The organism is Streptomyces albipurpureus (assembly GCF_023701525.1).
Taxonomy (GTDB): Bacteria; Actinomycetota; Actinomycetes; order Streptomycetales; family Streptomycetaceae; genus Streptomyces; species Streptomyces albipurpureus.
The window spans coordinates 1-56,690 of sequence record NZ_JAMQAW010000025.1 but is presented as its reverse complement, the minus strand read 5'-3'; the positions used below and the strand labels follow the sequence as shown (position 1 = coordinate 56,690).

Below are 56,690 nucleotides of genomic sequence, written 5' to 3'. Positions count from 1 at the left end.
GCTCTTGGGATCGATATCCGCGGACTCCTGCCGAGTATCACCGCACCAACCGCGGTCATTGGCTTTTCGCAGGACGAAATGATTCCCGTCGAGGGCTCCCAGCAGTTGCACGCCGGTATTCCCGGCAGCACTCTCACCGAGATCGAAGGACAGGGCCACATGGACTGGATCGGCGATCCGGACCAGATGATCGCACTGATCCGGGGCATTCTCAGCTGATCGGGAGCCGTGCGGGTACGTCGGCCGCCAGGAGCCAATCATGGCTGGGCCAGCCAAGCGGAGGCTGGCACCCGTTCCGGCGGACACGGTCATGGGACCCGGAGGCTCCCCTGTTGCGCCACCAGAAGGCGGGGGCCACCCTCAAAAGCACGGTCGGTGTCATCTCCGAGCCGCTGCGGGACCGGAAGAACCGGGTCGGTCCCCACACCGCCGATGTCTTCAGCAACCTCACTCCGCCGTTACCCGCCGCGGTGAGTGCGAGCCACGCCGTCGTGCGCGACGACAACGGCTGACCCGTCCTCGCCACACACGCCAGGTGGCGGCTCCTTCACCCCCCACCCCGAGGAGGGGAGGAGCCGGCAGGCAGTCGGGCCACTCGGGGATCCTCGGACACCAAGGAGCGACAACCCATGGCGCTGCGACAACCCCCCTACTTCGGTCTGGACCTCAACACCCCCCTCCCTCATTCGGCGGAGCTGATCGAGCGGCTGAGGATGGCCGACGAGTCGGGGTACGACCTCTTCTCCGTCATGGACCACCCCTATGCGGGCGACCGGCACGAGGCGTACGCGACACTCGGCTACGCGTTGGGGCACACGCGGCGGATCAGCGGGTATGTGGGGGTCACCAATCTGCCCCTGCGGCCCGCCCCCGTCCTGGCCCGGACCGTGGCGGCCCTCTCCTCGCTCTCCGGTGGGCGGCTCGTCCTCGGCCTCGGCTCCGGCGGGATCTGGGACCGCATCACACAGTTCGGCGTGACACGGATGAGCCCCGGGGACGCGGTGGGCGCGTTCGAGGAAGCCATCACCCTCATCGGGAAGCTCACCGGGGGCGGTGATGAGCCAGTCACCTTCGACGGCCGCTTCTACCAGGTCACCCAGGCCGCGCCCGCGCCCGTGCCCGTACCGAAGATCTGGACCGGGGCGAACGGCCCCCGAGCACTGGCGATCACCGGACGCCTCACCGACGGATGGATCCCGAGTTTCGGTGCCGACTGGCTCTCCGAGCGGTACCGCACCTCCCGCCCGCTAGTCGACCGCGCCGCGCAGGAGGCCGGCCGTGACCCATCCGAGGTGATCTCCTACTTCAACTTCGGCGGCATGCTCACCGATGACGACCTGCCCGCCACCCGGGACGCCGAGGGGCGCTGGCTGGGCGGCTCCACCCGCCAGTGGACCGAAGAACTGGTCGGCGCCGTCCTGGAACACGGAGCGGGCGGCTTCAACACCCATCTGACCAACTCCGCCGGGCAGGCCGACCTCGCCACCGCACAACGATTCGCCGAGCAGATCATCCCCGCGGTCCGAGCCGCCGTCGCGGCACACTGACCCGACAAACCGCCCGTGTGCTGCCCGACCCCGGAAGGCGTATCCGCCTGGGCCGCAGCCCCCCGCGGCCTGGATGCCGTGGCCGGCCGAAACCCGGTCGGCCACGCCGTGGCGGTGCCTGCCCGCCGCGGCCGGCCCGGCGCAAGCGAACGACAGGCCACACCCCGGTTGCCGAAAGCGGCCACCCACTGAGCGCGGTCGGGGCGGGCCTGCTGCCCGCCGGCAGAAGGGGCGTCCGCCATACTTCTCCCGCGGGTCCGTGTCAGGGTCAGACCGTGCTGATCGGGGGAAGGCGACCATGGGTAGCGGTACACTGATGGCCGGGGAATTCGCGCAGTACCTACGCGAGTTGCGGATCTGCGCCGGGCTCAGCCAGGAAGAGCTCGCCCATGCCTCAGGGGTGAGCGTGCGCGCACTGGCGGACCTGGAGCGCGGGCGGACCCGCGGTCCCCAGCGACGAACCGTGCAGGCACTGACCGAGGCCCTGGGGCTGGACCCCGTCGCCGCCCAGAAGCTGGAGCAGACCGCGCGCCTCGGGCGCCCCCGGCCCCGGCAGACAACTGCCCGAAGCCCCCACAACACGCTGGCCCTGCCGCGTGATCTCGGGGATTTCACCGCGCGCGGCCCGGCCCTGGCCCAGCTGCTGGCCCTGGCGGAGCGCCCTGACGGAGCCCATCCGCCCGTCACCGTCGTCTCCGGACAGCCGGGCCTGGGAAAGACGTCCTTCGCCGTCCACGCAGCGCACCGACTGGCGCCGCACTTTCCCGATGGCCAGTTCGCTCTGGACCTCCACGGCATGGACCCGCAGCCGGTCACCGTGCGCGACGCACTGGCCCGACTACTGCGGGGGCTGGGGGTCGCCGAGAGCGCCATCCCGGCCGCGACCGACGACCGATCAGGGCTGCTGCGATCGGTGGTCGCCGACCGCCGCCTGCTGCTCCTGCTCGACAACGCGGCAGACGAAGCGCAGGTCCGTCCGCTGCTCCCCGCCACCGGCGACTCATTGACCATCATCACCAGCCGCCGCACCCTGGCCGGCTTCGAATCCGTCCACCGCACCGATCTGTCCCTGCTGCGACGTGAGGAGGCGGTTGAACTCCTCACCCGCATCGTCGGTGTTCCACGTGTCCAACAGGAAGCCCAAGCCGCTCGCGACCTCGTCGATCTGTGTGGGCATCTGCCACTGGCCGTCCGGATCGCCGGACAGCGCCTGGCCAGCAGGCCGAACGAAAGCCTGGGCAGACTGGTCGCCCAACTCGGCGACGAGGGTAGACGGTTGGATACCCTACAAGCCGGAGACCTCCAGGTTCGGGCTGCCTTCGCGCTGTCGTACCAGCATCTGGACCCGGCAGCTCGGACCCTCTTCCGCCGAGCGTCCCTCGCCGTCGGCCCCGACTTCAGCTCCGACACCGCCGCCCTCCTGTCCGACCTACCACCGCACCGAGCGGTCCGGTACGCGGAGGAACTGACCGACGCCGGTCTCCTGTACCCCGACCCCACCGCTGAGCGCTACCGCTTTCATGACCTGATCAAGTCCTTCGCCATCGAACGGGCAGCCGAAGAGGACGGTCCCGCTGTGTGCGAGGCGGCCCAAGACCGGGCCGCTCAGTGGATACTGCGCAGGGCGACCGCGGCTGCCCTGCGGTTCGACGCCGAGTACTACCAGAATGCGTCCGATGCCGATCCGGACCCCACCGGCGGGCCCGCCGACCTCCCGGCGGCGAGGACCTGGCTGGAGGCCGAGCGGGCCCAGTGGCTCGCCGCCCTGCGCCACGCTCAGACCACCGGACGTCATCAGCAGGTGATCGACGCGGCAGAGGCCATGCACTGGTTCTCTGACCTTACCCAGCACTGGGAGGTGTGGGCGGAGGTGTTTCAGACTGCCGTCGACGCGGCCCGTGCCCTGGGAAGCAGGAAGGACGAGGCGGTCCATCTCAACTACCTGGCGTGGGCCTACAACCTGTGTCTGCACGATCCCCATGCCGGGTTGGCGTCCGCGGACGCCGCTCTGGCGGTGGCACGCGAGATCGGCGACTCCCTTCAGGAGGGCTGGTCCCTCGGTTACGGAGCCGGTGCGCTCCATCGGCTCGGCAGGGTCGACGAGTCCTTCGACCGATTCTGGGAGGCAGCGGCGTGCTTGGGGGCACAGACCTCCGCCCAGGCCCGTCTCGGAGAACTGTCCGTTCTCAATACGCTCGGGAACAATCTCCGCGGGGCCGGCCGCCCCGAGGAGGCGCTGCTCATCCACCGGCGCAGCGAGGCGATCTGTCGCGCCGGGATGCCGGGCCAGTCCGCCGAACTGATCGCGTTGTACCACGCCAACGCCCAACAGCAGATGGGCAACGACCTCGCGGCGTTGAGCCGTTGGGCGGAGGCGGAGGGGCTGCTCCGGCGGGCGCTGGCCCATTTCGAGGTCGCGCAGGCCCCGTCATGGGGCGCGTCCGCCCAGCTCGACCTCGGGCTGGTGCTCCTGGCGCAGGGGCGTCAGGAGGCCCGGCAGATCCTGCTCGCCGCGCGGGACGCTCTCGGTGCGCTGAACGACCTCCGGCTTGCGGAGGCCACCGCCGCGCTACGCGAACTCGATCAGCTCACCACCCCTTGCTGACACACCGCTCCTGGGACCGCGAGCAGCGTGAGGCGCATCGCACGATGGGGCGTGGCCGCAAGTGGGTGTGGGGCCGGTAGCCGGTACGCGCGCTGCTGCCCACACCCAGCAGGGCCGGGTTGCCCGTTCCCCCCAGGCGCCCTGACTCCCACCCGGATGTTCGCGATGACCTGCCGGTACACGGTGGCGTGGCGAAGGGTGGACTGATCGGCCACCGCGTGGACGGGGCGGCCCGGAGCCGTCACGCTGAAGGGCAGCGCCAAGATGGGTTCGAGGACTCCGCGCAGGGCGGGGCTGTAGCCGCGCCATGGCATCCCGCGGTCGAGCTCACCATGAGACCACGTACTCCAGGGTTGCGGCGGGGGTCCCAGTGGCCTCCGTGGCATCGTCGGTCCAGTAGGCGATCGTGTAGGTCTTTCCGGACTCCATGCCGTCGTCGCCCGCCGGGATCGCCGCCGCGCCGAAGGACTTGCAGCGGTTCTCCTGGTTCGGGCACACCCAGTCCCAGTCGACGCGGCCGGACTTCGTCAGATTTCCCCGCTGGTAGATCCCGATCCAGTCCTTCCGCGTGGAGGGATTTCGACCCGCGGGGGCGAGGTAGGTCACGATCAGGCCCGTGTCCTTGCCCTGGGCAATGCCCTTCTCGGCGATGTGCGCCGTGGTCCACACCGCCGCCAGCAGGAAGTACTCGGAGCCCGGTACTGCGGCGGCTGCTCCGCCGCGCGGTCCTATGGCCTCCGCTTCCTTGTACCGCTGTTCCCCTCCCTGTCCCTGTTCCTGTCCCTGTCCCTGTTGCTTCTGCGGGATCAGCACCTGAATGCCCAGAACGAGAGCGGCGAGGAAGATGGCCGTAAGGACGGCAGGCAGGGTCTTGCTCCACTTTCCGGTCTGGCGTCGCAACAGCTGCACGATGGCTTCTTCCTTTGGGCGGGAAGGGACCCCGCCGCATGTTCGACGTTCTCTGTACGACACCGGCGGACGGTGAGGAGACATCAGATCGGCCCGTCGGAGACGGCTGTTCCGGGTGGGCGTGTACGGCGAGTCCTTGCTGCGCCGACCAGCAAACGAGAGGAACGGCCGCCGAGATCTGGGGAGCGGTTGTGCGTGGATGAGGCGACAGGCGCCCCGTGCGAAGGGATCGGCCACGGCCTCTGCCTCCGATCTGCGGGGTGGGCTCTGACCCGGGCGGTCCCCGCGCACGTCATCCTTCCGAGGTGGGTGGAAGGATGACGTGCGCTCCATGCGGTACCTGGATGTGCTGCACCCCCATGCGGCGAACCACTGCTGAGTCCGTCCCTGAAACACGCCGGGAGAGAAGCGGACCTCAATGGCGTCCAAGTACTGCCCGGCCCGTTCCCGCACCGAACAGCTCTGATTCAATCGCGAGTGCTCCTGGCCGACCAGGCGATCTCACCGGCAGAACTAGCCATCGCCGTACTTCTGCCGGTCACATGGAGCTCATGTCCCGCTGGCTTCCCCCGGTTCGAGCCAGGCGCCGTTGACCCTCTGCGGGATACGTGGATACGCGAGCCGGTGAGGGGCAACCGGGTACCAGCGGTCCCCTTTCCGGGGCGCCGAACCATGCCCATCTGCTCCGAAGGTGCGGAGCAGGGTCTCCGCACCAGGCCGGCCTCCCATCAGTCCGGGCCGAGCTCTTGATCCTTCGGCAGGTGCGAAGTGAGCAGGGTTGAGTCAACCCGCCCTCTGGCCGCAACAGCGCTCCTGAGAGCGAGTCGTCGTCAACGCACATCGCCCGGTCGGTTCCCGCGGCGGGCTACGGTCATCGGACCGTGAGTCACCGTCGCCGGGGGAGTTCCCCGCCTGGGATGGCCCAGCCGGCGTCAAGGCCGATGTTGTGCTGGAACGCTGCGACTATCCCCTGTGGTCGGCGGGATGGGATTGATCCAAGCGACGAGCCTGCCCGTTCGGTCGTCGCCTTCCGCCAAGTACCATGAAAGTGGAGTCACGTTGGGTCTCTCCGGCGCGGGTCCCATCGGCCCTCGTCTCATCTTGTGCCGGGAACCTCCCGGCTTCGACGTAGCCGCCCGAGGGGCAATGAATCGTTTCCGGCACCACGGAACCCGCTTCTACATCGGCTATCTGCTGGTCGCGATGGCGACCTGCCCGATCCCCTTGCCGACGGTGCCCGCCCTCGTCTACAGCTATGTGAACTCCCTCGCGAGCATCGTGGGCGTGGTGCTGATCCATCTGCACCGTCGGGGGAATCTGTGTGAGACCTGCATCGCCGAACTGCCACTCAACCCGCAGGAGCGGGCGGAGTCTCCACGGGTGCGATCGTCGCTGCGCGTCGGACACCTCCTGTTCGACTCACCGATCGTCACAGCGGTCGGCCTCACGAGCTTGGCGGTGATGATGATCGGGGCGATGCTCACAACGGGTCTGCTGCGGGTCGTGCTCCAGGAAGGCGTGTTGGTGCTGCTCCTCCTGTCCACTGTCCAGGAGTACAGCCATAGCAAGTACGGCCCCTGGTGTCCCTGGTGCGATGATGACGAGGGCGACGACGAACACAGGGACCAGCCCGCCCCGGCCAGCCCCCAGCTTGCGTAACCTCCGTGCGGGTGGGACGCGGCCCTGATGGCGGCGCGTCATGGGCCGCCGGAGGCCGGGGTGGTGCGCCCACGCGGCCAGGTTCCCGGCAGGTGGCCGACGGCACTTCGCCGCCGACCACCTGGGGTCTACTACGCTGCGAAACCGCCGTCCACAGCGATGGTGGCTCCGGTGATGTACCGGCCGCTCTCACCCGCGAGGTGGGCCACGGTCGCGGCGACGTCCGACGGCTGCCCGTAGTGACCGAGCGCGGTGAGGCCCTTCTGCATATCGGCGGCCGGCCCCTCGGCGGGGTTCATCTCTGTCTCCGTCGGCCCAGGATGGACCAGATTGGCTGTGATACCCCTCGGGCCCAGCTCACGGGCGAGCGCTCTGGTCAGCCCGGTCAGTGCGGTCTTGCTCGTCGAGTAGAGGGAACCTCCGGGAAACGCGACCCGTTCGGCCATGCAACTCCCGATGTTGATGATCCTGCCACCCGCCACCATGTGCTGGACCGCCGCCTGGGCCACGACCAGCGGTGCCCGCACATTGATGTTGAGTACGCGGTCGATGTCCTCCAGCGACAGGTCCTCGACGGGACCGAACACACCGATCCCCGCGTTGTTGACCACTATGTCGAGGCGCCCGAACTCCGCAGCGGCCTGGCCCACGGCTGCGCGTACCGCCACCGGGTCCGCACTGTCAGCCTGTACGGCCCAGGCCCGGCGGCCCAGTGCCTTGATCCGATCGACCACATCCGCCGCGCGCACGGGGCTGTTGCGGTAGGTCAGCGCGACGTCGGCCCCGTCCTCGGCCAACCTGAGAGCCACCGCCTCGCCAATGCCGCGGCTTCCACCCGTCACGAATGCCACCTTGCCGTCTAGCCCTGCAGTCATCTTCGCCGCTCTCCTTGTCGCGTTCGTGGACAGATCGATGCTGTCGCGTCGCCAGCGAGGAATCTGGCAACAATCCGACGTCGCGTTGGGGTCGCGAAGGGGACGGACACCGCGACCTGACGCACCCATGCCTCGGCAGAGCGGACACCTCCACCTGCTGCTGACTCCACACTCCTGCCACGACCCCAAGGATCCAGCCCCACACCGGCGGTGATGGGTCTCCGGTTCGCGGCGAACGAATCCAACCGCTCTGTCGCGCTGAGGGTCCTCCGCGTTGACCATGACGGTGAGCAAAGCCGACCACAAGAGCACGAACCAGCCGTCGCGCCGGCCAAGCCCGGCCATGAATCAAGCAGGGACGCCGGTTCGACGAGAGATCGCCCGGTCCTCCACACCGCACCACGGGTGGCTGACTTGCCCGCGAGCACGATGCGGGCGAAAGACCGCACGACGCAGGGGCACATCTCGCTGCGGCGCTCCAACGACCGAGTCGGCAGGGGCTTGGAGGACCTGAGGTGGCTGACGGGCGCACGACCACTCAACGGCTGGGCCCCGCGGTCAGACACGGTGGGCAGGTGCCCGGGACGAGTTGAGAGGGGAAGGGAAGGAAGCCGACTGCCCTCGGGTTCTTCCCTCAGTGGGCAAATGCGGGGACTACGACGGGTGGACCTTCCGGTCCGCCAGGCCAGAGCCAGAGAGTGCCGGGCGGTGAGGTGCCGTTCAGACAGGAGAGAAGCGGCTCCTTGCGTCGGCGGGACGGATGCGCGGCCAAGCGGGCCATCGCATCGGCGATCGGGACCCAGGCGGCTTCCAGCACCAGCTCATCGGGGTCCAGCGGGCCCAGCGTCCCGGTCGGCCCCTCCGCGCGGAAGGTGAAAACGCTCCAGGTGCCGTCCCAGCCGGGATCGCCGGTGACTACGTGCTGGGAGACACAGGCCAGACTTGTCGGTCCAGCCAGGAACAGCCCGGTCTCCTCATGGACCTCCCTGACGAGGGCCTGGTGCACGAGTTCCCCCGGCTCGGCCACACCGCCGGGGAGAACCCACTGTTCCGGCTCTCCCGGGAGACGCTCGCGAACCATCAGCAAGCAGCCGTCCTGCTCAACTATGGCTGAGACAATGGTTCCTGACCTTCTCGGCACCACGACGCTTCTCTCCCAACGACACCAGCCTCGGCATGGGGCTCCTCATCCTGGACGACGATACCGACAGCGCGCCCGTGCCACCGTCCGCTCGCCGGTCTCCGTCCGCCCGCTGTTCGGGTACTGCCCCACGCTGCCCACCTGGCCGGATCGACAGCGACAACCGGCCCCAGGCGCACCCGGCGTCCGGGAGATCTCCGCTACCGTGCGTCGCGCATCCTCAGGATGTAGGCCGCCGTCAGCGCAACGGTACGGTCCTCGTCATGTGAAAGCTCAGCGAGGGCACGTGACGTGGTGACTCCCGGGATATCCGCGAGGGCCTGGGTCAGCCGTCGACGGGCGGACGCTTCGACGCCGCTGTGCGCGAGGCAGTCCACGAGCCTGGCCGCGATCTGATCCGCCAACGCGGGACGACTGGCCAGCGCGCTCAGTGCGTCGGCCGCATCGACGTCGCTCGTCTCCTCGACGACCATATCGATGAGTGTCGGGATCGCGTCGGCCACTCCACGTGCCCCGAGTGCCAGTGCCGCGTACCTGCGGACCACGATGTCGGGGTTGGCGAGGGCGTTCTGCAGCAGCGCGGTTGCCTCACCGTCCGCAATCTCCGCGATGGACTGGACGGCACGTTTGCGTACCTCGGCCACTGGTGAGCGGAGGCCTTCCGCCAGGAGCGTCAATCCGCCATCGCCCAACTGCGCCAGAGCCCATCGAAGGGCTCCAGCGACGTTCGGGTCACTCTCGCTCAACGCTGCCTCGACCAGAGCCTCCACCGGCACCGGAGCCTCCTCGACTGAGGACAGGGCCGCGCGCTGACGCGTTCCGGCGCTCTTTGACCCCAATGCCTGGAGGAGTGCGATGATCTGCAGGACGTCCTTCCAGCCAGCCGGTTCGGCGGCGCCGATCCGACGCAGTCGCGTGAGCAACTCCGTCTCAGCCGTGATGCGTTCTCGCGTCTGGCGGATGAGGTCGTCGACGAGATCGGACGGCGTGAAGCCGGGGTCATCGAGTGCGCGGCTGACTTCACGCAGCGACAGCCCCAACGACCGCAGGCTCTCGACATGGAAGATTCGCCGGATGTCGTCGCGGGAGTACTTTCGATAGCCACCGTCGGTACGCCCCGTCGGCCGCACCAGGCCGAGCGACTCGTAATGCCTGAGCATCCGGGCGCTGACCCCGGACAGTCGTGCCACATCACCGATCAACACTGCCTATCACTCCTCCTGGACCGCTCCGAGCGCCACGATGCCCTTCGCCTCCTCGATTGTGCCCGCCGACGCTCCAGGGGCCGGCCATACCTCCACCTCCCCCGCGGTGTGGGGATGGTTCCTCCACTCCCAGATCATGGGCACGTGCCCCTGTCGCCGGATCCGACGGCGTTCTAAATTCGTGGCGGTGCAGATGGCTTCGGCGGTAGCGTCCGGCCCGGACACACGAGCTTTCATCAGGCTCGGTCGAGCGATTCGGCTGATCACGAGAGGAGCCTCACGTGGAGGGGTTTGATCCCAGGACGAGCTTCGGATACGAGGTGTCCCAGCAGTACGACGACGTTCCACGCGGTGATGAGGCCGAGACGGTCGAGTTCCTGGCCAAGCTTGCCGGGCGACGGAACGCCCTCGAGTTCGCGGTGGGCACTGGTCGGGTCGCCCTGTCCCTGGTGCGGGCGGGGGTGCGGGTGGACGGTATCGAACTGTCGCAGGACATGGTCGATCGGATGCGCGAGAAACCAGGTGGCGACCAAGTCGCCGTGACCATGGGTGATATGTCCCGCGTCACCACCGGCCGCACCTACGGACTGGTCTACCTGGTCTTCAACACGATCGGCAACCTGCTCACCCAGGACGGTCAGGTCCGCTGCTTCCAGAACGCGGCCGGTCATCTCGCGGACGACGGTGTGTTCGTCCTCGAATGCCGCATCCCCACCGCGTCCGCACGCCCCGGCCATCAGTACCTCGACACCGAGCAGGTCGGCGTCGACCACGTCGACCTCGATGCCGGCAGGTACGACCCGCTCACCCAGGTCCTTGATCTGAATCACATCCGCATCAGCAGCAGCGGTATCAGGCTCGCGCCCATCAGGCTGCGCATGGCGCACCCACCCGAGTTCGACCTGATGGCCCGCATCGCCGGACTCCGACTTCGCGAACGGCTCGGTGGTTGGAACGGCGAGCCGTACACCGCTGCGAGCTGGCGCCACATCAGCGTTTACGAACGGGCGGACGGCCCGACCTGACAGGCGTTCCCCGAGGTACAGCGCCAGCTACCCGAGAACGGCTCCCGAGAACAGCTCATCTCCATGTTGACGGGGGCGACGAACCATGGACTACGGGGCTGAGTGTGTGTGCCGACGGTTGACAGGCGAAGTGAACATGCCTTCCGCCCCGCGAACGGGAGTTCACCTTCCGCCGGGCGGTGGCATCCCCAGGAGGGCTGAGGCGATGGGCCGGGGAGGTGAAGGCGCGCTTCAGCCCAGTGGATGACGAAGGCCTCGTTCGACAACCCAACGCGGGCCATGACGTCGAACGAGGCGATGCGGAACTCCTGACCATCAACGGAGAATCCCACTCCGGGGCGGATTGCCGGGTAGCTCAAAGCAGTTACCCGAGTGGGCGGTTGGGGGAGCTCACTCCGTCTGGCGCGCCGACTCGACCGTCTCAGGGGAAGTACAACGACGCCTTCTCCAGGACATGCCGTGTGAACATGCCGCCGTAGAGGACTCGTCCCTCGTACAAGGTGACCCGGGTGGACCCCGGGGCGATCGCCTCCACCGTGATGGGCCGGCCGATCAGATCCGTCCCGAGCAGCCGGGCGTCCGCGGCAGCCCAGCTCGACGCGGTCGGCTGGACCCTGCCGCTGATCAGGGCCGGCAGTACCATCGCCGCGTTGCGGGCGCCGGACAGGCCGGTACGCAGGTGTTTGGCGTAGGCCATGGCCCATCTGGTGAACTCGTCGAGGGAGCCGGCGTCGACCTCGGGGATGGTTGCCGCGAAGACGAAGAGCTCTGACTTGGTGCCTAACCAACGCGCCTTCCGGTCCGACCTGCTACCGAGCACGACCTGATGGTCGTTCCAGGCGGTTGTGCTCACCTCACACCCGTCGGCCGCCAGCCGCTCCCGGAGCGCTTCCCGGTAGCCGGTGGCCGCATCGGCCGGTGGGACCTCGTTCATCGGTTGCTGATTCATAGGTGGATCCTCCACCACCCGTCCAGGGGTGGGAAAGACCGCTTGTCCGTGAGGAGGTGCTTCTGATGTGGGACCTGGCTCTCGGGCCAGGGCCCGAACGGGTAGGGACGCCCGACAGGGGCCCTACGGGGCGAAGCTCGCCTTCCGTTCGGTCATGGCCCGGCCACCGCGGGGACGATGGGACTGGTTGCTCCTCCGGGTTTGGATACGGCTCAGGTCCCATCGTCCACGGTGCCGTGGTTGTGCTGTCGTTCCCACTGACCTCTCAGGAGAACGGGCCGGGCCGAGGGCCGTCGCTGCCCGTGTCCGTCAGGCGCGTCCGGCCGGTGGGACCGTCTCGGCGGCGGGTACGGGGCCGGGGGCGGTGGCCTCGCCGAAGGGCCGGCCACCGAGCTGCTCGCGGTGGTGAGGCGTCAGCCAGGAGGACAGATCCGGGCCGATGGGCACGATCGCCGTGGGGTTGATGTTGGTGTGGACCTGGTGGTAGTGCCGGGTGATGTGGTCGAAGTCGACGGTGTCGCCGAAGCCCGGCGTCTGGAACAGGTCGCGGGCGTAGGCCCACAGCACCGGGTCCTCGCTGAGCTTGTTGCGGTTGCACTTGAAGTGACCGTGGTACACCGTGTCGAAGCGGACCAGTGTGGTGAAGAAGCGGATGTCGGCCTCGGTGATGGTGTCGCCGACCAGATAGCGGCGGTTCGACAGCCGCTCCGACACCTGGTCCAGGCGCGCGAACAGCCGCTCCACGGTGGTGTCGTAGGTTTCCTGATGGACGGCGAAACCGGCTTTGTACACACCGTTGTTGACGTCTCGGTAGATGGATTCCGCGACGTCGTCGATCTCCTCGCGGTGCGCCTCGGGGTAGAGGTCGGGTGCGCCGTCGCGGTGCAGCGCGGTCCACTCGGTCGCGAAGTCCAGGGTGATGCGTTGGAAGTCATTGGTGACCAGCTTGCCGCTGGGGACATCCACGATGGCCGGCACACTGACCCCGCCGGGGTAGCCCTGCTCGCGGGCGTCGTACGCCTCGCTGAGGAAGGCTATGTCGAGGACGGGATCGACGCCGCCGGGGTCGAGGGTGAACCGCCAGCTTCGCTCATCCTGGATGGGGTCGGTGACGGCCAGCGAGATCGCCTCTTCGAGGCCGAGCAGCCGGCGGGAGATCAGCGCGCGATTCGCCCAGGGGCAGGCGCGGCTGACGACCAGCCGGTAGCGGTCGGCCGCCACGGGCCAGCCGTCCCGGCCATCCGCTGTGATTCGATCCGCGAAGTGGCTCGCGGACCGCTTGAACTCGTCCTTGCCGCCCTTGCCCTCGTTGTCGTTGTTGTCCTGGCCGGTGGTGCCCATCACGCCCTCTTTCCCGATGAACGCGGCTCCGCACCCGGGCGGAGCTCCTCACACTGAGCTGGTATCCCTACCCCTGCCCGAATAGCCGGACGGTAGAGGGATGCCACTGCCAGAGAACCATATAGTTCATCATTCAACAAAACATCCCTGGGTGGTATCGCCACGCAGGGGCTCGGCCCGCCGACGGTGGAGGGTCGCCGCAAGCCCGCCCGGAGGCGGCAAGCCCTGCGAGGGGTGGACCTCCGCAGTTGAACCGTACGTGCATGGCACTGCCCTCCGTGCCCGAATCCAGGCTCCCAGGGTGGTGGCGGAAGTGCCACACCGTTTGGTTCGGAGCCTGGAGCGGAAGTGGCAACTTCGATTCCGCTGGGTGCTCATCGCGCTCGGGTGATCTGGTTGTTTCTGTCTGTAGTGCGTCGGTGCGTCGGTGCGTCGGTGGAGTCGGTGGAGTCGGTGGAGTCGGTGGGATGCCATGTGGGCACGGGAGTGTGCTCGGCCCGGGGGAGTGGCATCGGTCAGCTCCTTCTGGGGCCGCCATCCTGACGCCTCAGTGCGGACTGGGGTGTGCGGTCGTCGGCGGTAGCTCGATTCTGGCGGTCGGAATAGGCCATTCCTCGCCCATGTTGTTCGTTGCGCAACGAATGAAACGACTCGCGGAGAGATCCCTCATGGCTTTTGAACTCGGCATCTACCATTTCGGTGAGCTGACGCCCGACCCGATCACCCAGCAGCCTCCCGCCCCGGGTGTGCGGCTGCGGGAGCTGGTGGAGCAGGCGAAGGCGGCCGACGAAGCAGGGCTGGACGTCTTCGCGGTCGGTGAGCATCACCGCACGGACTTCGCGGTGTCCACCCCCGCGGTGCTCCTGGCCGCGATGGCTGAGAACACCCGCTCGATCGCCTTGTCCAGTGCGGTGACCGTGCTCAGTTCCGACGACCCGGTACGAGTGTTCCAGCAGTTCGCCACCCTTGACCTGCTCTCCGGCGGCCGGGCGGAGATCATTGCCGGTCGCGGCTCGTACATTGAGTCCTTCCCGGTCTTCGGCTACGACCTGAACGACTACGCGGAACTGTTCGCGCAGAAGCTGGATCTCCTCCTCAAACTGCGAGAGGAGAACCCGATCTCCTGGCAGGGCTCGCTGCGGCCGGCCCTGGTGAACGGCGACATCACCCCGAGGCCCGACCGTGAGCTTCCGGTGTGGGTCGCGGTCGGCGGTACGCCGGCCTCCGTGGTCCGTGCCGGGCGGCTGGGGCTTCCGCTGTCACTGGCGATCATCGGCGGCAGTTACCGTCAGTTCGCGCCCTTCGTCGAGCTGTATCGACAGGCGGCTGCCGAGGCCGGGCACGACCCGGCGTCGCTCAAGGTGTCGATCAACTCGCCGGGCTTCGTCGCGCCGACCCGTCAAGAGGCCATTGAGGTTTCGCACCCCTACTTCCAGGCCGGCTGGATGGCCAACCACCACCAGCGCGGCCAGGGGGTTCCCATGCCGAGGATCGCTTACGAGGCCCAGGCCACGGCGGCGGGCGCCTTCTTCCTCGGCAGCCCCCAGGAGGTCATCGACAAGATCATGGCGCAGTACGAGCTCTTCCGCCACGACCGGATGATGATCCAGCTCGGCTTCGGCAACGTGCCCCAGCGCGAAGCGCTCAAGGCCATCGAACTACTCGGCGCCGAGGTGGCGCCGGTGGTCCGCAAGGAGATCGACTCACTGCGCCTCTCCGGGGCGGAGGTGTCCGCGTGACCTCCGCACTCTCCGCCGAGCCGCTACGTGTCGTGGCCGTGGTGGGCAGCGTCCGCGCCCCGTCCAAGACGACGGCGCTGGTGGAGCTCGTGCTCCAAACGCTGGCCGCGCGTACTGCGACCGAGACCCGGCTCATCGAGCTGCACACGCTGGGCCCGGCGTTCACCGGCGCGGCCGAGCGCGAGCAGGCCGGCGCCGATGTCGAGGACGCGCTGCGCGCTGTCGAGGGCGCCGATCTGGTGATCGCGGCGACCCCGGTATTCCGGGGTTCGTACACCGGGCTGTTCAAGCACTTCTTCGACCTGGTCGATCAGTATGGACTGGCCGCGAAGCCCGTTCTGCTGGCCGCGACGGGCGGCAGTGATCGACATGCCCTGGTGATCGAGCACGCCATGCGCCCGCTGTTCGGGTTCCTCCAGGCGTGGACAGCCCCGGCGGGGATCTATCTCAGCTCCGGCGACTTCGACGGCACCACCATTCTCAATCCGGAGGTGTACGAGCGGGTCGAGATGGCCGTCGCGGACGTGGTGCCGGTGGCCCGGGCTCTGGCCAACATCAGGTCGCACAACGCTGTCCCGGTCTGACCCCACCGCGGTTGACCAGCCCCCGCAACCCCCATATAGTTCGTTGTGCAACGAAATATATGGGGGTTTTCAGTGGCCCGAGCCGTGCGAGGGCAGCCCACTCTTGAGGCGACCGGAAGGGCGCTTGGCGCACTCGGTCGTCACCAGTGAGGAAAAGGACCATGCCCGATACATTGCCCAGCTCTGTTCGTGCCGAGGAGGCTCACGCCGCCGCTGTGGCACCCCGTCCCAACGACGATCCCGCGCGCCGGGTGGCAGCCGCCGTGCGGTCGCTGGTGCTGCCGGTGGTCGTCGCGGTGGCGGTCGGCGCCATTTTCATCAGCGTCTACCTCTCCGCCTTCCACGCCCCGGTTGCCCGCGACCTACCCGTGGCCGTCGTGGGCAGCGCCGCCCAGGCCGCGGGGGTCCAGGACCGCCTTCCCGAGCGGCCGTCCGACACCTTCAGCGTCCGGGCCGTGGAGGACGCGCAGGCGGCGCGCTCGGCCGTGCAGCACGGCGAGGTGTTCGCGGCGTACATCCCTGAGGGCGGCGCTGTGACGCTGCTCTACGCGGGGGCGCACGGGCCGTCCGTCACCGCATTGCTGTTGGACGAGTTGGGCGAGGTGGCACATGAGGGCGGCCAGAGCGTGGAGGCGGTCGACATCCTTCCGGCGTCACCGCAGGACACGCGCGGGCTCGCGGTCTTCTACACGACCTTCGGGCTGGTGCTGGCCGGGTATCTGTTCGGAATCATGACGTATCAGCTCGCCCCGGGGGTGTCGATGGCGCGGCGACTGGTCGGGCTGGCTGCGTTCGGCGTCGCGGGTGGCTTGGCGGTGGCGTCGGTGGTCTCCGCGTTCGGTGCTCTTCCGGCACCCTTCTTCGGGGTCGCGGGTCTGGTGGCGCTTGTTGCGCTGGCGGTGAGCGCGTCGACCATGTTCCTGGTGAGAGCGTTGGGGGTGATGGGGTCGAGCGCGGCCGCCGTGGTCTTTATGACCGTCGGCAACGCGACCAGCGGCGGTAGTCTCCCCGCCGAGTTCCTACCGTCCTGGCTGGAACCCTTCTCCTCCGTACTGCCTGTCGGTGTCGGGGTTCGGGCGGTCAACGGTCTTGCCTACTTCCACGGTGAGGGTGTTCTCAGCGGTGTCACCGTCCTGACCGCCTGGATCGCCGCGGGTGTGGGCGGATTGCTTCTCCTGGAACGCGCCCGCGGCCGGGCCCGTCGCTCAACGCTCGTCCAGGGGGCAGGCGGCAAGCGGCCGTGAGGTGATGAGGACGAAGAGGACCCCCGGCCACTGGCGGCCGGGGGTCCTCTCGTGTGATGCACCTTGTGGGTGGGGCGGCCGTCGCGGGGTCCAGGGGCTCGACGCGTTCTCCTTCCCTGTGCTCGAAGCGGGAAGTGAGGATGCGGCCGGGGACCTTGGCGAGGTCCGGCACCGGCTCAGCTGGCTGTTGCCCTGGATGGGCTGGCCGGGGCGGAACCAAGGCGGAAACAGGTCTTCGGCGGAGGGCTCCTGGCCGTGTTCCAGCGGGTCTTGGACGCATGCCTTGACGGCGGGCACCTGGTTCACTTGGGCTTCCAGGGCCTCCACCGGCAGATTCGCGACCTGTGGAAACAGAGTGACCCGCTCGGCCCGTGCCGCCCAGATGCGACGGCCGGGTGCCGGTGTCGAGAAACGCAGGTCGAGAAACGCAGGTCGAGAGGGATGGTCCGGGATGCCCATGAGGCCCATCCCCAAGCGGTCGGCAAGGATGGTCGAGCGAACAAGATCGCTGTGCCCCTCGGCCGCAGGCGTCGGAGACACACCGAAACACACCGCACCGCACATGGTGTCCGAAGCCACTGAAGCCCTCCATGAGCAGATGGCCGCCGTGGTGGGCCGCGAAGAAGACGCTCGTCGGTGTGGTGTGGTGTGGTCGGTCAGCAGGTGTCAGCGGTCTCGCTGAATCCGACCGTTTGCCAGATCTCGCTCAGCGCGGTCAGTTGCTCTTCGCTGAGCTTGTCGAGGAACTCGCGCCGGAGGCCGGTGAGATGGACCTTGCGGGCGCGGCGGTATGCCTTCTTGCCGGTTTCCGTGAGCACGGCGTCAAAGCCGCGGGCGTCGGAGGAGCACTTCCGCCGCTCGACGAAACCCTGTCGTTCGAGGTCGTCCACGATGCGGGTGAGTCCGCTGCGGCTGATCAGGAGGGATGCGGCGATGTCCTTCATCCGCAGATGGCCCCCAGGCGATTCCGCGAGTGTGAGGAGCACCTCGAAAGATGACATGGGGAGGCGTTCGGCGGCGACCAGCTCGGTGTCGAGGGTGCGTAGCAGCTTGAGATGGGTGGAGAGGAGCCCGAGCCAGGCTGCCCGCTCGGTGCGGTTCAGCGGGCGCGAAGGGAAATTCTCCCTGGGCAGTTCCTGGCGCGTTCCGTCACTGTGCGGGACCCCGGTCTCATGCACCTCGTTCACTGTGTTCAGGCTCATGACATCTCCAGAAAGTTTGTTTCACAACGAATTATATCTGATCCGTTCGGGTGTGGGGCGGGCCCGGCAGAGGGGTCTCTGTCGGGCCTGTTCCCGTTGTGTTGCGGGTGGAGGTTACTCGCCGGACGGGATGATGAGCTTTTCGAAGCCGGAGACCATGCCGTATTCGAGGCGGAGGGCTTCGAGGACGGAGTAGGCGTGGTACTTGGTCATGACGTCGGCTCCGGCGAGGCGCTGGGCCCAGGTCTGGCCGTTGTCGGTGACCTTTTCCAGGGTCTTCTTGGTGACGTAGTTGGTCATCTCGTTGAAGTAGTTCTCCCACAGCACCCAGGCGTTGGAGAAGCCGATCTTCTCGATGTACTCGAACTCCTGTCCGTGGTCGAGGGCTTCCTTGGAGAACTCGACGATGTCGTTGGTGTAGTCGCGGGAGGCCTTGGCGTCCTCGGGGGTGCCGTAGCGGTTGACGTGGCCGGAGACGACGCCCTTGAAGTCGTATTGGAGGATCCAGTCGTGGGCCTCGGCCCAGCCGCGGATGTTCTCGGAGGCGTCGCAGTGCTTGAACGCGGACCATCCGGGACTGATGATGTCGATCGCCGCGAGGGCCTTCTGCTGGGGCGCGTAGATGAAGATGTTGCCCGGGGTGTGGTTCACACCGTGGTAGTCCAGGTTGAAGCGGACACCGTTGACATCCAGGGTGTCGCTCTCGGTGATGGTGTCGGTGGGGAGGGGCAGTCCACGCTCACCACCGAGGTCGGGCCAGCGCTGGATCATCTCGCGGGTGTAGTCGTGCGCGATGACCTTGAGGTCCTTGTTGCCGGCGAAGATCCCTGCGGCGCCGATGTGGTCGGAGTGCCAGTGGCTGTAGATGAGATGGGTGACGGGTTCGTCGGTGACTTCCGCGATGGCGCGGTTGAGGTTCTCACCGAGCAGGGGAGGCGCGTCGACCACGACGACACCGTTGCCCGTGGTGACGAACATGGTGTCGTAGGCGCCTGAGGTGACGTAGTAGGCGCCGTCGTTGATCTCCTCGACGTGGTAGCCCTTCGCCAGCCGGTCAGGCAGGAAGAGCGCACCGTAGCCGTCCGCCGGGATGGGACGGTAGTCGGCAAGTGTGTTCAGCGGCATACCGGCCGCGCCGAGTTGATGCCGGTCGGTGGGGGTACCGGGCTTGGGCTGGTCATTCATCATGCGATCTCCTTGACGCCAGTGACGCTCGTGATTGTGCTGCTGGTGTGTTGTGTGCTGTGTGCTGTGTTGTTTTCGCGGGGTGGGAGTGGATCGCCGCGCAGGTGGTGCGAGTGCTTCCGGGCCTTTCTCCCGGCCCACCGCGGCCGTGACGGCGAGGGCCGACGCACCGGGGCTGTGTGGCCTCCGCGGGGGAGCCGAACCCTCGACCACCGCGGTGATCAACTCTCCAAACCGGACGCACTCCAGGTGACGGGCGAAGGCCCACCAGGCGTGGGCTGTGGCCCAGCCACGTGCGCACAGTCCCTATATAGTTCGTTCTGCAACGAAATATAAGCATCTTCTGGAGTGAGGGTCAACCGGTACGTCCGGGAGGTGCGACCCCCCGGGGCGGGCTGGGTCGCGCGACACTCAAGGGCCTGTATGATTCGTTGCAGAACGAACTATATGCAGGTTTCACCAGCTCCTCGACGAGCGATCCGGCCCGGCATCACGGGCTGGCTCTCATCGTTGGCTGCCTGATCACCGTCTCGGGGCCACACACCCGGAAGTAGCCCGGGAATCCCCCCTCGCAGAAGCCATCGGCAAAGGAATCCCTCACGATGAACACACCACCGACGCCCGACCTGTACGAGGATCACCTCGTCCTTGCGGCCGAAGCGCGACGTCTGCTGTTCACCGGCGCGCGTACCGCGAACTCATTCACCGACGAGCCCGTCCCCGACGAAACCCTCCGGGCCATCTGGGAACTGGCCAAGTGGCCGCCGACCTCGGCCAACACCAACCCGATGCGGGTGCTCTTCCTGCGCACCGGGCACGCGCAGGAGCGGCTGATCCCGCATCTCGCGGAGGGTAACCGTGCCAAGAGCACCTCAGCGCCCGTCATAGCGGTGCTCGCCTACGACACTCAGTACAGCGAGCACATCCCGCGCCTGTTGCCCTTCATGCCCGAGTTGAAGGAGGCCCTCGAAGCGGACCCGGTGGGACACCAGGAGCACGCACGGTTCAACTCCGCCCTGCAAGCCGGTTACTTCCTGCTCTCGGTTCGGGCCGCTGGTCTGGCGGCCGGTCCGCTCGGCGGATTCGACTCGGAAGGCGTGGACAAGGAGTTCTTCCCCGACGGCCGTCTGAGGTCGTTCCTGGTGGTCAACATCGGTAAGCCCGGTGACAACCCCTGGTTCGAGCGGCTGCCCCGCCTCGACTACGAGGAAGCCGTCAGCTGCCTGTGAGCCCGCACGGGCCGCCGCCGCGATGCACACTTTCCGGGGCCCGCGCGGCGGCGGCCCCTCTCGCACCCCTCCGTACTTCCTGGCGTGCGTGTCCGGAGCTGGCCATGGTCACCCCAGCGCTCCAACGGAGGCCGCCGCCGAGATTCACGACTCGTAACAGACCGGGTCCGCTTCTCCGCCCTGCTCGTCTGTCGTCCGGCTGGCTCGGCAGAACCGCGCCCGCGAAGTGAGTACCGCGGATCTACCGGGGCCTGGCTGCCACCGGGCCGCGGCCGGTTCACCGGCGGCCGGACCGTCGCCTGCGACCCTCACTGGTCCACACAGCGCGACACCACGGAGCGCGGCGACCAGCAGATCAAGACCTGGCGCTATGGATCTTGTGGCCAGGGGGACGCTCTGCCCCACGCGGATGGGAAGGTGTAGAGGTTCGTACCCCTCAACGGAAATGAGCCTTCAGCATGGCTGTCATCCACCACACCGACCTCAAGCCGACCAAGCTGGAACTGCTCGCCAACTGGCTGCCTTCCCGTCCGTGGTACCGCGGTGAGACGGGCGTACCGGAGTTGGCCAAGGCGGGCGGCTTCCGGTTGGACGACCCGCAAGGCGAGGTGGGGATCGAGTTCATCGTGGTAACCGACACCTCCGGCCCTGACCAGACCGCCTATCTGGTGCCGCTCACCTATCGAGGTGCCCCACTGGAAGGAGCGGAGAACGCCCTCGTCGGCACCATGGAGCACGGGGTGCTGGGGCCGCGTTGGGCCTATGACGGTTGCCACGACCCGGTGTTGCCGACTCAGTTGCTCGCTCTGATCGAGGGCCGGGCCCTGGCCCAGGACCAGAACATCAGTGACAGGCCCGATCGCGAGATCATCTGCCACCACACCGGCGAAGGCCCCAACTCCATGGACTTCACCACCCCTGTCGTTGACAACCGAGAGAGCACCGAACTGTCCGCACCACTTGGCCGTACCCTCCGCGTGCAACGGGTCCTGAGGCCCGTCCAAGGCGGCCCGCCGCTTCTCGCACCGGAAGCGACCGGCGGCGTCACAGGATCTTGGATCATGCCTGACGGCAGTCGCGCCCGTGGGCTGTTCGCCGTGTTGCACACCAGCTCCCCGACATAGGGTTGTCCCGCGATTCGCTACATCCGCCCGCGACCCGATAGCCGCGGTCCCCGGCCCCTCGGCCGCCACACACCGCTGACACGTCTGTAGTTGCTTCTGTAGTTGCTGACCGCGCGGAAGAGTCGTGCGACACCGTCGCTCCGTCGGTGCTGCACGTGTCAGGTCGCCGCACTCCTCGATGTGGGTGGACGTGTCACCACCCCACGCGTGCCCCCGTGCTCGGCAGTAGAGGCCCGACGAGCGAGGGCGACCTTGATGATGTGCGCGTGGACACCGGGTGGCCGCGGCACCTGTTGGCCGGCTTACGTGTGGATATGGACTGCCGAGGGTCTGGTCAGGCGAGGCGGACTGCTGCATTCCTTCTTGACGCCTCTGACGTCGGAGCGGTAGGCCATAGGCCAGCACGTTTGGTATAGACCAAAGATGGTCACGTAGGCCGTACGGGCCGTCCCGTTTGCGAGGAGACAGCACATGCGAAGACGAACAGCGTCGTCGGTCCTCACCCTTGCGACTGTCCTCGGGGCCCTCGCCCTGTTGTTCGCGCCGCCGGCGACCGCGCGGTCGCCGATACCGGCCGTTGCCGAGTTCCGGCAGGCGACCTCGTGGGAGGGCGGCTACCAGGGCGCCTTCACGATCACCAATGTGGGTAGCCACACACTCACCAGTTGGACCGTCTCACTGACCCTGCCCGCGGACACCGTCATCACCACCCAGTGGGACTCCGTAGGCACCCGGAACGGCAACTGGTACTCCTTCAGCAACCAGAGCTACAACGGCACCATCGCGCCCGGTGCGTCAGTGACCTTCGGTTGGGTGGCACAGGGCGCCTCCCTGCCCCGCAACTGCACCCTCAACCAGGGCATCTGCAACCTGCCTGGCGATACCACCGCACCGACCGTTCCGCAGGGCGTGCGCATTGTCGAGTTCACGGGCACCTCGCTCCTGCTGGCCTGGTCCGCTTCGGCGGACGACCGGGACACCACTCTGACGTACGAGATCACTCGGGACGGCCTGCCCGCCGGCAGCACCTTCGGGGTTACCTCGCAGCTGGTGACGGGGCTCCAGCCGGCGACCGCCCACGTCTTCCGGGTCCGGGCCAAGGACGCGGCAGGGAACACCTCCGCGTACAGCGCCCCACTGGTGCTTCCCCTCCCGGGATAGCGGGGTCGCTCCGAACGGCCCCGGCTCTCAGCGCTGTCGGGTGGTCGGAGCGGGCCGCGCAGCACCGGGCCGCTGGAGTTGTGGGTCGCCTCACCCCACCTGCGGGGTGAGGGCAGATCAGCCGTGACGGCGGTGACCGAAGGGAGGGGTGAGGTTCCCATCGGTCACCGCCGTACCCACCGAACCCAGCACGATCTCCGGGTAGATGTCCCACACAGTGGACCAGAGCAGCCGACCGCTCCCGAGCGGCCGGGAATCATCGACTCCCACAAACATCCCTTGACACCCGTCTGGTACTTAGGCTTACCTAAATTCATCCCTGCCGAGTCTTCGGACGATGCTCCTGTCCACGGCTTGAGCGGGGTGTCCGCCACCCTGTTGACGCCACTGTACGGTCGCGCGCACGCCACCGATCTACTGCCCGGCACTGCCTTTCGCGACCCGATCGCCGCTCGTCTCCTGGCTCAAACTGGCTATCGGCCCCCGGAAGTCCTCACTGACCGGGGCAACGCTGTTGGGTCGGTCCACCGGGCGATCGCCCTTGACGCCATCACCACAGCGTTCGCCGCCCGTTGTCCCCAAGGGGTCGTCCTGTCCGCGGGCATCGGCCTCGACACCCGTGCCCAGCGCCTTCGCGAGCACACTCCGGCATCCCTCACCTGGCTCGGCGCGGATCTGCCCGAAGTGATCCAGCTGCGGCGCGCACTGCTGCCCGAGGACCCCGTCACGCTGTTTGCCGCGTCCGTCACCGAACCCGGCTGGTATGACGCTCTCACCACGGAGACCTCCGATCGGCCCGTACTCGTCATCGCCGAAGGGCTGCTGATGTACTTCGAACCGGACGGGCTGCGCTTCTTCCTCGACTCCTGTCGGACGGCCTTTGGGCCCGGCGCCGAGCTCGCAGGCGACTACTTCCACCCCCGCCTCGCCCTCAGTGACCGTCACCCCATCGTCAGGGCGACCGGTGCGCGCTTCCGCTCCGGCGCCGCCAACGGCCACCGCCTCGCCGCGACCGCACCCGGCTGGCACCTGGTCGCCGAACACCCGGTGATGGAACGCATCAGTCCCCTCCACCGGGCCGCGGCAGGCATCTTCCGCCTGATCACCCTGGGCTCCCGCCCCTATGCCGTCGCCCACCTCAAGGCAGGCGCCCTCGTCTGAACCCCATCCGCCCGTGCCACTTCGATCCAGCGGTACGAGGTGACATGGTGAGGCGCGGGGGAGTAGCGGCACTAGCGGCCAAGCGAGTACCGAGCCCATCGGCGCGGACGCCACGCAAACGCATCAGCCCGCTGCTCGAACGTCGTCGAGTGGGTCGTCAGCCGGCTGCGCCGCAAGCCCGACACCACCGGCAGTCAGCCGACGGGCTCGTGGCCAGCGCCAACACAGGCGCGGGAGCCCAGTTGACCTGCCCACACCGGGGATTGTCTGAGTCATCGTCAGCTGAGGGGCCTGGCGAGTTCACCTCCTCATCGGCCCAGCAGGCCTGTGGGCGCGCACGGATCGAAGTGCTGTATTGGCGAGTGTGCTGGGTGGGTCCAGCCGTCTCCCCACACAACGTCCAGTACCTGCCGGCAGGCGTGGAGCTATCGCCGTGACTGCTGACCGGGGCGGTCGAGTTGAGGATCGAAAAGGTGGCCGGCGGCACCCGCTGCCACCACACCGGATGCGATCAGCAGCCCATCAGCGATGCCCATCCCCACACCGAACAGCACGACGGCGACGCTGAGCAGCAGCCAAGCTGACCTACGCCGGTACTCCCGGGGCCGGCGGGGCTGTCCGCGTTCCATCGCCCGGGCGAACCGCGGATCATCGTTCCTCATCCGATGGGCGAGGTCATGGAGAGGGTCGTTCCCACTCCTGGCCATGGCGCCTCCTCCCTGTGCTCGGGCGGCCTGGGCCTGGGAACCGCGCCACGAAGCAGGCCGCCCATCGATGCCTTGTCCAGCTGTGCTCCGAGCGGCTCTGGTCGTGCTCCCAGCCTGTCTGGACACATGGCATCCGGTGCGACATCTCCGCGGAACAGCTTCGTGGGGTGACGCCGGTGCCGACTGGGCCGCTGGTCCCTACCATCTGCCAGGTCGACGACGGACACCATCCGTGGTGGCACCCATTTCCGTCAGGGCGAGCATGTAGGCCGCAGGGCGTGCGGGGTCGGGCCTGGGCGATGCGCCCCAGTGGGCGAGATAGCGTGGGCCGACACGCCGGCCAGGCCGCCCACTGGAGGGTAGGGCAGGGGGCGGCGGAGCCGTTGCCCCTGGTAGGAGCGATAGTGGAGACATCGACAGGGAAAGGAGGGCGCATCACTGTGACCTTGTTCTGGCGGATCTTCCTACTGAATGCCGCGGTGCTCACCGTGGCCGCCGCCCTCTTGCTTCTGGGACCCGTAACCGTGTCCACACCGGTCGTACTCGCCGAAGCGCTGATTCTGAGCGCTGGTCTGGCCGTCATGCTGATTGCCAACGCCGCACTGCTGCGACTTGGGCTCTCCCCGCTCCAGCGTCTCGCCCGGACCATGGCCACGCTCGACCTACTGCGGCCGGGTCCCCGGCCGGCTGCTGTCGGGCATGGGGAGATCGCCGACCTGATCACGACCTTCAACAGCATGCTCGACCGTCTGGAGGCCGAACGGGCCACCAGCAACGCCCGAGCCCTGTCCGCGCAGGAAGCGGAACGCCGACGCATCGCTCAGGAACTGCATGATGAAGTGGGGCAGACCCTCACCGCTGTTCTCCTCGAACTGAAGAGAGTCGCGGACCAGGCCCCGGCAGCCGTACGGACCGAACTGCGCCAGGTCCAGGAGACGACCCGGAGCAGTCTCGATGAGATTCGTCGGATTGCGCGCAGGCTCCGGCCCGGTGTCCTCGATGAGTTGGGTCTGGTCAGCGCACTCAGATCCCTCATCAATGAGCTGCCGACCCATGGAGGGCTCACTGCCCGCCGCCAACTCCAGACGGACTTGCCTGACTTGGGGAAGGACGTCGAGCTGGTGCTCTACCGAGTCGCCCAGGAGAGCCTCACCAATACGATCCGCCACGCTCGCGCCACCCGCGTTGAGCTCTCACTCCGCCGTGTCTCCACCGGAGTGGAACTGCGGATCCGCGACGATGGGCAGGGGCTTCAGGGTGCTCCGGAAGGCGCGGGCATCCGCGGTATGCGAGAGCGCGCCCTGCTCATCGGGGCCGAGTTGCACCTTGACCCCGGGCCCGGGGGCGGTACGGATGTGCGCCTTGTGACCCCCTTCGGGAACACCGAGGAAGCCGAGAACACCCGAAACGGAAGCGACTGACCATGCCCGGGAAGGCCAAGACCCGCATTCTTCTCGCCGATGACCACGCACTCGTACGCCGCGGAGTGCGGCTCATCCTGGACAGCGAACCCGATCTGACCGTTGTCGCCGAGGCCAGCGATGGTGCCGAGGCCATCGGCATGGCGTGTGAGGAACGCCCGGACCTGGCAATTCTTGACATTGCCATGCCACGCCTGACCGGGCTCCAAACGGCGCGCGAGCTCTCCCGCCTCCAGCCGGACCTGCGCATCCTCATTCTGACCATGTACGACAACGAGCAGTACCTCTTTGAAGCGCTCAAAGCGGGCGCCGTCGGCTATGTGTTGAAGTCCGTCGCCGACCGCGATCTCGTCGAAGCCTGCCGTGCCGCCATGCGCGATGAGCCGTTCCTGTATCCCGGAGCCATCAACACGCTCATCCGCAGCTATCTCAACCACGCCCGGGAAGGCGGGACACTCCCGGCCAAGGCCATCACCGACCGTGAGGAGGAGATCCTCAAACTCGTCGCGGAAGGGCATACCTCCAAGGAGATCGCCAGCATCCTCGTCATCAGTGTGAAGACGGTGGAACGGCACCGGGCCAATTTGCTGCAGAAGCTTGGGCTCAAGGACCGGCTGGAGCTCACCCGCTACGCCATCCGCGTCGGTCTGATCGAGCCTTAGCATCCCACCGCGCCTCGCTGAAGGACGTCGGTGGATGACCGGGACCCGTGCTGCGTCAGCACCACCGATGTCAGTCAGAAGGTCGAGACCGTCACGGTTGCCATCGCGCCGAACACTGTTTCAGACACCCGGGAGTTCACGCTCCGCACACCACAGTGCACTCGGATTTCCTTCCCTATAGTGAAGTTAGTGCTGTTTGCCTTGGTTTGCCCTGCGCTAGAATCCCGATCGAAGCAACATGCTCCATACAGCGGATGTCTGTTCATCCCCGAGTTGGGGCCTACCGCTGGGGATGCCGGACCGTCGGGGGAGGACACGGCATGGATCGAGACACGTCTGCCCTGTGCCTGTCCATGACCGGAATCGTCCGCGTTGCCTTCCCGGTTTCGCCAACGCCTTGGGCCGTGCGCGTCGAGACACCTGCTCGCGACAGCGTGCCGGATACCGACGAAGTCGACTGCCACTCCTCGTCACCCGCCCGGCTGGCCTTCCTTTCCGTCTGAGGCTGATCGCCTCGTTCTCACCGCATGAGCCGTTGGCACGCTGTCAGCAGACTCCCCCGTCGATGGCCGCGACCAGCAGGAACCCAGTGAACTGCCGCTAGCCCACGCACGGACCAGCCCGATGCGCCAGCAGGTGATGTCCGCATGTCCACGTCCGCGCCCCTGGAGTACGCCATGGAGCCCGCCATCCCCCTCCGTACCACTGAGCCGTCCGGAGCAGGCGCCTACCACGACAGGCGGCGTTCTCCGGCGTACCACGACTCCGAGGCCCGCGACTCCAACGACTCTGCCGTACTCGTGCTACCCGGGTTCAACGTCTTGGCCAAGCAATGGGCGCCCTACCCGATCGCCCCACCCCCAACACCTTGTGATCTACCTGCTCACTCAGGCCACCTCGATGCCGCCGAGAACTCGCCGTACGTCGATGGCACGCTCGGCTCCACTCAAGCTCGCACCCGTACCGAGGCGTCGACCGTGACAGCACCGGACGGCCAGCCGTCCCCTTGCCTCGTGCCGTACTCCGTTTCGCCGGTGCCGACACCCCTGAGCGTGGTCGGTGCTGGAAAGGCGTTGACGCCATGACCGAACCGATTACCAGAGGATAGACATCTGTGCACAACACCACTGCCTTGCTCATTGAACTCGGGGCGATCATTCTCGCCCTCGGCCTGCTCGGACGGCTCGCTGGACGGGTGGGCTTCTCTCCCATCCCCCTCTATCTGCTGGCCGGGCTCGCGTTCGGTCAGTCCGACCGCGTTCCCCGATGATGCTCGGTCCGAACCCCTCGTGCGGACGTCGCACCTTCTCAACTCAGTCACCCGTGCCATTTCACACCTGCGTCAGAAGGCACACTTACGGAGCGGGCGCTGTTGATGCGGTAGGTGTGAGAAGGAGATCTTCGTACGCGTGGTGTGCACGGGTGGTGGTGCGGTGGCGCAACAGGGCGGCCGCGCGGTCGTGTTCCCCCGCGTCGACCAGAGCACGGGCGAGAGTGTCCTGAATGATCTCTCGTTCGACTCGCACCCCACCGATCCGCTCCGCCTTCTCGCCCAGGCCGTTCAACAGGTCCACGGCCGCGCGGGGGCGGCCGGCGGTGACCTCCGCCAGCGCCTGGATCACGGGGGCCAGAACGTCGCGGTAGTCGGGGCGTACGTCGGTGGCGGCCCGTCGGGCCAAGGTGTGCAGGTCGTCGGTGGCGGCCTCCACGGCCAGAGCCAGGGCGAGACTGAAGGTGTGGAAGACCTCCGCCATCCCACCTGGCGCGGCGAGGAGTTCCCGAACCTGCTCCGGATCACTACGACCTGCCGGTGCCTGGCCGACAAGCAGCAGACGCCAGTTCGTCGCGGCCCGCATGCCGACATCGGTACGCGCCAGCGCCCTGTCCGCCCGCCGGCGCGCGTCCGGGAAGTCACCACAGGCGATCGACTGGAGCGCCGCGTGCCAGCTCAAGTGCCGCGACTGCACCGCCTGCGGGTCCCCCGCCAGCCACTGGTCCAGGAAGTCGGTGGAGGCGGGTCCGGCCCCCAACTCGTGTTCGGCGTGCGCGAGGGCATGCGCTGCCACCCCCGAGCGGGGATACAGCGCTAGCGCCCGCTCGGCCAGCGCGTGCGCTTCCCGCACCTCGCCCTGCTCCGCTCTGGTCGACGCCAACCAGCCAACCCACGGCCAACTGTCCGGGCCGGCCAGTGCGCATTGACGCTCCACCAGGGCGTCGCCACGCGCACGGTAGGCGTCGTCGCCGCACGAGGAGAAGGCTCCCAGCATGAGCCCCGCCGTCTCATCGGCGGGCCAGCGGGCGAAGTGCCCCACCAGGTGGTCGGCGGTCAGCCGGTACTGCCGGTGGGTGTGGAGGAAGACCCCGTACACCAGACTCGCCTGCCACTCCCCGACACCCCGCGCGTCCCGGTGGGCGATCGCCAACTGCTCCTTGAGCGTGGTGTCGTCCAGGTGATCACCGGTCGCCAACATCAGTAGCGCCCGCGCCACACCGCAGCCCGGGTCCGAGGCCACCCACTCCCGCAGCAGGGGCAGTGCCCGGCCGCTCAGGGCCAGCAGTTCAGCCACCGCGGGCTCCTCCAGCGAGGTGCCCTGCGCTGCCCCGCTCAGCGTCGGCTGCCCGGTCACCTGCCGCTCACCGGGCCGTTCACACGCTCGACCCGAACAGGGCAGTGCAGACGATGCCGCTGTTGCCGCATTGGTTGCGCGGCAGGCTCAACGGCAGACCGGCCTGGTTGCCACTCGCGACCCCGCTCCCGGCCACTGTGGCACCCGCGGCCCGGGCACTGCCCTGGTTGACACAGGTGTTGCCGAACGCCGCGTTTCCGATCCCGATGACGCTCGCATGAGCTGCGCCCGCCGGAAGCAGGGCCGCCCCGGCCACCGCACCCAGCACGGCGGCCCGCACACCCGCACGCCCCGCACCACCGCCCGCACCCCGCGTCTCCACGCCCATCGCCATCCTCCTCCGTCACCAGGGACCGTGTCTCGGTGCCCGTGCCGACCGTGCCCGGCTCGACGAACCTGAGCCGCACTCCTCTCAACGAGGGAACCAGGCTGCCGACACGCGATCACTGGCCGGCCTCACCGAGAGAGGCTGAGCCGGCCAGTAGTTCCCGCCGCTGAGCAGTAGGTGCTGGAGCCGCCGGTCCGACAGTCTGATCGCCCCCTGTGACTCGTCTGCGGGCGTATCCCAAGGGCCTCGTCGCCGCTGATGCCGTAGGCGCGGGCCGGGGGCACCACTGGTGCGGACCAGCTCGACTGCCCTCCAGCACTCGCGACACACAAACAGTCACTCCTGGCCCTCGGCAGCGGGACGCCCACACACTGGATCGCGGCCAACGCGCCGTACTACGGTGACAGCGCCGAACTCCCCGGCGCAGCCCTGGAGTACCGGTGTGCCCCATACGTACCGCCGAGCGACGCCGATGGGTCCTCGGCATACCAGCGGTCCACCCCGGTGGCCGCGTCCGCTGGCAGTTCGAGCGCCTTGAGGGAGGCTCGTACCTTGTGCCACGCACCGGCCCGTACCGACCTCGGAGGGCTCGCCGCGGCAGCCTCTCACGGACCGGTCGTCCGAGCCCATTCCGCTCTCTGCGCGAGCGGAGTCGTGGCTCGACCGATACTCCGTCCGCATGGCGGGCCTGGTACCGGATATGACGCTCGCGATGTTCGCGCACCCGTCCCGCACATCACCGGCGGGCCGCGGCCCGACAACCCTGCCGCCGAGCTGAGGAGACCACGTGTACGCACGGCAACTCAATGTGGAAGGCGTCGTCGAGTTCTCCCCGGAGATCCACCGCGACCAGCGCGGAATGTTTGTCTCCCCCTTCATCCAGGAAGCACTCACCGCGCACGCCGGCGGGAGCGTCTTCTCCGTCACCCAGCTCAGCTACAGCACCTCGCAGCGCGGCACGGTGCGCGGCATCCACTTCACCCGGTGCCCGCCCGGCAAGGCCAAGTACGTGTGCTGTCTTGCGGGCGAGGTACAGGACTTCGTCGTGGACCTACGGAAGGGATCCCCTACCTTCGGCCGTTGGGACACCACCCGGTTGAGCGGTTCGACCATGCGGGCGCTGTACATTCCCGTCGGGGTCGGGCACGGCTTCGCCGCCCTCCGCGACGACACCCTCATCTCCTACCTGATCTCCGGCGACTACGTCCCCGCCGACGAGCTCGCGCTGTCCCCGCTCGACCCCGAGCTCGCGCTGCCCCTCCCGGACGGGCTGGACCCGGTGCTGTCCGGGCGGGACCGCGCGGCACCCACCCTGAAGGAACTCGACGAGCAGGGCCTGCTTCCCGTGTACGCCGAAGCGCGACGTATCGACGGCTCCCTGTGATCCCTTGGGGAGCAGCCCGTGCTGACCACCGTCCTGCGTGCTTCCGGGATCGGCGAAGCGCGGGCACCGCATGACTCGCCCGTCAGCGCGCGGCCGCCGACCGTCGCAGCGATCAGCCGACGGCGACACCGAAGCGGAACAAATCCGCCCCCGCGCACAGCCTGGTGCGGGGTACGCGCGTACGGCGCGTCGCGGGGGGTGTCGTCCACAGCCCGCGTTGACGGTATCGAGCTGGACTGATCGCCGGCTGCCTACCCCAGGCACCGGCCGACGCGTCGGCATCCCAACCTGGTCGGGCAGGCGTGGGCTCTTCCCCGCTCCGGGATGTGCACTTGTCGGTACGGTCATGTGAGCCACGCGTCCGGGGCCGCCCCGCCCCGGCCGATCGGCGGGAACAACTCCTCCAGTCGGGTCGTCTCCTCATCCGACAGGGGCGACTCCAACGCCTCCAGCGCGTCCTTGACATGGCCCGGTGTGCGCGGCCCGATGACCGTGGATGTCACCCCCGGCCGGGACATCACCCAGGCGAGGCCCACCTGCGCCGGGTCCCGTCCGAAATCCGCGCACAGCCGCTCGTACTGCTCGATCGTGCCGCGCGTCTTCTCCAGCGCCGCCGCCGAACGTCCCTGTCCCGACTTGACCGCACGACCCTCGGCAGTCTTGCGGAGCACACCGCTGAGCAGCCCGCCGTGCAGGGGGGACCAGGGCAGGACGGCCACTCCGTACGCGCGTGCCGCGGGGATCAGTTCCAGCTCCGGATGGCGCACGGCGAGGTTGTAGAGACACTGCTCGGACACAACCCCCAGGAAGTGCCGTGCCTTCGCCGCCTCCTGCGCCGCGGCGATGTCCCAGCCGGCGAAGTTGGACGAGCCCACGTAGCGCACCTTGCCCTGCTGTACCAGGAGCTCCATGGCCTGCCACACCTCGTCCCAGCCGGCTTCCCGGTCCACGTGGTGCATCTGGTACAGGTCGATCCACTCGGTGCCCAGCCGGCGTAGCGAAGCCTCGCAGGCGGCGACGATATGCCGGGCGGACAGCCCCTGCTCGTTGAGGCCTTCACTCATGGGATTACCCACCTTGGTGGCCAGCACCACCTGGTCGCGCAGTGACGCACGTGAGGCCAGCCACCTGCCGATGACCTCCTCCGTGTAGCCCTTGTACTCGCGCCAGCCGTACATGTTCGCGGTGTCGACGAAGCTGATCCCGCTGTCGACCGCGTGGTCCATCAACTCCCGGGCCTCGGGCTCCTCCACCCGCCCCCCGAAGTTGACCGTGCCCAGGCAGACACGGCTGACCCGCAGTGCGGTACGGCCCAACCGCGTGTAGAGCCGATCGTCACCGCTCGTGGTGCTCATCGGTCGCCTCCGTGGAACAGTGATCGCAGACAGGCCAGCACACTGCGGGCCTGTATGTTCACATAATGGCTGTGCTGGGTCAGCTCCTCCAGCTGACCCAGCGTCAGCCATCGGAAATCCGGTGGTTCCGGCAGCCACCCGGTCTCGACCACCAGGTGCCGACTGCCGGTGTGGTAGAAACGCCCGCCCTCGTCGGAAAGGACGGTATCGAAGCGGATGTCGGCGGTTCGGGCGTTCTGGACCAGGTCGAGGAAGGGCGGTCGCTCCACGGGCGGCAGCTGGGCGCAGTCGTCCGGAGTGCACTGAACCGTGGGCGCCAGTTCCGCGGCGTCGGTCAGTCCCGGCTCGGCCCGCAACTGCATGAGTACATGCAGCACACCGCGCACATGGGTGACGAGAAGAGCGGCAAGTTGCGTGGACTGGGCCCGGATCATGGGTTGCCACCACTGCCCGACCTCCCGGCTTACGGCCTTCACCCGCACCCCGATCACATCGAAGTGCCGCCCGGCCCGGTGCCTTATGCGTCCGCCGGTGAACTCCCAGTCCGTGAGCGCGTCCAGCGAGACGGTGCGTGTGCGCGTCTCGGAACGCGTCCTGGCCTCGGTGATCCAGCTCAGTACGTTCACCAACGGGTGCAACTCAGGGCCGCCCCGCGCCAGCGAACGCGCCAGTGCCGCTCCAAAACCCTCGTTCCTGGCCGAGGCACCGTCCCCCAGGGGGAGGCAGGCGAGCACGGACCGGGTGCACATGTTCACCAGGTCCTCGGTGGCCAGCAGCCGGTGTATCTGCCCCAGCGTGAGCCACACGAATCCGTTCCGCGCCTCGACCGGCTCCTCGGTCTCCACGATCATGTTCCGGTTCCGCTTGCGCAGGAACCTCGATCCCTGCTCGGACTGGCGCGCGTCAGCGATGACCCGCCGCCGCGCGGGGTCCTGGAAGAACTCCAGATAGGGCACGGGCAATCCGCCGTGGACGCCCGTGTAGTTGCTCCATGTCGCCTGGACGGTGGGGGAGAGCTGGAGGCCATTGCGGTTACCCGGCTCCGCCTTGAGCTGCATGAGGAAGTGCAGAATCCCGTCGATCTCCTTCACCAGCAACCCCAGGATGCCGGTTTCCGGCTGGTTGACTATGGGCTGGCCCCACGTAGTCAGTGGGCTCTGGGTCTCCACCTGGAGGCCTTCGACGGAGAAGAAGCGCCCGCTCTCGTGGGCGATGAAGCCCGTGCCCTCGTCGTAGTGCCAGCCGTGCAGCTGGTGCAGCGGCACCAGCTCGGCGACGGTGAGGACGTGTTCCCGGGTGTCCCTCACGGTCTGCTCGAATGCCGCCAGGCCGGGCACCGTGAGTGCTGACTCGGCGAGCCGCCGTGCCGCCGGGCGGCTGCGCGCCGAGGGAACCGGGATCGGCGGCGCAGCAGGCGCAGTGCTCATCGTTCCTCCTGTCTCGATCACCAAGCGGACCTCACGCGGCGTGGGAGGACCGTGATCGGCCTGCCGGGCTCACGCGTTGAAACGGCGGAAGGCGCCGCCTCTTTCAGAGCGCGGCCTTCTTCCGCCCCGACGGACAGGCGCGGGGTCCCCGGCCTTGAGTCCTCGCCCGCCTCAAGCGATGGCGGATCCTCCGTAGAGCCCACTGCGGCCCGCGCTGTTCCGGCAGGCGCGCAACCGGCGCCGGCCCGCCGAACCCAGCAGATTCGGATCACCGAACGGGTGGACACTGCGATGGAGCGGATGTGGAATCACTTCCTCATCGAGAGGTGTACTGAAGCCTGAGAAGATCCCACCGCCGCGGGACCCCGGGGAGTCGTTGCGTTCGTGCCCGCACCCCGCACATGAAGTCGTGTTGTTCCCTCGCACGTTGTTCGCCGTGCGTACCGTCACCGGCCTGTCAGATATGCGGGAGGGCTCGCTCGGTCGAGCAGTTGGGCTCTGGTGGCCCTCCGACGCGTTCATTGTCCGGCGCGGCTGTCAGGCGGCCCAGGGGGCGGACCTCGTGTGTGTCCCGCCGACGGGACACGCTCGCAGGGACTGCGCGCGGGGTGACGCCGTATCCGGACGGGGCACGCCGCGGTCCCACCGTCATGCCTGGCAGAAGATACCCCACGTGCCTCAGCGCTGCCTTGAGTGGCTACGACGACCCCAACGGTCCCCGCAACGGAGGCCATCTGCGGGTGGGGACGAGCGGGGCCGCCGCACAGCGTTCTCGGGTCCGTAACTGCCCAGGGCCGCGCATGGTCGATTCCGCGGGATCGCTGGTTGCCGCCGCGGCGCGGCCTGGACGCAACACCGACTACCGCCATGGGACCGTGCTGCGGTTTCGTGAGAACCTGGCCTCCGTCGAGGCGCCCACCCCCAGCTGAACAGATTGCGGCTGCTGACCGAGCAGCCCCCACTGACGCTCGACTGAAGCCCGGCAAGGCCGTCACGGTGGGCCGGTGGTGCCGTGTTGCCGCGGTTCGGGGCAGTCGGCCGCCCCATCCTGGAACAACGCACCGGTCACCGGCCTTGGGGCGGGCGACAGCACATGTCGGCGGCGCGAACGATGGCCTGGAGGTATCCCTGCCCGAGTCGGATTTGACACGGTTCGACACGCACTCTCCCCAGTGTTGCTTCGACGGCCTTGGCTTCGTCGAGAAGGGAAGACCGCATGACCGATCCCGAGTACAAGAATCCGCGGCTCCTGCCACACGAGTCGGCGCAGGAGAAGGAGGTGCGGGAACGGCTCACCAAACTGCTGACAGAGACACCCATTCCGCCCGTGTATCTGATCGACAACCTCCCGGTCTATCTACGACGCCATCAGCTCGCCGATCTGCTGACGATGGACATGCTCTACCGGATGCTCACGGGGATCCCCGGCGTGATCATGGAGTTCGGTGTCCTGCATGGACGCCATCTCGCCACCCTCGCCGCGCTTCGTGGCCTTCACGAGCCGTACAACTCCTTCCGTCGGATCATCGGCTTCGACACCTTCACCGGATTCCCCGGCCTCTCCAAGATCGACCAGGTGAGCCCGAGCGCGGCCGTTGGCAGATTCGCCGTCCCCGACAACGAGGTGGACCACCTGCGTGAGGTCCTAGCCGCGCACGAGTCGGGCGACCCCATCCCGCACGTTCAGCGGACCTTCGTGGTCCAGGGAGACGTCCGGGAGACGGTCCCGCGCTATCTGGAGGAGAACCCGGAGACGGTCATCGGGATGGCCTTCTTCGATCTCGACCTCTACGAACCGACCCGCGATGTGCTCCAGGCGATCCGTCCCCACCTCGTCAAGGGAAGCATCGTCGCCTTCGATGAACTCGGACATCCCCGGTGGCCCGGCGTGACCGCCGCGATCCGCGAGACACTGGGCCTCGAAAACCTGACCTTGCATCAACTCCCCTTCCGCGAGCAGCCCGTGATCTATATGAAATGGGGCGAGTGAGGCTGTTCGCGGGGCGCGAGAGGGCCCATGGAAGGCCAGGTGGCCGCGAGGCTGTCCGAACAGCGTGCGAAGACAGGGAAGCCCCGCCACCGCCATCGAGGCCATGCCTCGCGGCCGGAGCGGGATGTGACGCCGCCGCGAGGCGCCATCGGGCGGCGAGCCGCAACGAAGCCGGGGGCAGTTCAGTGCTGACAGGCGGTGTGCCGTGAACCGGGATACACAAGGGCGTTCAGCGGTCGTGATCGGCGGCACCGGCTCTCTGGGCCGGCCTATCTGCGCGGCGCTGCTGCGCGCGGGTGCGTCCCACGTCACCGCCGTGGCCCGGCACGAGGCTCCAGTGGTCCCAGGTGCCCGGCTGCTCCGCGCAGACCTCCTCGACAACGACAACCGAGCGCTTGACCGGCTCGTGGCCAACAGCGATGTCGTTGTCAACGCGGCAGGTGCCGGCTGGCGCGGCACACCGGACCAGATGATGCACGCGCACACGGTCCTGGTGGAACGGCTGCTACGACTTGTGCCGCCGCATACCCGGCTGGTGCACCTTGGTTCCGTGCATGAGTACGGTGAGATCTCCCCGCGCGACGCCGCGGACGAGGACCATCCTGAACGGCCGTCGGCCCCGTATGGACGGACCAAGCTGCTCGGCAGCAGATCTGTGCTGGCAGCCGCCGCCGAGGGCCGGACCGATGGCGTGGTCCTCCGGATCAGCAACGTGTGCGGGCCGAACGCACCGGCCGCCAGCTTTCTCGGCACTTTGATCGAGCAGCTCCATCAACTGCCTCCTGGAAGCCCATTGGACCTGGCGGTCACTCCGGACATGCGCGACTTCATCGATATCCGAGATGTCGCCGATGCCGTCGTACGAGCCGCTACGGCACCGGTCGCCGGTCTCGTGATCAATATCGGCCGAGGGGAAGTACACGCCGTGCCGACCGTGGCGCAGATGATGACCAGAGCTGCCCGCTTCCCCCGGCGCCGAGTCCGGATGCACGTGGCGACCATGCCGGGAAGCCGGGGAGGTAGCGGCGCCTGGGCGAAGGTGGACGTACGCCGTGCCCACGCTCTCCTCGGCTGGACGCACACGATCTGCCTCCCGGACTCCCTGCGCGACCAGTGGAGGGCGGCCGTGCCGCCTGGCGGATCAACGCCAGGTGCCGGGATGTCCTGACCGTCGGATCGCGAGAGCCTTGGCCGTGTGCGGAACACGGGCCAAGGCAGCACGGGTTCAGGCAACCTCGCGGCGGTGGGCCCATGGCGAAGGCGTACGTCAACACTCTCCGCGAGGCGGCGTCAGCCTGCGATGAGCGGTCGAGGAGGCCGTCTGTGATCCTGCCCGGGCGTGAGCCGCCGTATCCGGGTGATCAGCGCCAGGTTCTCCCGACCGCTGAGTACTTCGTCCACGGTCGCGAACTGCCCGGTGAAACCGATGCCCACTCCCACGCGTCCGCCGCTAGCGGAGCGGTGTGGAAGCCTTTGGTGTTCGGAATCTCCGCGCCACTTCGAGACCCATGCCGTGTGATATCCGCGGCTCTTTGGAGGATTTCTCCAGGAGCTTTCCCATGGATCGCCGGACCTTGCCGTGCCGGCACCGGATGGTCCTCATTCTTTGCTGGGGGCTTTCTGCGGCGGCGCGCTGCTCCGTGAGCGTCCTGGGGCATACCCCGGGGGAGATCCTGGGCCTGCTGGAGCGCCTGGCCCAAGTGCCCGATCCCGGTGGTCCGCCGGAGTGCGGCACACTCTGCTCGTCGTGCTCGCGCCGACCGTGTGCGCGGCCCTGGCGGGGCGACATCCTTGCCGGCGGGTGGATCGCTGACGCCTCCATCCCCTCCCTCCTTCAACGCTGCAGAGCAGACGTGACGTTCACTGACGACGCTTCCCAGCTGCGAACCGGCTCCGCACTCCGTAGCGTGGTGAGCTGACGCGATCTCGCCATCGATACCCCCCCGCCTCGTCCGGACGACCACACCGCCGTCGAGGTCATGCCTCGCGGCGCCGCCAGGCCCTCATTCTTCTCGGACTTACATGATCACGAAAGAGGCGTCAGGCGACTACACCTAAACCTCGGGGTGAGGGCCCCTCATTTGTGAGGCGGTCTTGACAACGTGCGGTCGCATGCGGGATGCAGAGCCACCACGAGCAGCGTCCGCAACCATTCTCTCATTACGCGCGCGTATAGATTTCGTTCGTTATTTGGCGAACCTGTTGCCTTTGTAGTCCGGCATGTTAGGTTCCAGTTGGTTCGATTCTCTTCAGGTGACCCACGTCGCGACCTAAGGAGACGTATGGTGAACGGGGACCCGTCTGTCCGAGCCCGAAAGAACCTAGAGAAGCGCGAAAGGGACCTGCGCGCCACTTTCGACAGCACGGCATTTGTTACGAGAAGAGGCCTCCTCCTTCCCGATCGGATGGCGTTCGAAAAGTGGGTAGGGATCGGTGGCTATCTCTCCAACGTAATGTCCGGCTCGTCGTGGTGTCTTGGGGACTGGCTGGTGTACGGCGAGGCCAAATTCAGCGGCAGATACCGCGATGCGATCGAACTGACGTCGTTAGATTATCAAACGTTAAGAAATCATGCGTGGGTAGCCCGGCGCTTTCCCGTGTCTCGTCGACGGGACACGCTGAGTTTCACCCACCATGCTGAGGTAGGGGCTCTCGCAGAACACGAACAGGACTTCTGGCTGCTCAAGGCGGAAGAGCATATGTGGTCCGCAAAGCGGTTACGCCGCGAGGTGAGAGCGAGCCTGCTGGAACGTGACACCAGCAACGACCGAAGATCTGGTGCAGATCAGAATGTCCGAGAACTGAACAAGGGGCGTAGCGTCGAGGAAACGGGTGCGTCTTCACCCGACGGCACTATTTCGCTCAAAGTATCGGTCCCGGCGGATTGTCTTGAGTTCTGCCGAGCGACGGCCAACAGACTTGGCCTCAATGTCGAAGCCTGGGCAGCCCAAATCCTTGTGGCTGCGGCAGAGGCGACCGGCGAGCGTGACGATCCCCAGCTGCGGCAGACAGGGTGAGGCGTCCGCAGCCTCGGTTGAGCCGATCGCGGATTGACTCCCCGAGTTAGCCCTTCACGCCAAAACTGCGCACCGGGTGAACGCGGCGACTTTCCCTGAACCAGCGAAATACCCCGGGAAGGTCTCACTGCCCCCATCTTTGGCCGCTGCCGCCCTTGCCGTCCGCACTTCGCATTACCGAGCCGCACTGAAGTAGAACAGGATAACGCGGCATCTTTCTCGCCGCATGGCCGAGTGATTCCTCAATCAATTGACGGCGATTCTGAATTCAACTTGGTTTTCTGGACGCGATCCGTTGTGACGGGCCATCAGTAGCTCTGATGGGGCGTCGCGGCATCTGGTGGGGTGTGAGCAGGCCGAGGCCCGGCTGGTGCGCCGGGCGGACGCCGGCTTCCAGGCTGGTGAGGGTGCGTCGGGGTTGCGTCGTTCACGCCGTCGATGTCCACCACGGCCTGCCCGCCGGTGTCCGGGGCCGCGTGCCCCGTCGCGTCGGGTCACGGAGTCCTGTTGACGCGGCGTCCGCCAGTCGGCGGCCAGGGTTCGGTAACCATGGGAGCCGCCGGCATCGGCAGTGATCAGCAGAGGTCTGGCCCGCGGACAGCGGAGGCAGCCGCGCGCCTGCCACCGACGGCGGATCGTCTCCACCGCGGAGGCCGCCGTGTTGTCATCCGTACTGACGTACACCCAGCCTGTGTCCGCCGTCGGTTCGCTGATGTGTCTGAACCGTACGTCCCGGTCGAGGTGCTGGGCGCCCTCAAGGGGATGGGTACCGCCCTGCGGACTGAAACCGTCGTCCCGCAGCAGCCTGCCCACGGTCGGTGCCGACGCGGCGTGACCCTGCCGCGTCAGCTGCCCGGTCAGAGACCGCGGCGGCATCGTCGTCCACCGCGGCGGTGACTTCCGATCGCCCCGCTCGTCCGGCTCGACCAGTGCCAGCAACGCCGGAACGAGCAGCGGCTCACACTCCTCGGCGCCCCAGAGCCGCTGGGTGCGCGACGGATCGAGGGCCATGCGACGGAGGTCAGCGAGGACTTCCGTCGCATGGGCGACCGGCATCGCCCCTTCTCAGGCGATCTTGCGGCGGTAGGCGCCCATGGCAAGGGCGTACGCCACGACGAGGACACCGACGCACCAGGCGACGGCGATCCAGGCGTCGCTGCCGACCGACTGTTGGGTGAACAGGCTGCGGATCGCGTTGACGAGGGGCGTCACCGGCTGGTGATTGGCGAAGGCCTCCACCGGGGCGGGCATGGTCTTGGTGGGCACGATCGCCGAGCTGAGGAACGGCAGGAAGATGAGCGGGTACGCGAAGGCACCCGCGCCCTCCGCGGACTTCGCGCTCAGGGCGGCCAGGACCGCGATCCATGTCAACGTCATGGTGAACAAGGTCAGAAGGCCGGCGACCGCCAGCCACGACAGCACTCCGGCGCCGGAACGGAAGCCCATGAGCAGGGCGACGATGATGACGATCACCAGCGAGATCGCATTGGCGAACAGTGAGGTCAGCACGTGTGCCCACAACACGCTGGAGCGTGCGATCGGCATGGAGTGGAACCGCTCGAAGATGCCGGTCTGCTGATCCATGAAGAGCCGGAGCGTGGTGTACGAGATACCCGAAGCGATCGTGATGAGCAGAATGCCGGGAAGCAGGTACTTCACATACGAAGCCGTCCCGCCCAGGTTGACCGCTCCGCCGAACACGTAGACGAACAGCAGCATCATGGAGATCGGCATGATCGCGGTGGTGATGATGGTGTCAGGGCTGCGCGTGATGTGGCGCATGGAGCGGCCCAGCAGGACGGTGCTGTCGCCGAGGAATCGCGTGGTCATCCTTGCTCCCTGCTCGTCGTGCCGACGTTGCGGTCATTGCCGATGTCTGCCGTGCCGTTCTCACTGACGATGGCGAAGAAGACGTCTTCGAGGGTCGGCTTCTTCTCGACGTATTCGACCTTGGGCGGCGGGAGCAGTTGCTGGAGCTCGGTGAGGGTGCCGTTCACCAGGATCCGGCCCTCGTGGAGGATCGCGATCTGGTCGGCGAGGTGTTCGGCCTCGTCCAGATACTGCGTCGTGAGCAGCACCGTGGTGCCGCGCCCGGCGAGTTCCTTGATGGCCTCCCACACCTCGACGCGCCCCTGGGGATCGAGTCCGGCCGTCGGCTCGTCGAGGAAGATGACCGGAGGGGTACCGATGAGGCTCATCGCGATGTCGAGGCGGCGGCGCATGCCACCCGAGTACGTCACCGCCCGCCGCGAGCCCGCTTTGGTCAGCGAGAAGCGTTCGAGCATGTCATCGGCGATCCGTCCCGGGTCCTTGAGGTGACGCAGCTTGGCGACGAGTAAGAGGTTCTCCCGTCCGGTGAGGATGTTGTCGACGGCGGTGAACTGCCCGGTCAGGCTGATGGACTCGCGCACTTCATCGGCCTGCCTGGCGACATCGAAGCCATTGACGCTTGCGGTCCCCGCGTCGGGCCTGAGGAGCGTGGACAGGATCCTCACGAGCGTGGTCTTGCCTGCTCCGTTCGAGCCCAGCAGGGCGAAGATGCTGCCCCGCGGCACCTCGAAGTCCACGCCGCGCAGCACTTTGAGGTCCTTGTACGACTTCTCCAGGCCCTGTACGCGGATCGGCTGAGCTCGTTCCGTTGTCATCAGACGGTCCTCTCTTCGTTTCCGGTGCCTGCTCCGGCGGCGCGCTCGATGGCGCTGGTCATCCGGTAGCGGCTCATCTGCCAGATCCACTCTCTGGCCATGTCGTGACCCTCCTTGGCGGAGCTAGTCGAGCCGTTCTGCGAGGAAGCTCCAGATCCCGCAGAACTCTTCTTCATGTCGACCGAGGCCGCGCTGCTCCATGCCGACGAGCAGCGCGCAGACGGTTCCCTCGGCAATATCGGAGCGGCCCTGAGCCCGCAGCCACGCCGTCATCTCGTGGCCGTGTGCGGGAGCGGCCGGACAGGAGCGCGAGCATGATGCCCTGAAACATCCTCTTGAGGACCTCCGTCACCTGCCGGCCCATGGAACCGCGGAGGGACTGGCATCGGGCAGCATGGCTCGGCACGGAGAGTCACGTAAGGCAGGTGACTCTGGATCCGGGGGTCGGGCTTCGAATCCCTTGGCGGCGAAGCCCCCAAGGCCCTGGGCTCCTATCGCGCCAGGTCCGTGGCACCCGCGGGAGACTTCATCCCGCTGTCGGGTCATCGAGGTCGATGGTGATGTCGTCCAGGTACTCGGGGAGGTCCGCTAGATGTTGTGGTTCTCGTCGGGTGAGGTCGATTGGTACGCCTGCCCTGTCAGGCTCCGCGTTGATCTCGGTGAGTGCCTGACAAGGGACGAGGGCGGCGATTCGGGCTCCGGCGTACGGCAGTTGGACCAGGATCCGGACGTTGGGACCGGGTGGTCCCGTCGTCACTGGAGTCGTCGGTTCGACCGCGTGCGCAGGTACTCGTGCGCAGGTACTCGGGTGGGGCTTTCGGGCTGGGAGCGCCTCAACTGCGTAGCGTCGGGCTGTGCTCGTTCGAGGGCGCCGAAGCAACCGCTCGCCGACGTCCTCGGTGATCTTGCCTTAGGCCAGGAGCTCCGCGATCGTGCCGTCGGCCCGGCCGCGTTCTCCTCATGCGTGCTCATACACGCCCGCCCTTGGTGTCACTCCCAGACCGTGGCCTTCTGGGGTGCCTGAATTCGCGTCATCATCCCATGCTCGGACATGAGGGTGAAGCGGTCTCAGCAACCACCCGATCACTGAGATACGGCGCAGTCGCTCAGGCCGTGGGCAACAAGCTCAGCGGCTGACCGGATGCGCTGAGCCACCGAACACACGACGGGTGTCACTTCTCGGCCGTGTTGGGTTTTCCGCTGATGGACTCCTGATAGATGTCCGCGTTGGTGCGCGAGTCCTTGACCAGGTCGTCGGCGAAGGCGGCTACGTCGTTGCCGATGAGTTCCAGAACCCCCTTGCCGGCCGCCACGCCCTCTTCGAAGAAGTCGATGATCCCTGAGAGCAGATTCCCGTCAGGCAGGTCGATCGGTCCGACCTTGAAGAGGTACTTCTGAATCTCCTTGTAGACGATCTGGTAGTCCGGCGGCAGCGCCTTGACCCGTGCCACGTGCGCCCGCCACTGCTTCTTGCCCTCGATGATGTCCTGGATGCCCACGTCAGCCTCCTAGTTGGCCCAGCTTCTTTGCGACGTTCCTGTTCAACTGCTCGCGCCACCGGTCGCGATAGTCCCGAGCCTCTTCTCCGCCGGTCAGCGCCGCGCAGAAGCCGTCGACGTCGTCGCCGAGCACGTCCTGAACGCTCTGCCCGTCCGCCGCTGTCTCTTCGAGCAGCCCCAGGACGCCGTCAAGGATCGGCATCAGGTTGCGGCCCGTGAAGTCCGAGTGGGGGGAGACCTTGACCTTGATCTGCTCCCACGCCGCCCGGTAGTCGGCCGGCAATGCCTCGGCCCGGGCTTCGAACGCCTTCCATTCCCTCGTGAGGTCGCTACCTGTAAGGGTCTCCCAGAAGCTCATTGCCCGCCCTCCTTGAGATTGTCGATTCGTGATGAGAGGTACTCCCATTTCGTCCAGAACGCCGCGAGTTCTTTGCGTCCTGCGTCGTTGAGCGCAAAGAACTTCCGCGCTGGACCCCGTTCGGACGGTCGTTTCGTCACCTGAACCAGCCCGTTCCTCTCCAGTCGCACCAAGATGGTGTAGATCGTCCCTTCGACGACGTCGGTAAAGCCGAGTTCGTTGAGCCGACGCGTGATGGCGTACCCATAGGTCTCCTCGCTGCCGATGATCTGAAGCACGCAGCCCTCGAGTGTGCCCTTCAGCATCTCCGTCAGATCGTCCATTGCGGGCCCTCTTCGGTCTCTCGGTACTGTGTAGCACCGAGTACAGCTACACAGTATCACGGAGTAGTGGGCCGCGCCCAGCAAGCACCGAACACGGCTTCTTGTCTGCTCCTCGACATCGGCGATCACCCAGAGCGACCAGTGTCTGGGGGATTCGACGGTCCCGCCCGCGTCGTAGCGGGTGGCGGGGTGCCGGTTCTTCGAGCCGGGGCCGCCCTGTGCCCGGGTATCCGGCCCGGCATCGGCCGCGATCACCGATGGAGGCTTCGGTTCGACGGCCACCGCCCGGGACCGAAAGGGCCATCGCCTCCCGAGCCGTTCCACCGCTGGCGGGTCCCCGCCGCGTAAGACCCGCATTAGACGGGCTTTGGACCGGCGCCCGAGGATGCGGGAACACCGGCTCGGAGGGGGCGAAAGGAGAGGATGAAAGGCATCATTCTCGCGGGTGGGAACGGAACGCGGCTCCAGCCCCTCACCTTCGCGGGTTCCAAACAACTCGCTCCGGTCTACGACAAGCCCATGATCTACTACCCGCTCTCCGTGCTCATGCTGGCGGGCGTCAGGGACATCCTCATCATCACCCGCCCGACCGAACTGCCCCTCTTCCGCGCACTGTTCGGCGACGGACGGCGCCTTGGGCTGAGCATCGAATACGCCGCGCAGGACGAGCCGCGCGGCATCGCCGACGCCTTCCGTGTGGGGGAGGACCACATCCGCGGCGAGCACTGCGCGCTGATCCTCGGTGACAACCTCTTCCACGGCGCCAACCTGCCCTCCCTGCTGCGCCGCAGCGCGCTCAAGAACAGCGGCTGCGTGCTGTTCGGCCACGAGGTCGCCGACCCGCGGCGGTTCGGCGTCGCCGAGATCGATCGAAAGGGCAGGCTCGTTTCCATCGAGGAGAAGCCCCGGCACCCCCGCTCCAACCTCGCCATCCCCGGGATGTACTTCTTCGACGCCCAGGTAGTGGACATCACCAAGGGCTTGGTGCCGTCCGCGCGGGGCGAGCTGGAGATCACCGACGTGCTGCGGGTCTATCTGGAGCAGGGCACCGCCGAGCTGGTGTGGCTGGGCAGGGGCGTCACCTGGATGGACACCGGGACACATGAGTCGCTGCTCGAAGCGGGGACGTTCGTGCGGGACATGCAGCGCCGGCAGGGCACCCGGCTGGGCTGCATCGAAGAGATCGCCATGTACATGGGATACATCGACCCGGACGACTGTCACGCCCTGGGCGCGGAGATGGGCGGCTCGCCGTACGGCCAGTACGTCATGGAGCGCGCCCGCGCCTTCAGCACGGGCATGCCGCCCACGGCCTTGTCGGAGGAACTGTGAATCTCCTGGTCACCGGTGCAGCCGGGTTCATCGGCTCCGCCTATGTCCGGATGCTGCTCGCGGCCGACACGGCACCGACATTCGACGTGTCCCGGATCACCGTGCTGGACAGCCTGACCTACGCCGGCAGTCTGGACAATCTCGATCTCAGCGACCCCCGGCTGACGTTCGTCCGGGGCGACATCTGCGATGCCCACCTCGTTGACAGGTTGATGGGACAGGCCGGCCACGTGGTGCACTTCGCCGCCGAGTCCCATGTGGACCGCTCGATCACCTCCGCCGAGGCGTTCGTGCGTACGAACGTCATGGGCACTCAGACCCTGCTGGACGCAGCGCTGCGGCACGAGGTCGACCGCTTCGTGCACGTGTCCACGGACGAGGTCTACGGCTCGGTGGAGAGCGGCTCCAGCACCGAGCAGGACCCGCTCGACCCCAACTCACCCTATGCCGCGTCCAAGGCCGCCTCGGACCTTCTCGCCCTGTCGTACCACCGCACCCACGGCCTGGACGTGCGCGTCACCCGCTGCTGCAACAACTACGGCCCGCAGCAGTTCCCCGAGAAGATCATCCCGCTGTTCCTCACCAACCTGCTTGACGGGGACGACGTCCCGCTCTACGGCGACGGAGAGAACCGGCGTGACTGGTTGCATGTCGCGGACCACTGCAGGGCCGTCGAACTGGTCCGCACCAGTGGTGCTCCGGGCCGCATCTACAACATCAGCGGCGACACCGAACTGAGCAACCGCGAACTGACCGGTCGACTGCTCGCAGCCTGCGGCGCGGACTGGAGCCGGGTGCGCTACGTTCCGGACCGCAAAGGCCACGACAGGCGCTACTCGCTCGACGACACCAGGGCGCGGACCGAGCTGGGCTACACCCCCCGCAACGACTTCACGTCCGGGCTCGCCTCGACCTTCGCCTGGTACCGCGACAACCGGGACCGGTGGGAACCGCTCAAGCGCCGACTGGCCGCGTGAGACCTACCGCCCGCTGGGTGCGACGCACGGGGCTCCCGAACCATCAGGTGAGTTCCGACGTCTCAACTCGCCTGTGTGTGCACCTCGTTGGCCGCTGTCTCTTCCGCCGCACTCGATGCGCCGCACTCGATGCGCCGCACTCGATCTACCGCGTGCGCTGACGCGGACGCGGCGCGGTCCGCTCAGCGGCCCGAACGGCGCGATCGGTACTCGGCGGTGATCCGTTCGAGCTCCGACACGAACTCGCCGGGGGTGGGCTGGTCCAGCGCCTCCTGTCGGAGCCGCTCGGCGCCCTCGCGGAACGCTTCCTCCTCAAGCAGGCGTGTCACGTACTCCCTGACACATGGTCCGGTGAACTCGTCCAGCGTGAGCGACAGCCCGGCTCCGGTCTCCCGCAGCACGGTCCTCTTGGCGATCGCATCCACCGAGCCCTCGATGATGAGCTGCGGAATCCCGTGCACCATCGCGCCGTTGAAGCCTCCCGCCCCGCCGTGATGGATCACTGCGGAGCAGCTGTGCAAGAGGACGTTCATCGGAACGAAGTCGACGATCCGGGTGTTCTCCGGAACCCTCCGGAGCTGGTCGCGTTCCTCGTCCGGCAGTGTGAGGACCAGCTCGATGTCGAGATCGGCCACCGAGTCCAGCGTCTCCTGTACCTGCTCGATCGACATGCCGAGCGGGTCGATCCATGGCGCCTTCGAGATGCCGAACGTCATCAGAACGCGGGGCCTGCGCGGAGCCTCACAGAGCCAGGACGGCACGACGGAGCGCCCGTTGTAGGGCACATACCGCATCGAGAGTGTCCGCTCGTGGGGCTCCAGGCGCCACCGTTCGGGCAGGACGTTGACCGCGAACTGGCCGGCGACCACCTCTTCCGAGAAGTCCCGCCCGTACTTCCGCGCCCAGCCCGCGTACCACTCGCGCACCGGGTCCAGACGCTCCCCGGCCGGCTGCCGCTGCTGAGCGCGCAGGAAGTCGCGGCGGATCCGCAAGAACAGATCGTTCCAGCACACCATCCGCGCATGTGCTGCCCCGACGGCGTCCGCGGCCACCGCACCGGCATGTGCGATCACATCGCACAACACGAGATCGGGCTTCCAGAAGCGGCAGAACGTCACGAGGTCTTCGACCATCTCGTCGTTCACAATCCACATTCCCGGGACCAGCACGGTGCCCAACAGCCAGGAGACCTCCTCCCAGGGGAGACCCTCCCGAACCGCCTCACCCATATCGAACAGGGAGTCGGTCAGGAACGGCGGGATCGCAGCCGAAACCTTCGGAGCACTCTCTCCCCGGATACGGTGCAGACGCTCCTCCATCGACTCGTCCGGGCCGACGGGAACCGCGGTCAGGCCGGCTTCGGTAATGCTGCCGACGAACCCAGGTTCGCTGGCCACCCGCACTTCGTGGCCCGCCGACTGCAGGGCCCAGGCGAGCGGTACCATCTGGTACAGATGTGAATTCCATGGACCAGTGACGAACAGAACTCGCAAGCGATTCACCCCTTGGTCGATGACCTGGAACCGTGGCTCGTTGGGTCACGGTCGAGAAGCGTGATCAGGCAGCATCAGGCGGTTGTCTGCGGCGAGGATGGCGTGCTGCATCTCCTGGAGTCCGCGGCCGGGCTCCAGCCCCAACTCGTCATTGAGTGTGCGGCGGGCCCGCTGATACACCTGCAACGCATCCGCCTGACGGTCGCTGCGGTGCAGCGCCACCATCAGCTGGCGGTGAAAGGTCTCTCGCAGCGGGTGTTCCGTGCCGAGCCGGTACAGGTCACTGATGAGTTCGCGATGCCTTCCCAGAGCCAGACGCGCGTCCATCAGCATCTCTATGCATTCCAGCCTCGCTTCGTTGAACCAGGTCTGGAATCCCTCAAGAATCGGTCCTCGGCAGACGCCGTCGAACACCGGTCCCCGGCACAGGCTCAACGCACCCTCGAAACTCTGAGTGGCCGCCTCGAAATTCCCCGTACGGAAGCAGTCCCGGCCTTCCATGACGAGCCTGTCGAAAATCCGGAGGTCGAGGCCATCCGATCCGAGGCACAGCATGTATCCGGGCGGTTTTGTGAGCACCGGGCCGTCTTCCCTACCGGAGCGTCTGAGGAACTTGCGCACCTGGGAGACGTAGACGTGCAGGGCCGCAGTCGCGCGACGCGGCGGCGCTTCACCCCAGATCTCTCTGATCAACTGGTCCATGGCCACGACCTGGTTCGATCGCACAAGAAGAACGGCGAGCAGGATCTCGATCTTCTGCGCCTTGATGGTCGACTCTTCTTCTCCGTCCATGACGCGAAGTGGCCCCATGATCTCGTATCGCATGGAAGAACCCCCGGTCACTCAATTTTCCGCGGCCCATTGGGTGATTGATCCACTGCCTGCAGAAGGACCCGAGCGGCCGATATCTCCAGTTTCGCACCCGGTCTTCTCGCCGTCGCCGCCCGGCGGAACCCAAGACGATACGCCGGGACCGACATCTTGGGTGAGACGGTGCTCTCGGATGCGGGCGCGATGGAGTCTTCGACTACGCACGCTCCAGCCAGTGCCCGAGAGCGTGCGGCTCGGTTGTTGCCGGCCCGACTGGTGGTGTACCGCACGCTGGCGCTGCGGCAGTTCACCGGGGTGGGATACGGCGGGCGGCCGCGGGTGCTGTTCGAGCGGACCCGGAGGGTACGGGGAACACCCGTGGTACCGGGGGCGTTCTGGCGGAACCCGCGCAGGACCTCGCTGGACAGCACCACCTTCGACGCGCCCGGCAGCGCGGCGAACGCCGCGGCCTTCGATCGCCCGCGCTCGGGCGAGATCAGGCCGGGCCCCTGTCCGCGGGTACATGGGCCGGCGCTGCGGGCGCGCGGCACACAGGCGGCGATCGGGGCGGTCTTCGATCGCCTCGGCATGGGTGATCGCATCCTGATCACGCGGCTGTTGCCGCAGTTCGAGAAGGCGACTCTGCTGGCCGACCTGGCCCTCCCGCCCCTCGACCCATCCACCTCGGCGGCCTCGCAGGGGGCGGAACCGCGGTGGCGCGCCACCGACTCCTTCGCCCTGTCCATGGACCGGGCGTTGGCCGATGGCAGCTATCTGCCCCATCTGCCCCATCTGAACGGGCCGCGTGGTGCGCGGGTGGCGGTCCGGGGCATCGAACACTCCGTGGACACCGTCGGCCAGGGCAGTGGCGAGAGAGTCTCGTCCGCATCGTCTCGCCCGATCACAACCCCGCTCAACCCAGACCGCAGCGTCAACTGGTCCTCTCTCCAACCCGATCAACCCGCCTGTCTTCCCGAGGCCAGCCGCGACTCCGAGCGCCAAGCTGCATGGAGCCGGGACCGGTGCCCTCTCACCCACTGGCTCAAGCGGAACGAAGCGCCCTCCTAGTAGCAGACGAAGCCACTGCTCGAAAGTTGCGGCGACCGGCTCAGCCACGCTCCCGACACGGACCCGGACGACCGAATCAAACGCTCACCGGCCAAGGGAAGCGCTCGGTTGCACACATTCCAGATCGGGTGCGGATCGCCCGCTGTGTACGGGGCCGGGGCGAGGCGGTCGAGGTCCAGGTCGCGCCAGCCGTCCGGTGTCAACCTCATGACCTAGTCCGACCCTGCTCGATCAGTTCGGCAACCCGAGCCGGGGTCTCCGCCAGGTAGAACGCGCGCACCGACAGTTCGACGCCGTACTCCTGGGACACCCGCTCGATGATCCTAATTCCGATCAGTGAATTGCCGCCGAGCGCGAAGAAGTTGTCATCAGCCCCGACCGCGCCGCAGTTGAGGAATTCACCCCACAGCGCCGAGATATCGTGCACGAGTGACACCGGCAGCCCCAATTCCCTAGCCAGCCCGTCCCATTCCTCCATCGGCCGGTGAAACGGCGCGAACCCATTGCCGCGCACCGGTTGTCCCGCCAACGGGACAGGAGTGACTGTGCCGATCCTGCCTCGGCTGCAAGTCCGATGTCACCGTCCGCCGCGCCGTCGGCATCGTGGCGGGCGGGGCCGAGGCTCGTCGGCCGCGCGGCCGTTGTCACGGTATCTCGGGGGGAATTACGGTGACGGCCTGGAGTAACGCCAATTTGCGCCAGGACGCTTCCAGTCATCAATGCGTTGAAGGGGATTTCGTTGCTGAAGTCGCAACGGCTCGCGGTGCTGCCCATCGACTCGTACCAACTGGATTCCGAGCTATCCATCGTGGATCACCATGAGTACAAAGGTGAGTACGATGCTCTCACCTTCGGGGCGTGGTCGTGTCATGTACTGGCGAACGGCAGCGGCACCGATTCCGACATCACCTTCCGCCCCCACGGTGACCGTCTCACCGTCACCGAACTGGGTCGGCAGCTACCCAACACCATGTCCCTGGTGACCGATCATTTCTCCCTTGACCGGTTGCAGTGGGTACGCATCTTCAGCCTCCGCGACGGCGGCATGGCCCCGCATGTGGATTTCCTCGAATTCGAGGAACCCGGCACCAGGCTGCAGGTTCCGCTGCGCACCAGCGAAGAGTCTGTCCATTCGGAGAACGACATCGTCTATCATGCCCGTCGCGGTGAGGTTTGGAAGATACACACGACCGACCCTCATTCGGTAGGCAGCACCTCTGGAACTGCCCGGCTCTCCCTCTGCCTCGACTTCTCCGACGCCGAAGAGCCGGTCGCGATCCGCGGCGACGTTCCCATGACCGATCCGGTCCGCATCATGGAACGACCCGAGCCGACCGAAGTGGAACTCGAAGAGCTTCTGGATTCCTGCCGGCAGCTTACTCCCGCGACCATGCGGTCGGGCTTCCGCCGATTCGCCGAGTTCCACTTCAAGCGGCACGTGCACGCCAGGGAGATGTTCGACTGGTATGTGGAGGCCGCGCGGCGTGCCGGGGACGACGAGATGGTCAAGAAGGCCCAGGCCTACCGCACGTACTGCATTGAGAAGCGGAGCCAAGGCGAGACGTTCGAGTGGTGAGGGGCCGCCGGCCAAGACCTCGCACATAAGAAGGAGCTGATGCATGGACACGCTTGGCGATGGCGTACTGAGGAAAGCTGCGGCGGAATACGCCGAGCAGGGCTTCTCCATCATCCGCGGCGTCGTGCCACCGGAGGTTTTGGACGAGGTACGCGTCCACGTCGACTGGCTCATCCACAAGTATCCGGATCTGCGTCCCGAACACTTCCACCATCCGCTGATCCGCAATGACGCCTTCTGGGCACGTCTGGTATCGGACCCGCGTTTGGTGGATATCGCAGAGTTCTTCCTCGGCCCCGATCTGGCGTGCTTCACCGCCCACTACATCTGCAAGCCCCCGTACGACGGGCAGCCCGTGCTGTGGCACCAGGACGGCGCATACTGGGCGCTTGACCCGATGGAGGCGCTGACGGTGTGGCTGGCCGTCGACGAGAGCAGCACGGAGAACGGCTGCCTGCGGATGATCCCGGGTAGTCACCAACTGCCGTTGCACAAGCCGTCGGCCCGCACGGACGAGCCCAACATGCTGTTCTCCACCTCCGACGAGGATCTGGTGCGGGAGTGGACGGAGAAGTCCGGAATCGTGGACATCGAACTCAAGCCGGGCGATGTCTCGATCCACCACCCCCAGCTGCTGCATTGCTCGGAGGCGAACACCTCCGCCAAGCGGCGGTGCGGCCTTGACATCGGCTACATCGCGACGACCACGCGGATCCGGAGTGAAGGGATCTACCTCGACCCACTGCTGGTGCGCGGATCCGACACCAACGATCTGAACAGCTACCGCCGGTTCCCCCCCTACCAGGAGAACGAGACGATCCCCTTCGCCGGGCAGGACGAGTGGAACGACAAGGTGACCGCGCTCAACGCGGCGCTGCCGCCGCGTTCCCGCAGCCTTCCCGACGAGAGCCCGATCGAGACGACCCGGCACATGATCGACCGATTGCGCGAAGGCACCGTGAAGAGCTGATCACAGCCGCGCCGGGGCACGCACCGAGGACCGAAGGCACCCCCGAACACCAGGTGTTCGGGGGTGCCTTCGGGTGTCACCCGGCAGATCCTCATATACGGACTGGCAGCGAGGTGAGCAGCCGCGGGGCCCCACCGGGCAGGGGATCGTGGTAGGTCAACTCCCCTCGGCTCACGGTGACTTCAAGGCTGTCGCGCTGGATCATCAGGTGGTCGATGGCTACCTCGCCTTCGAGGTTCGCGAGTGCCGCGCCGATGCACCGGTGCGGCCCCGTGCCGAAGGAGAGATGGCCTTCCCCGGGCTTCTGCACCCGTTGTATGTCGCACTGTTCAGGCCGAGGGAAGTAGCGGGGGTCGAAGTTGGCGGAGCGAATGGAACCCGTCAGGGCATCGCCCTGACAGATCGAGACCCCGGCGAGCTCCAGGTCCTGGGTCGCATACCGCGTCCCGGCATTCGCCACGGAAGGCGCAATCCGCATCAGCTCTTCGAGAGCATGAGGCAGTCCTTGCGGATGGGCGCGAAGCAGAGACAACTGAGCCGGATTGTCTTCCAGTACGAGAACCGCGTTGAGGATGAAATCGTTCATGGTGTGGTACGCGGCGTTCACCAGAGTCACGGCCAGGGAGATGATGTCGGCTTCGCTGAGCCGAACGCCGTCTGTGTCCACAGCCTGCACCAGGGTGGAGATCATGTCGTTCGCCGGCCGGGCACGACGTCGCCCGATGAGTTCCTCGATGTGCTCGCACATGCTCAGCAGACTTGTGGTGAAGTCCGCCTCGGCATTGGCGTACTCGCCCATCCACTTCCGTATCTGCGGCTGGTCCGCCTCGTCGATGCCGATGAGCTCACAGATGACGGCACTGGTGAGAGGTGCGGCGTACTCATGGAGAAGGTCGCCGGAGCCCTTCCGGTCCAGAACGTCGAGAAGGCTGGCAGAAATCTCTTCGATGCGCGGCCGCAGCGCTTCGATACGCCGGACGGTGAACGCTGGCGCGAGGAAACGCCGCAACCGAACGTGACTCTCGCCGTCCTCAAGCATCAGGTTTACCCCGAAGTAGTCGCGTAGCTTGTCCGAAAGGTCGAGAGTCGCGAGCACCTGCTCCGTAACGCTCGGCCCCTCATGACCCGGGACCCTGCTGGCATCCACGACAAACCGCGGGTCGCTCACTACCTTTCTTATCTCCTCGCTGCGCGTCATCAGCCACACGCGTTTCCCACCAGGAAATCCAACGCGTACGAGTGGTGACCTCTCTCGCAGGCGGGCGAGGGCCCCGATGGGATCTTCCTCGAATTCGGGGGCCAGCAGGCTGACGACCTGCTCATCCGGGCTCGTTTCGGACTCTCTCATGGATCCGCTTCCTTTCGTCAGGCAGCAGAGGACGCTGGCGCCCGCGGGCGAACTACCCCTCGATCAGTCCGAGCACCTCTCGGGCGCTGTCGACCAGGTACATGTGATCGCCAGGGAACTCCACATAGCTGAACTTGTCCGTGGTCGCCATCCGCCACTCCTGCGCCTGCTCCGCCGCAACCAGGCCGTCGGAGCTTCCTCGAACCGAACAGATCGGCACCGACAACGGTTTGTCGCTGCTCGGAACGTAGTTCTCGTGCATTTCGCAGTCGGCACGTAGCACGGGGAGAATCAGTTCACGCATCTCCGGGTGGTCAAGGGCCTCGTGTCTGAACCCCGCGAACTCTTCGACCCGGGCGAGGAACTCCTCCTCTGGAAGGCCCGTCGCCCGTCTCTCCCTCTGTGTCCACGGTCCCGGCGAACCGCTGACGATCAGTCGTTCGACCTTCACATCACGTGCGCTCAGCAGATGCCCGAGCTCGTACGCGAGCACCGCGCCCAGGCTGTGCCCGAACAATACGATCCGTTCCTTCTCGCCGAGGTCCGCGACGACGTCGTCGACGGAGTTCACGGCGGCCTCGACCACGTTCCGGTACGGCGTCTCCAGAATGCGCCGCTCTCTGCCGGGCAGTTCGACCGGAACAACCCGCCACCGCCCGCCGGCCAGTGCCCGCCACGGGTGAAAGAACGAAGGTCCCGCTCCCGCGAAAGGAGCGCACACCAACGCTGTCATCTGGACCATCCCCAATCCCCAATCCTCAATCCAGCCGGCGGGCGATGACCTGCATGATCTGGCCAGCGGGCTTGGGCATGTGCAGGTATTCGTGTGAGGCGTCCACGTCGTACTCCTCGATGGAACCGAGGACGTGCTGCCGCCAGTGGATTGCGTACGAGCCCCAGTCCTTGCCCAGCTTCGCGTGGAAGTACAGCAGGTCGCCACGGTAGACCGGCGAGTCGAACTCCTTCATCAAGGTCCGGTTGTTGGCCCCCACCTTCCCCATGGTGTCCAGGAGGTCTGTCAGGTTTCCCGTGTTCATGAACTCGCCCATGAATTCCGCGACTTCCTTCCGGAACGCCGCCGCCTCCACGCCGGGCAGGTCCTTGAACCCGCTCGACGGCATGGCGTCCAGGATCGCCAGGAGGCCTACCTCGTGCCCGCGCCGGTCCAGGGCCTCCGCGAGGGCGTGCGCGACCGGGCCGCTGAAGGACCAGCCGACCAGGTGGTAGGGCCCTTCCGGCTGGGTTTCGAGTATCTGGCCGAGGTAGTCGTCGACCATCTCCTGCACCGACTCCGCCAGCGGATCGGTTCCGTTGCAGCCACGGGCCTGGAGGGCGTAGGCGGGCCGGTCCCGCACGTACGGCGCGAACGAGAAGAACACCCAGCCGAGACCGCCGCCACCGTGGAGGAACCACACCGGCGTCTTCCCCGTCCCGGGATCGTCGTGCAAGGGGAGCACGACAGCGTATGGGTCGGTGTGTTCGGTGAGGATACCGCCGGTGAGCATCAGGGCCGCCAGCTCGGCCACGGTGGGATACCGGACGATCGTCCGTACGGGCACGTCAACACCGAAATGCTTGCGGATGCGAGAACTGAGCCGGGTGGCCAGGAGCGAGTGTCCGCCGAGAGCGAAGAAGTCGTCGTCGATCCCGACCTTCTCCACACCGAGCAACTCACCGAAGAGAGAGCACAGCTTCTCTTCATGGGGGTTGCGCGGCTCTCCGCTGCTCGGGGCGGGCCCAAGCTCCGCTGGTAGGGCCTGCCGGTCGAGTTTGCCGGCTGGGGTCAGCGGCAGTTCCGGAAGAGGTACCACCGCGGCCGGGACCATGTAGTCCGGGAGCTGTCCACGCAGGTACTCGGGCAGCTGCGCCAGGAGTGGACCGATCGAGGTGGAGAGCGCGGGAGTGTTCGCCCGGGGGCGCCCGGCCGCATCGCTGGGAACGAAACCTCCGCACAGGGCCCGTCGCGTGGTCAGCCGCTCGGGCAGCAGTACCGCGTCGAAGCCGTGGGCGGCCTCGCCCGACCAGGTGAGGACCGCGTGCCAGCCCTGCTGCCGCGCCCATTCGACCAGGTCCTGAGGGTCAAGCGGTCCGCCATGGAGAGCGGGGGTGCTCAGCGCACCGGCGGAGATGGCCGTGTCGGCCTCCTCCACCAGGCGTGCGTTCGGTATTGCGCTCACCCTGACCGGGCTGCCCTGCGCTCGGTCGAGACACCCGGCCAGGCCGGCCAGATCGGAGACCTCCTGGCCCCACGGGACCGGGGGCACTCCGGCCAGATCGAGTGTTTCGGCCGGCTCCTTGTGCAGGACGACCTCGTAGCGGTGCCGGGTCAGTTCGTTGTGTGCCTGGCCGGCCTTGAGCTGGATGTCGGCGCCGGCCGAATGGTCTGCCGCCCATTCGGCGAACCACTCCGGGGCGACCACCAGTTCCCGCTCGGCGAGCATTGCCTGGTCTACCAGCGCCCGCACCTTTTCGGGGGAGGCGTGAGGCTGGGCCGCACGCTGCACCGCGGTCAGCAGAAGCCGCAGGGTCCCGGCGTTGCGGACGTCGCTGACGATCAGCCGGCCGCCCGGTGATAGGAGTTCCATGGTCTGGCTCAGTACCTGGTCCAGGTATTCGATGCTCGGGAAGTACTGCACCACCGAGTTGAGGATCACGGTGTCGAATCCGTCCCGGGGCAGCCCGGAGACGTCGTCGGCCGCCTGGACACTCAGATGGACCCGGCTACCGTGACCGGCCTGCTCGGCCTGCTCCCGCACGCGGTCGACCACCGTGGCCGAGATGTCGGTGCCCCAGTACTCCTCGACCGAGCCGACGATGTGCGCAAGGAGCAGGCCGGAACCCACACCGATCTCCAGGACCCGCCGCGGTGCGAACCGCAGCACCTGTGCCACCGCCGTATCCCGCCATTCCACCATCTGCTCCAGCGGGATCGGATCACCGGTGTAGCTGGAATTCCAGCCCCGGAAGTCCTCCCCCCATGCCTCATCGCCGGAATCGGCATAGGTGTCCTCGTAGACGTGGCGCCACTCGTCTACCTGGACGTCGGTGTCAGCGACCGCGGTGCCCAGGTCAGGTACCACGTACGCGATCAGGCGCTTGTCGCCCCGGTCGTCCTCTCGTGCGATGACGGCGGCTTGTGCCACGTCGGGGTGTTCGGTGAGTACGTTCTCGATTTCGCCGAGTTCGATGCGCAGTCCGCGGAGTTTGATCTGGAAGTCGGTGCGGCCGACGTACTCAAGCTGGCCGTCCTTGTTCCATCGGACGAGGTCGCCGGTGCGGTACATCCGTGTGCCGGGTTCACTGTAGGGGTTGGCGATGAACCGCTTTGCGGTCAGTGGGGTGTGTGCGAGGTAGCCTCGGGCGAGTCCGGTGCCGGCGAGGTAGAGCTCGCCGGTGACGCCGGGTGCGACTGGGCGCAGGGCTTGGTCCAGCACATACACCTGGGTGTTCCAGATCGGTGTGCCGATCGGCACGTGTTCTGTGCCTGG

The 56,690-nt window shown here is 67.1% G+C and carries 55 protein-coding genes and 2 pseudogenes (1 of these 57 running past the window's edge); 28 read left to right on the top strand and 29 right to left on the bottom strand.

Features of this window, described 5'->3' with window-relative positions; translation table 11 throughout:
- The 4 genes from NBG84_RS19840 to NBG84_RS19825 form a co-directional block, all read left to right on the top strand.
- Window positions 1-219, top strand: the end of a protein-coding gene (locus tag NBG84_RS19840) for an alpha/beta fold hydrolase (protein WP_250920863.1). It extends 561 nt beyond the left edge of the window; the window shows 219 of its 780 coding nt (coding positions 562-780); the start codon falls outside the window, past its left edge; it ends in the stop codon at window positions 217-219.
- A 113-nt stretch (window positions 220-332) separates the two neighbouring features.
- Window positions 333-512 (top strand): hypothetical protein, encoded by a 180-nt coding sequence (locus tag NBG84_RS19835; protein ID WP_250920862.1) that lies wholly within the window; start codon window positions 333-335, stop codon window positions 510-512.
- Between the two features lie 117 nt (window positions 513-629).
- Window positions 630-1,547, top strand: a complete 918-nt coding sequence (locus tag NBG84_RS19830; protein ID WP_250920861.1) for an LLM class flavin-dependent oxidoreductase — start codon at window positions 630-632, stop codon at window positions 1,545-1,547.
- 298 nt (window positions 1,548-1,845) lie between these two features.
- Window positions 1,846-4,152 (top strand): helix-turn-helix domain-containing protein, encoded by a 2,307-nt coding sequence (locus tag NBG84_RS19825; RefSeq protein WP_250920860.1) that lies wholly within the window; start codon window positions 1,846-1,848, stop codon window positions 4,150-4,152.
- Between the two features lie 327 nt (window positions 4,153-4,479).
- Here the strand turns inward: NBG84_RS19825 and NBG84_RS19820 are convergent, their stop codons facing one another.
- Window positions 4,480-5,061: a hypothetical protein gene (locus NBG84_RS19820; protein WP_250920859.1), complete on the bottom strand. Its 582-nt coding sequence runs from the start codon at window positions 5,059-5,061 to the stop codon at window positions 4,480-4,482.
- Between the two features lie 1,146 nt (window positions 5,062-6,207).
- Between NBG84_RS19820 and NBG84_RS19815 the strand changes: the two genes are divergently transcribed.
- On the top strand, window positions 6,208-6,720 hold the full coding sequence (locus NBG84_RS19815; RefSeq protein ID WP_250920858.1) for a hypothetical protein: 513 nt from the start codon (window positions 6,208-6,210) through the stop codon (window positions 6,718-6,720).
- Window positions 6,721-6,851: 131 nt separating this feature from the next.
- Here NBG84_RS19815 and NBG84_RS19810 read toward each other — a convergent pair whose 3' ends face one another.
- The 3 genes from NBG84_RS19810 to NBG84_RS19800 all read right to left on the bottom strand — a co-directional run bounded on the left by NBG84_RS19810 (window position 6,852) and on the right by NBG84_RS19800 (window position 9,941).
- Complete coding sequence (locus NBG84_RS19810) at window positions 6,852-7,595, bottom strand: SDR family NAD(P)-dependent oxidoreductase (RefSeq protein ID WP_250920857.1); 744 nt, start codon at window positions 7,593-7,595, stop codon at window positions 6,852-6,854.
- A gap of 634 nt (window positions 7,596-8,229) precedes the next feature.
- A complete protein-coding gene (locus NBG84_RS19805; RefSeq protein WP_308312088.1) occupies window positions 8,230-8,736 on the bottom strand; it encodes an NUDIX hydrolase in 507 nt (168 codons plus the stop codon).
- A gap of 200 nt (window positions 8,737-8,936) precedes the next feature.
- On the bottom strand, window positions 8,937-9,941 hold the full coding sequence (locus NBG84_RS19800) for a MerR family transcriptional regulator (protein ID WP_250920855.1): 1,005 nt from the start codon (window positions 9,939-9,941) through the stop codon (window positions 8,937-8,939).
- A 281-nt stretch (window positions 9,942-10,222) separates the two neighbouring features.
- On the opposite strand from NBG84_RS19800, the gene NBG84_RS19795 reads away from it, so the two are divergent.
- Window positions 10,223-10,966 carry a class I SAM-dependent DNA methyltransferase gene (locus tag NBG84_RS19795; RefSeq protein WP_250920854.1) on the top strand — a complete coding sequence of 248 codons (744 nt, stop codon included), beginning with the start codon at window positions 10,223-10,225 and terminating at the stop codon, window positions 10,964-10,966.
- Between the two features lie 421 nt (window positions 10,967-11,387).
- On the opposite strand, the gene NBG84_RS19790 is transcribed toward NBG84_RS19795, so the two are convergent.
- The 3 genes from NBG84_RS19790 to NBG84_RS19780 form a co-directional block, all read right to left on the bottom strand.
- Entirely contained in the window at window positions 11,388-11,915 is a 528-nt protein-coding gene (locus NBG84_RS19790) for a hypothetical protein (RefSeq protein ID WP_250920853.1), read from the bottom strand.
- Window positions 11,916-12,224: 309 nt separating this feature from the next.
- Entirely contained in the window at window positions 12,225-13,256 is a 1,032-nt protein-coding gene (locus NBG84_RS19785; RefSeq protein WP_250920852.1) for a glutathione S-transferase family protein, read from the bottom strand.
- Between the two features lie 374 nt (window positions 13,257-13,630).
- A complete protein-coding gene (locus NBG84_RS19780; protein WP_250920851.1) occupies window positions 13,631-13,768 on the bottom strand; it encodes a hypothetical protein in 138 nt (45 codons plus the stop codon).
- A gap of 156 nt (window positions 13,769-13,924) precedes the next feature.
- On the opposite strand from NBG84_RS19780, the gene NBG84_RS19775 reads away from it, so the two are divergent.
- The 3 genes from NBG84_RS19775 to NBG84_RS19765 all read left to right on the top strand — a co-directional run bounded on the left by NBG84_RS19775 (window position 13,925) and on the right by NBG84_RS19765 (window position 16,823).
- On the top strand, window positions 13,925-14,995 hold the full coding sequence (locus NBG84_RS19775; RefSeq protein WP_250920850.1) for an LLM class flavin-dependent oxidoreductase: 1,071 nt from the start codon (window positions 13,925-13,927) through the stop codon (window positions 14,993-14,995).
- Window positions 14,992-15,579, top strand: coding sequence for an FMN reductase (msuE, locus tag NBG84_RS19770; RefSeq protein WP_250920849.1), 588 nt, complete (start codon window positions 14,992-14,994; stop codon window positions 15,577-15,579). Before NBG84_RS19775 ends, msuE begins: the two co-directional genes overlap by 4 nt.
- 161 nt (window positions 15,580-15,740) lie before the next feature.
- On the top strand, window positions 15,741-16,823 hold the full coding sequence (locus NBG84_RS19765) for an ABC transporter permease (RefSeq protein ID WP_250920848.1): 1,083 nt from the start codon (window positions 15,741-15,743) through the stop codon (window positions 16,821-16,823).
- 656 nt (window positions 16,824-17,479) lie between these two features.
- Here the strand turns inward: NBG84_RS19765 and NBG84_RS19760 are convergent.
- The gene (locus NBG84_RS19760; protein ID WP_250920847.1) at window positions 17,480-18,025 is read right to left on the bottom strand and encodes a MarR family winged helix-turn-helix transcriptional regulator; all 546 of its coding nucleotides are present in this window, start codon (window positions 18,023-18,025) and stop codon (window positions 17,480-17,482) included.
- A 114-nt stretch (window positions 18,026-18,139) separates the two neighbouring features.
- Window positions 18,140-19,213 (bottom strand): MBL fold metallo-hydrolase, encoded by a 1,074-nt coding sequence (locus NBG84_RS19755; protein WP_250920846.1) that lies wholly within the window; start codon window positions 19,211-19,213, stop codon window positions 18,140-18,142.
- Window positions 19,214-19,812: 599 nt separating this feature from the next.
- Here NBG84_RS19755 and NBG84_RS19750 point away from each other — a divergent pair.
- The 3 genes from NBG84_RS19750 to NBG84_RS19740 all read left to right on the top strand — a co-directional run bounded on the left by NBG84_RS19750 (window position 19,813) and on the right by NBG84_RS19740 (window position 22,724).
- Entirely contained in the window at window positions 19,813-20,439 is a 627-nt protein-coding gene (locus NBG84_RS19750) for a malonic semialdehyde reductase (protein WP_250920845.1), read from the top strand.
- Window positions 20,440-20,897: 458 nt separating this feature from the next.
- Window positions 20,898-21,563: a maltokinase N-terminal cap-like domain-containing protein gene (locus NBG84_RS19745; RefSeq protein ID WP_250920844.1), complete on the top strand. Its 666-nt coding sequence runs from the start codon at window positions 20,898-20,900 to the stop codon at window positions 21,561-21,563.
- 471 nt (window positions 21,564-22,034) lie between these two features.
- Window positions 22,035-22,724 carry a cellulose binding domain-containing protein gene (locus NBG84_RS19740; protein WP_250920843.1) on the top strand — a complete coding sequence of 230 codons (690 nt, stop codon included), beginning with the start codon at window positions 22,035-22,037 and terminating at the stop codon, window positions 22,722-22,724.
- Between the two features lie 117 nt (window positions 22,725-22,841).
- Here NBG84_RS19740 and NBG84_RS19735 read toward each other — a convergent pair whose 3' ends face one another.
- Complete coding sequence (locus NBG84_RS19735) at window positions 22,842-22,994, bottom strand: hypothetical protein (RefSeq protein WP_250920842.1); 153 nt, start codon at window positions 22,992-22,994, stop codon at window positions 22,842-22,844.
- Window positions 22,995-23,087: 93 nt separating this feature from the next.
- Here NBG84_RS19735 and NBG84_RS19730 point away from each other — a divergent pair, with 93 nt between their 5' ends.
- Window positions 23,088-23,885: a class I SAM-dependent methyltransferase gene (locus NBG84_RS19730; protein ID WP_250921091.1), complete on the top strand. Its 798-nt coding sequence runs from the start codon at window positions 23,088-23,090 to the stop codon at window positions 23,883-23,885.
- Between the two features lie 425 nt (window positions 23,886-24,310).
- Here NBG84_RS19730 and NBG84_RS19725 read toward each other — a convergent pair whose 3' ends face one another.
- Entirely contained in the window at window positions 24,311-24,592 is a 282-nt protein-coding gene (locus NBG84_RS19725; RefSeq protein ID WP_250920841.1) for a DUF3040 domain-containing protein, read from the bottom strand.
- A gap of 440 nt (window positions 24,593-25,032) precedes the next feature.
- Here NBG84_RS19725 and NBG84_RS19720 point away from each other — a divergent pair, with 440 nt between their 5' ends.
- The 5 genes and pseudogenes from NBG84_RS19720 to NBG84_RS19700 form a co-directional block, all read left to right on the top strand.
- Window positions 25,033-26,013 carry a sensor histidine kinase gene (locus NBG84_RS19720; RefSeq protein WP_250920840.1) on the top strand — a complete coding sequence of 327 codons (981 nt, stop codon included), beginning with the start codon at window positions 25,033-25,035 and terminating at the stop codon, window positions 26,011-26,013.
- A 2-nt stretch (window positions 26,014-26,015) separates the two neighbouring features.
- Window positions 26,016-26,675, top strand: coding sequence for a response regulator (locus tag NBG84_RS19715; RefSeq protein ID WP_250920839.1), 660 nt, complete (start codon window positions 26,016-26,018; stop codon window positions 26,673-26,675).
- A 320-nt stretch (window positions 26,676-26,995) separates the two neighbouring features.
- Window positions 26,996-27,178 (top strand): hypothetical protein, encoded by a 183-nt coding sequence (locus NBG84_RS19710; protein ID WP_250920838.1) that lies wholly within the window; start codon window positions 26,996-26,998, stop codon window positions 27,176-27,178.
- Between the two features lie 144 nt (window positions 27,179-27,322).
- Window positions 27,323-27,760 carry a hypothetical protein gene (locus NBG84_RS19705; RefSeq protein WP_250920837.1) on the top strand — a complete coding sequence of 146 codons (438 nt, stop codon included), beginning with the start codon at window positions 27,323-27,325 and terminating at the stop codon, window positions 27,758-27,760.
- A 29-nt stretch (window positions 27,761-27,789) separates the two neighbouring features.
- Window positions 27,790-27,939, top strand: a pseudogene (locus tag NBG84_RS19700) (cation:proton antiporter); the annotation flags it as partial.
- A gap of 91 nt (window positions 27,940-28,030) precedes the next feature.
- Here NBG84_RS19700 and NBG84_RS19695 read toward each other — a convergent pair.
- Window positions 28,031-29,302 (bottom strand): tetratricopeptide repeat protein, encoded by a 1,272-nt coding sequence (locus tag NBG84_RS19695; protein ID WP_250920836.1) that lies wholly within the window; start codon window positions 29,300-29,302, stop codon window positions 28,031-28,033.
- A gap of 19 nt (window positions 29,303-29,321) precedes the next feature.
- Complete coding sequence (locus NBG84_RS19690) at window positions 29,322-29,630, bottom strand: chaplin family protein (protein WP_250920835.1); 309 nt, start codon at window positions 29,628-29,630, stop codon at window positions 29,322-29,324.
- Window positions 29,631-30,417: 787 nt separating this feature from the next.
- Here NBG84_RS19690 and NBG84_RS19685 point away from each other — a divergent pair.
- Window positions 30,418-31,014 carry a dTDP-4-dehydrorhamnose 3,5-epimerase family protein gene (locus tag NBG84_RS19685; protein WP_250920834.1) on the top strand — a complete coding sequence of 199 codons (597 nt, stop codon included), beginning with the start codon at window positions 30,418-30,420 and terminating at the stop codon, window positions 31,012-31,014.
- A 344-nt stretch (window positions 31,015-31,358) separates the two neighbouring features.
- Here the strand turns inward: NBG84_RS19685 and NBG84_RS19680 are convergent, their stop codons facing one another.
- The gene (locus NBG84_RS19680; RefSeq protein ID WP_250920833.1) at window positions 31,359-32,369 is read right to left on the bottom strand and encodes an aldo/keto reductase; all 1,011 of its coding nucleotides are present in this window, start codon (window positions 32,367-32,369) and stop codon (window positions 31,359-31,361) included.
- The gene (locus NBG84_RS19675) at window positions 32,366-33,796 is read right to left on the bottom strand and encodes an NDP-hexose 2,3-dehydratase family protein (protein ID WP_250920832.1); all 1,431 of its coding nucleotides are present in this window, start codon (window positions 33,794-33,796) and stop codon (window positions 32,366-32,368) included. Before NBG84_RS19675 ends, NBG84_RS19680 begins: the two co-directional genes overlap by 4 nt.
- Window positions 33,797-34,596: 800 nt before the next feature.
- On the opposite strand from NBG84_RS19675, the gene NBG84_RS40700 reads away from it, so the two are divergent.
- From NBG84_RS40700 to NBG84_RS19660, 4 genes are all read left to right on the top strand, one after another.
- The gene (locus NBG84_RS40700; protein WP_285367178.1) at window positions 34,597-34,725 is read left to right on the top strand and encodes a hypothetical protein; all 129 of its coding nucleotides are present in this window, start codon (window positions 34,597-34,599) and stop codon (window positions 34,723-34,725) included.
- Between the two features lie 287 nt (window positions 34,726-35,012).
- Window positions 35,013-35,786, top strand: coding sequence for a class I SAM-dependent methyltransferase (locus tag NBG84_RS19670; RefSeq protein ID WP_250920831.1), 774 nt, complete (start codon window positions 35,013-35,015; stop codon window positions 35,784-35,786).
- A gap of 205 nt (window positions 35,787-35,991) precedes the next feature.
- A complete protein-coding gene (locus NBG84_RS19665; protein WP_250920830.1) occupies window positions 35,992-36,954 on the top strand; it encodes an NAD-dependent epimerase/dehydratase family protein in 963 nt (320 codons plus the stop codon).
- A gap of 1,114 nt (window positions 36,955-38,068) precedes the next feature.
- A complete protein-coding gene (locus tag NBG84_RS19660; RefSeq protein ID WP_250920829.1) occupies window positions 38,069-38,803 on the top strand; it encodes an LmbU family transcriptional regulator in 735 nt (244 codons plus the stop codon).
- 531 nt (window positions 38,804-39,334) lie between these two features.
- Here the strand turns inward: NBG84_RS19660 and NBG84_RS19655 are convergent.
- From NBG84_RS19655 to NBG84_RS19620, 8 genes and pseudogenes are all read right to left on the bottom strand, one after another.
- A pseudogene (locus NBG84_RS19655) lies at window positions 39,335-39,775 on the bottom strand (ISAzo13-like element transposase-related protein); the annotation flags it as partial.
- A 93-nt stretch (window positions 39,776-39,868) separates the two neighbouring features.
- Window positions 39,869-40,633 (bottom strand): ABC transporter permease, encoded by a 765-nt coding sequence (locus NBG84_RS19650; RefSeq protein WP_250920828.1) that lies wholly within the window; start codon window positions 40,631-40,633, stop codon window positions 39,869-39,871.
- Complete coding sequence (locus tag NBG84_RS19645; protein WP_250920827.1) at window positions 40,630-41,448, bottom strand: ABC transporter ATP-binding protein; 819 nt, start codon at window positions 41,446-41,448, stop codon at window positions 40,630-40,632. Before NBG84_RS19645 ends, NBG84_RS19650 begins: the two co-directional genes overlap by 4 nt.
- 123 nt (window positions 41,449-41,571) lie before the next feature.
- A complete protein-coding gene (locus NBG84_RS19640; protein ID WP_250920826.1) occupies window positions 41,572-41,721 on the bottom strand; it encodes a hypothetical protein in 150 nt (49 codons plus the stop codon).
- Window positions 41,722-41,974: 253 nt separating this feature from the next.
- Complete coding sequence (locus NBG84_RS19635; protein WP_250920825.1) at window positions 41,975-42,205, bottom strand: hypothetical protein; 231 nt, start codon at window positions 42,203-42,205, stop codon at window positions 41,975-41,977.
- A 415-nt stretch (window positions 42,206-42,620) separates the two neighbouring features.
- Complete coding sequence (locus NBG84_RS19630) at window positions 42,621-42,947, bottom strand: DUF1048 domain-containing protein (protein WP_250920824.1); 327 nt, start codon at window positions 42,945-42,947, stop codon at window positions 42,621-42,623.
- Window position 42,948: 1 nt separating this feature from the next.
- Window positions 42,949-43,305, bottom strand: a complete 357-nt coding sequence (locus NBG84_RS19625; protein WP_250920823.1) for a DUF1048 domain-containing protein — start codon at window positions 43,303-43,305, stop codon at window positions 42,949-42,951.
- Window positions 43,302-43,628 (bottom strand): PadR family transcriptional regulator, encoded by a 327-nt coding sequence (locus tag NBG84_RS19620; protein ID WP_250920822.1) that lies wholly within the window; start codon window positions 43,626-43,628, stop codon window positions 43,302-43,304. The genes NBG84_RS19625 and NBG84_RS19620 overlap by 4 nt, the downstream gene beginning before the upstream one ends.
- Window positions 43,629-44,051: 423 nt before the next feature.
- Here NBG84_RS19620 and rfbA point away from each other — a divergent pair, with 423 nt between their 5' ends.
- Complete coding sequence (rfbA, locus tag NBG84_RS19615) at window positions 44,052-44,960, top strand: glucose-1-phosphate thymidylyltransferase RfbA (protein WP_250920821.1); 909 nt, start codon at window positions 44,052-44,054, stop codon at window positions 44,958-44,960.
- On the top strand, window positions 44,957-45,937 hold the full coding sequence (rfbB, locus tag NBG84_RS19610) for a dTDP-glucose 4,6-dehydratase (protein ID WP_250920820.1): 981 nt from the start codon (window positions 44,957-44,959) through the stop codon (window positions 45,935-45,937). The genes rfbA and rfbB overlap by 4 nt, the downstream gene beginning before the upstream one ends.
- A gap of 182 nt (window positions 45,938-46,119) precedes the next feature.
- Here the strand turns inward: rfbB and NBG84_RS19605 are convergent, their stop codons facing one another.
- Both NBG84_RS19605 and NBG84_RS19600 read right to left on the bottom strand, forming a co-directional pair.
- Window positions 46,120-47,439 (bottom strand): activator-dependent family glycosyltransferase, encoded by a 1,320-nt coding sequence (locus tag NBG84_RS19605; protein WP_308312086.1) that lies wholly within the window; start codon window positions 47,437-47,439, stop codon window positions 46,120-46,122.
- A 36-nt stretch (window positions 47,440-47,475) separates the two neighbouring features.
- Complete coding sequence (locus NBG84_RS19600; RefSeq protein WP_250920819.1) at window positions 47,476-48,255, bottom strand: AfsR/SARP family transcriptional regulator; 780 nt, start codon at window positions 48,253-48,255, stop codon at window positions 47,476-47,478.
- A gap of 189 nt (window positions 48,256-48,444) precedes the next feature.
- Between NBG84_RS19600 and NBG84_RS19595 the strand changes: the two genes are divergently transcribed.
- On the top strand, window positions 48,445-49,308 hold the full coding sequence (locus tag NBG84_RS19595; protein ID WP_250920818.1) for a hypothetical protein: 864 nt from the start codon (window positions 48,445-48,447) through the stop codon (window positions 49,306-49,308).
- Window positions 49,309-49,513: 205 nt separating this feature from the next.
- Here the strand turns inward: NBG84_RS19595 and NBG84_RS19590 are convergent, their stop codons facing one another.
- Window positions 49,514-49,735 (bottom strand): phosphopantetheine-binding protein, encoded by a 222-nt coding sequence (locus tag NBG84_RS19590; RefSeq protein WP_250920817.1) that lies wholly within the window; start codon window positions 49,733-49,735, stop codon window positions 49,514-49,516.
- A 312-nt stretch (window positions 49,736-50,047) separates the two neighbouring features.
- Between NBG84_RS19590 and NBG84_RS19585 the strand changes: the two genes are divergently transcribed.
- Together NBG84_RS19585 and NBG84_RS19580 are read left to right on the top strand one after the other, a co-directional pair.
- Complete coding sequence (locus tag NBG84_RS19585) at window positions 50,048-50,884, top strand: putative nonproteinogenic amino acid hydroxylase (protein WP_250920816.1); 837 nt, start codon at window positions 50,048-50,050, stop codon at window positions 50,882-50,884.
- Between the two features lie 43 nt (window positions 50,885-50,927).
- Window positions 50,928-51,854, top strand: coding sequence for a phytanoyl-CoA dioxygenase family protein (locus NBG84_RS19580; protein WP_250920815.1), 927 nt, complete (start codon window positions 50,928-50,930; stop codon window positions 51,852-51,854).
- Between the two features lie 91 nt (window positions 51,855-51,945).
- On the opposite strand, the gene NBG84_RS19575 is transcribed toward NBG84_RS19580, so the two are convergent.
- The 3 genes from NBG84_RS19575 to NBG84_RS19565 all read right to left on the bottom strand — a co-directional run.
- Entirely contained in the window at window positions 51,946-53,202 is a 1,257-nt protein-coding gene (locus tag NBG84_RS19575; protein WP_250920814.1) for a cytochrome P450, read from the bottom strand.
- 52 nt (window positions 53,203-53,254) lie between these two features.
- Entirely contained in the window at window positions 53,255-53,944 is a 690-nt protein-coding gene (locus tag NBG84_RS19570; protein WP_250920813.1) for a thioesterase II family protein, read from the bottom strand.
- A gap of 16 nt (window positions 53,945-53,960) precedes the next feature.
- A partial coding sequence (locus NBG84_RS19565) for an alpha/beta fold hydrolase (protein WP_250920812.1) occupies window positions 53,961-56,690 on the bottom strand: 2,730 nt, incomplete at its 5' end.

Bases quoted from the DNA above. Each gene is read 5' to 3' on its own strand.
- NBG84_RS19745 (WP_250920844.1), top strand. From the start codon at position 20,898: ATGGCTGTCATCCACCACACCGACCTCAAGCCGACCAAGCTGGAACTG.
- NBG84_RS19595 (WP_250920818.1), top strand. From the start codon at position 48,445: ATGGAGTCTTCGACTACGCACGCTCCAGCCAGTGCCCGAGAGCGTGCG.
- NBG84_RS19755 (WP_250920846.1), bottom strand. From the start codon at position 19,213: ATGATGAATGACCAGCCCAAGCCCGGTACCCCCACCGACCGGCATCAA.
- NBG84_RS19625 (WP_250920823.1), bottom strand. From the start codon at position 43,305: ATGAGCTTCTGGGAGACCCTTACAGGTAGCGACCTCACGAGGGAATGG.
- NBG84_RS19620 (WP_250920822.1), bottom strand. From the start codon at position 43,628: ATGGACGATCTGACGGAGATGCTGAAGGGCACACTCGAGGGCTGCGTG.
- NBG84_RS19660 (WP_250920829.1), top strand. From the start codon at position 38,069: ATGGTGAACGGGGACCCGTCTGTCCGAGCCCGAAAGAACCTAGAGAAG.
- NBG84_RS19680 (WP_250920833.1), bottom strand. From the start codon at position 32,369: ATGAGCACCACGAGCGGTGACGATCGGCTCTACACGCGGTTGGGCCGT.
- NBG84_RS19740 (WP_250920843.1), top strand. From the start codon at position 22,035: ATGCGAAGACGAACAGCGTCGTCGGTCCTCACCCTTGCGACTGTCCTC.
- NBG84_RS19775 (WP_250920850.1), top strand. From the start codon at position 13,925: ATGGCTTTTGAACTCGGCATCTACCATTTCGGTGAGCTGACGCCCGAC.
- NBG84_RS19815 (WP_250920858.1), top strand. From the start codon at position 6,208: ATGAATCGTTTCCGGCACCACGGAACCCGCTTCTACATCGGCTATCTG.
- NBG84_RS19715 (WP_250920839.1), top strand. From the start codon at position 26,016: ATGCCCGGGAAGGCCAAGACCCGCATTCTTCTCGCCGATGACCACGCA.
- NBG84_RS19570 (WP_250920813.1), bottom strand. From the start codon at position 53,944: ATGGTCCAGATGACAGCGTTGGTGTGCGCTCCTTTCGCGGGAGCGGGA.
- NBG84_RS19650 (WP_250920828.1), bottom strand. From the start codon at position 40,633: ATGACCACGCGATTCCTCGGCGACAGCACCGTCCTGCTGGGCCGCTCC.
- NBG84_RS19765 (WP_250920848.1), top strand. From the start codon at position 15,741: ATGCCCGATACATTGCCCAGCTCTGTTCGTGCCGAGGAGGCTCACGCC.
- NBG84_RS19675 (WP_250920832.1), bottom strand. From the start codon at position 33,796: ATGAGCACTGCGCCTGCTGCGCCGCCGATCCCGGTTCCCTCGGCGCGC.
- NBG84_RS19690 (WP_250920835.1), bottom strand. From the start codon at position 29,630: ATGGGCGTGGAGACGCGGGGTGCGGGCGGTGGTGCGGGGCGTGCGGGT.
- NBG84_RS40700 (WP_285367178.1), top strand. From the start codon at position 34,597: ATGGTCGATTCCGCGGGATCGCTGGTTGCCGCCGCGGCGCGGCCTGGA.
- NBG84_RS19670 (WP_250920831.1), top strand. From the start codon at position 35,013: ATGACCGATCCCGAGTACAAGAATCCGCGGCTCCTGCCACACGAGTCG.
- NBG84_RS19825 (WP_250920860.1), top strand. From the start codon at position 1,846: ATGGGTAGCGGTACACTGATGGCCGGGGAATTCGCGCAGTACCTACGC.
- NBG84_RS19575 (WP_250920814.1), bottom strand. From the start codon at position 53,202: ATGAGAGAGTCCGAAACGAGCCCGGATGAGCAGGTCGTCAGCCTGCTG.
- NBG84_RS19725 (WP_250920841.1), bottom strand. From the start codon at position 24,592: ATGGCCAGGAGTGGGAACGACCCTCTCCATGACCTCGCCCATCGGATG.
- NBG84_RS19790 (WP_250920853.1), bottom strand. From the start codon at position 11,915: ATGAATCAGCAACCGATGAACGAGGTCCCACCGGCCGATGCGGCCACC.
- NBG84_RS19580 (WP_250920815.1), top strand. From the start codon at position 50,928: ATGGACACGCTTGGCGATGGCGTACTGAGGAAAGCTGCGGCGGAATAC.
- NBG84_RS19640 (WP_250920826.1), bottom strand. From the start codon at position 41,721: ATGACGGCGTGGCTGCGGGCTCAGGGCCGCTCCGATATTGCCGAGGGA.
- NBG84_RS19710 (WP_250920838.1), top strand. From the start codon at position 26,996: ATGGATCGAGACACGTCTGCCCTGTGCCTGTCCATGACCGGAATCGTC.
- NBG84_RS19600 (WP_250920819.1), bottom strand. From the start codon at position 48,255: ATGCGATACGAGATCATGGGGCCACTTCGCGTCATGGACGGAGAAGAA.
- NBG84_RS19760 (WP_250920847.1), bottom strand. From the start codon at position 18,025: ATGAGCCTGAACACAGTGAACGAGGTGCATGAGACCGGGGTCCCGCAC.
- NBG84_RS19810 (WP_250920857.1), bottom strand. From the start codon at position 7,595: ATGACTGCAGGGCTAGACGGCAAGGTGGCATTCGTGACGGGTGGAAGC.
- rfbA (WP_250920821.1), top strand. From the start codon at position 44,052: ATGAAAGGCATCATTCTCGCGGGTGGGAACGGAACGCGGCTCCAGCCC.
- NBG84_RS19830 (WP_250920861.1), top strand. From the start codon at position 630: ATGGCGCTGCGACAACCCCCCTACTTCGGTCTGGACCTCAACACCCCC.
- NBG84_RS19780 (WP_250920851.1), bottom strand. From the start codon at position 13,768: ATGCCACTCCCCCGGGCCGAGCACACTCCCGTGCCCACATGGCATCCC.
- NBG84_RS19645 (WP_250920827.1), bottom strand. From the start codon at position 41,448: ATGACAACGGAACGAGCTCAGCCGATCCGCGTACAGGGCCTGGAGAAG.
- NBG84_RS19705 (WP_250920837.1), top strand. From the start codon at position 27,323: ATGTCCACGTCCGCGCCCCTGGAGTACGCCATGGAGCCCGCCATCCCC.
- NBG84_RS19785 (WP_250920852.1), bottom strand. From the start codon at position 13,256: ATGGGCACCACCGGCCAGGACAACAACGACAACGAGGGCAAGGGCGGC.
- NBG84_RS19750 (WP_250920845.1), top strand. From the start codon at position 19,813: ATGAACACACCACCGACGCCCGACCTGTACGAGGATCACCTCGTCCTT.